Source organism: Mycobacterium sp. ENV421, from assembly GCF_002887815.1.
Lineage (GTDB): Bacteria > Actinomycetota > Actinomycetes > Mycobacteriales > Mycobacteriaceae > Mycobacterium.
In genome coordinates this window covers 341013-398683 of record NZ_PDHO01000002.1, presented here as the reverse complement: position 1 = coordinate 398683, position 57671 = coordinate 341013, and the positions used below count along the sequence as shown (strand labels likewise).

Here is a 57671-nt window from a genome sequence, read left to right as displayed (position 1 = left end):
CGCACGAGAACAAGACTGAACCGAGGAGTACAGCCGTGAAGAGCACCGTCGAGAAGTTGAGCCCGACCCGGGTTCGCATCAATGTGGAGGTGCCCTTCACGGAATTGCAGCCCGACTTCGACCGGGCCTACAAGGAACTCGCCAAGCAGGTCCGACTGCCCGGCTTCCGCCCCGGCAAGGCGCCGGCCAAGCTGCTCGAGGCCCGTATCGGCCGCGGCGCGGTGCTGGAGCAGGTCGTCAACGACGCGCTGCCCAGCCGCTACAGCGAAGCCGTCACCGCCACCGAGGTGACGCCGCTGGGCCAGCCCGAGATCGAGGTCACCAAGATCGAGGACGGCGAGGAACTGGTGTTCACCGCCGAGGTCGACGTGCGACCCGAGATCGAACTCCCTGATCTGAGCGCGCTCAAGATCGAGGTCGAGGCGATCGAGATCAACGACGAGGAAGTCGACGCCGAACTGGAGTCGCTGCGCGCCCGCTTCGGCACCCTCAAGGGCGTCGAGCGGCCCGCCCAGACCGGCGACTTCGTGTCGATCGATCTGTCGGCCACCGTCAACGGCGAAGAGCTTCCCGACGCCGCCACCGAAGGTCTGTCCCACGAGGTGGGTTCCGGTCAGCTGATCGACGGTCTCGATGACGCCATCGTCGGGCTGTCCGAGGGGGAGTCGAAGGTCTTCACCACCAAGCTGGCCGCCGGCGAGCACGCGGGCGCCGATGCCGAGGTCACCGTCACCGTCAAGTCGATCAAGGAGCGCGAGCTTCCCGAGGCCGACGACGAATTCGCCCAGTTGGCAAGCGAATTCGACACCATCGATGAGCTGCGCGAGAACCTCGTCGAGCAGGTCAAGCGCGTCAAGCGCATTCAGCAGGCCGAGAAGATTCGCGACAACGCCCTCGAGTTGCTGCTGAAGAAGACCGAGGTCCCGTTGCCCGAGGCCATCGTGCAGGCCCAGGTCGACCAGACCGTGCACAACGCGATCCACGGTCTCGACCATGACGAGGACAAGTTCGCGGAGACGCTCGAAGCCGAGGGCAGCTCGCGAGAGAAGTTCGACGCCGAAACCCGTGAGGCCGCCGAGAAGGCCGTCAAGACGCAGCTGCTCATGGACGCGATCGCCGACGACCTCGACATCCAGGTCGGTCAGAACGATCTGACCGAGCGGCTGGTGCTGATGTCGCGGCAGTACGGCATCGAGCCGGCGCAGCTGCTGCAGATCCTGCAGCAGAACAACCAGCTGCCTGCGATGTTCGCCGACGTGCGCCGTGGCCTGACCGTCGCCGCGGTGGTCGAGGCGGCCACCGTCACGGACAGCGAGGGCAACGTCGTCGACACCGCCGAGTTCTTCGGCCCGCCGGCCGGAGCCGAGGACGACGAAGTGGTGGCCGACGCCGACGACGTCGACATCGACGAGGTCGCCGAAGACGCCGAGGCCATCGAGAAGAACGTTGAGCAGGAAGCCGAGAAGTCCGAATAACGCCGACAGCGAAAGCGCACTCTCCCGGGAGTGCGCTCCGCCGTGGGTTCGTTAGGGTCGGGTAGAACAAAGCCGTAGAAAGCAGGTATCAAGTCGTGACTCATATGCGTTCGGGCGCGCCAGGGCTGAACCTCACTGACTCGGTGTACGAGCGATTGCTCGCCGAGCGCATCATCTTCCTGGGGTCCCAGGTCGATGACGACATCGCCAACCGGTTGTGCGCGCAGATCCTTCTGCTGGCCGCCGAGGATCCGACGAAGGACATCAACCTCTACATCAACTCGCCGGGCGGCTCGATCAGCGCCGGCATGGCGATCTACGACACCATGGTGCTCGCGCCGTGCGACGTCGCCACCTACGCGATGGGCATGGCCGCGTCGATGGGTGAGTTCCTGCTCGCGGCGGGCACCAAGGGCAAGCGCTACGCGCTGCCGCACGCCCGCATCCTCATGCACCAGCCGTTGGGCGGGATCACCGGCGGTGCGGCCGACATCGCCATCCAGGCTGAGCAGTTCGCGCTCATCAAGAGGGAGATGTTCCGGCTCAACGCTGAGTTCACCGGCCAGACGATCGAGCGCATCGAGGCCGACTCGGACCGTGACCGCTGGTTCACGGCTCAGGAAGCGCTGGAGTACGGCTTCGTCGACCACATCATCACCCACGCGAACTTCAATGGAGCGACCAATGCCTGATTACACTGACGCGCGGCTCACGCCGCAGGGCCGCTACATCCTGCCGTCGTTCGTCGAACACTCCAGCTGGGGCGTCAAGGAATCCAACCCCTACAACAAGCTGTTCGAGGAACGCATCATCTTCCTGGGTGTTCAGGTCGACGACGCCTCGGCCAACGACATCATGGCCCAACTGTTGGTGCTGGAGTCGCTGGATCCCGACCGCGACATCACCATGTACATCAACTCACCGGGTGGCTCGTTCACCTCGCTGATGGCGATCTACGACACCATGCAGTACGTCCGCGCCGACATCCAGACGGTGTGCCTGGGGCAGGCCGCCTCGGCTGCCGCGGTTCTGCTGGCCGCGGGCACCCCGGGCAAGCGCCTCGCGCTGCCCAACGCCCGCGTGCTCATCCACCAGCCGTCGCTGGGCGGGGTCATCCAGGGCCAGTTCTCCGACCTGGAGATCCAGGCCGCCGAGATCGAGCGGATGCGGACCCTGATGGAAGAGACGCTGGCCCGCCACACCGGCAAGGATCCGGCTGTGATCCGCAAGGACACCGACCGCGACAAGATCCTCACCGCGGCCGACGCCAAGGAGTACGGGATCATCGACACGGTCCTGGAGTACCGGAAGCTCTCGGCTCAGAACGCTTGATGACGGTGGCTGCCGGGCCCACCCGGCGGCATCCGATGTTCGCGCCCGCCGCGGCCCGTCGGGTCGCGGCGTTCGGCGAACGCCTCGACGACACTGCACGGGTAGCGCAGCCGCGTGCCTCTCGGTTTGGTAACAGCGGCGACACGCCAAAACGTTCCGAGGCGACGAGAGCGGTGTCAGGGGATATGTTCACCATCACGCACGAATACCACTGGCGCGATTCGTCTTTATCTGTCGCACCGCGGCGGAGCAAGCGGGTAGCGTCGGGACAGAGCCCAACGCGGACTTGATAGCAACGATCGAAGACCCGGCGAAGGAAAGTAGGACCCCACCACCATGGCGCGTATCGGAGACGGCGGTGACCTGCTGAAGTGCTCGTTCTGCGGTAAGAGTCAGAAGCAGGTGAAGAAGCTCATAGCGGGTCCGGGCGTCTACATCTGCGACGAGTGCATCGACCTCTGCAACGAGATCATCGAAGAGGAGTTGGCCGACGCCGACGACGTCAAACTCGATGAGCTGCCCAAGCCGGCCGAGATCCGCGAGTTCCTGGAGAACTACGTCATCGGGCAGGACACCGCCAAGCGCACGCTGGCTGTCGCCGTCTACAACCACTACAAGCGGATCCAGGCACAGGAGAAACACCGTGACTCCCGCGCCGAGCCGGTCGAGCTGGCCAAGTCCAACATCCTGATGCTCGGCCCCACCGGCTGCGGAAAGACCTACCTGGCGCAGACGCTGGCCAAGATGCTCAACGTGCCGTTCGCGATCGCCGATGCCACCGCGCTGACCGAAGCCGGATATGTGGGCGAGGACGTCGAGAACATTCTCCTCAAGCTGATCCAGGCCGCCGATTACGACGTGAAGCGCGCCGAGACCGGCATCATCTACATCGACGAGGTCGACAAGATCGCTCGCAAGAGTGAGAACCCGTCGATCACGCGCGACGTGTCCGGCGAGGGTGTCCAGCAGGCATTGCTGAAGATCCTCGAGGGCACGCAGGCATCGGTTCCGCCGCAGGGTGGCCGCAAGCATCCGCACCAGGAGTTCATCCAGATCGACACCACCAACGTGCTGTTCATCGTTGCGGGTGCGTTCGCCGGGCTGGAGAAGATCGTCTCCGACCGTGTCGGCAAGCGCGGTCTGGGCTTCGGCGCCGAGGTGAAGTCCAAGGCCGAGATCGACACCCAGGACCACTTCGCCGAGGTGATGCCCGAGGATCTGATCAAGTTCGGGCTGATCCCGGAGTTCATCGGTCGTCTGCCGGTGGTGGCCTCGGTGACGAACCTGGACAAGGAATCGTTGGTGCAGATCCTGTCCCAGCCGAAGAACGCCTTGGTCAAGCAGTACACCCGGTTGTTCGAGATGGACGGTGTCGAGCTCGAATTCGCCGACGACGCCCTCGACGCCATCGCCGATCAGGCGATCCATCGCGGCACCGGTGCCCGCGGTCTGCGCGCGATCATGGAAGAAGTCCTGCTGCCGGTGATGTACGACATCCCCAGCCGCGATGACGTCGCCAAGGTCGTGGTGACCAAGGAGACCGTCCAGGACAACGTCCTGCCGACGATCGTGCCGCGCAAGCCTGCGCGCCCCGAGCGCCGCGACAAGTCCGCTTAGGCGTCGTACGGTTTCTACATGAAGAGACTCCGCCACCGGTCCGCGGTGGCCGCGGTAGCCGTCACTGTTGGCCTGCTGGGTATCACCACGGCCTGTAGTTCCAACGAGAAGCCTGCGCCGACGACCAGCACGCCGACGACGACCACCACCACCACCACGCCGGTCAGCAGCAGCGTGCCTGCGCCGCCCTCGCCGACGGAAAAGGGCTCGGACGGTGGCGGACCCAACAGCTTCTCGCCGACGGTGAAGGCCCCGCCGCCGCCGACGGCGATTCCGGGGAACAACTGACCCACGGTCAGTGGCGGATGCGGTCGGCCCGACTGTAGACGTTCATCGATTCCCCACGCAGGAACGCGACCAGCGTCAGGCCCGATTGGGTGGCGAGGTCGACGGCCAGTGAGGAAGGCGCGGACACCGCGGCCAGCACCGGAATGCCGGCCATAACCGCCTTCTGGGTCAGCTCGAACGACGCGCGGCCGCTGACCAGCAGCACCGTGGCACTGAGCGGGATGTGCTTGGCTTCCAGAGCCCACCCGATGACCTTGTCGACGGCATTGTGGCGACCGACGTCCTCGCGTACGGCGAGCAGCGCGCCGCCCGTCGTGAACAGCGCCGCCCCGTGCAGTCCGCCGGTGCTGGCGAAAACCTTTTGCGCCGAGCGCAGTTGGTCCGGCATCGCGGTCAATACCGAAGCCTGGACCGTCGCCGGGTCGTCGCCGGGGGAGTGCTGGCTGGTGAGTCGCACCGCGTCGATCGAAGCCTTGCCGCACACCCCGCACGAGGAGGTGGTGTAGAAGTTTCGGGTCACGTCGACGTCCGGCATCGGTACGCCGGGGCGCAGCGTCACGTCGAGGACGTTGTAGGTGTTCACCCCGTCGGCCTCCGCGCCGCGGCAATACCGCACGGTGAGCACGTCGTCGCGATGGGCGATGAGTCCTTCGGTCAGCAAGAAGCCCTGCGCCAGTTCGACATCGGATCCCGGTGTGCGCATGGTGACCGTCAGCGGGGTCCCGTTCACCCGGATCTCCAGCGGCTCCTCGACCACCAGCGTCTCCGGACGCTCGGTGGCAGTGCCGTCGTAGACGTGACTGGCCCGTCGCCGCGCGGTCACCCGGCCCATGCTGCGCCTTTCTCGGGGTTCTGGCCACCTGGTTCCAGCCGGATGACGACCGCCTTCGACACCGGCGTATTCGACCGGGCGGCAACGTGATCCAGGGGTACGAGGGGGTTGGTCTCGGGGTAGTAGGCGGCGGCGTTACCGACCGGCGTGGAGTAGGGCACCACCAGGAAGTCCTTGGCGCGGCGCTCCTGCAACTGGCCCGCGCCGTCGGTGAACTCCGACACCAGGTCGACGCGGTCGCCTTCGGCGAGGCCGAGGGACTCGATGTCGGTTGGGTTGACGAACACGACACGGCGCCCGCCCTTGACGCCGCGGTAGCGGTCGTCCAGACCGTAGATGGTGGTGTTGTACTGGTCGTGGCTGCGCAGTGTCTGCAGCACCAGCCGCCCCGGCGGTACCGGCACCCACTGCATCGGGTTCACCGCGAAGTTCGCTTTGCCCGTGACGGTCGGGAATTCACGGGAATCCCTTGGCGGATGCGGCAATTGGAAGCCATCGGGCTGACGCACCCGGGTGTTGTAGTCGGCGCAGCCCGGCACCACCTCGGCGATCGCGTCGCGGATCGTGTCGTAGTCGGCGGCGAAGCTCTCCCACGGGACCGGGTGATCGGCACCCAGCACGGTGCGGGCCAGCTGGCAGATGATCGCGACCTCGCTGCGGACCTGGTCGCTGGGCGGTGTCAGGCTACCGCGCGACAGGTGCACCATCGACATCGAATCTTCAACCGAGACAACTTGTTTGTGACCGTTCACCAGGTCGCGGTCGGTGCGGCCCAGGGTGGGCAGGATCAATGCCGTGCGCCCGTGCACCACGTGGCTGCGATTGAGCTTGGTCGAGATCTGCACGGTCAGCGCGCAGGTGCTCAGCGCCGACTCGGTGACCGCGGTGTCCGGGGTGGCCGAGGCGAAGTTGCCGCCCATCGCGAGGAACACCGAAGCCCGGCCGTCGCGCATCGCCCGGATCGCGTCGACGGTGTCGAAGCCGTGCTTGCGGGGACTGGCGATGCCGAATCGGGTGTCGAGCGCGGCAAGGAACGGCTCGGGCGCCTTCTCCCAGATCCCCATCGTGCGGTCGCCCTGAACATTGGAGTGACCACGCACCGGGCATACCCCGGCGCCGGGCTTTCCGATCATGCCGCGCAGCAACAGCAGGTTGGTCATCTCGGCGATCGTCGCGACGGCGTGGGTGTGCTGGGTGATACCCATCGCCCAGCACACGATCGTCCGCTGCGACGCCGCGAGCATGCCGGCGACCCGGTCGAGCTGCGCGCGGTCGATACCGGTGGCGTCGGTGACGGTGTCGAGGTCGACCGAGCGGGCCTCGGCGAGATACTCGTCGAATCCGTGGCAGTGCGCGTCGACGAATTCGCGGTCGATCACACTGCCGGGGGCGCGGTCGTCGGCCTCCACCAGCAGCCGGCCCAGCCCCTTGAACAGGCCGAGGTCACCCCCCAGGCGAATCTGGACGAACTCGTCGGCGATCGGCACACCATGCCCGACCACCCCGTGGACCTTCTGCGGATCCTTGAATCGGATGAGGCCCGCCTCGGGGAGCGGATTGACGGCGATGATCTTGGCGCCGTTGGCTTTCGCCTTCTCCAGCACGTACAGCATCCGCGGATGGTTGGTGCCGGGATTCTGCCCGGCGATCACGATCACGTCGGCGTGCTCGATGTCGTCGACGGTCACCGAGCCCTTGCCGACGCCGATGGAGTCGATCAGCGCGGTGCCTGATGATTCGTGGCACATGTTGGAGCAGTCCGGCAGGTTGTTGGTGCCGAAGCTGCGCACCAGCAACTGGTAGAGGAACGCGGCCTCGTTGCTGGTGCGGCCGGAGGTGTAGAAGACGGCCTCGTCCGGGGATGCCAGGCCGGTGAGGTGGTCGGCGATCAGCTGGTAGGCGTCGTCCCACCCGATCGGGGTGTAGTGCTGCGCACCGGGGCGAAGGACCATCGGGTGAGTGAGCCGCCCCTGCTGGGACAGCCAGTACTCGGGCTTGGCGGCCAGCTCGGCCACCGAATGGCGGGCGAAGAACTCCGGGGTGACCCGGCGCTTGGTGGCCTCCTCGGCCACCGCTTTGGCGCCGTTCTCGCAGAACTCGGCGAGCTTACGATTGTCGTGTTCCTCGGGCCACGCGCACCCGGGACAGTCGAAGCCGTGGCGTTGGTTGATCCGTGCCAGGGTGGACAGGGTTCGGACCGGACCCATCTGCTCCAGGGCGCGCTGCATGGTGACCACCACGGCCTTCACCCCGGCGGCCTCGTCTTTGCGCTCGCTGACGTTGACGGCTCGTTCGTCATAGTCGGCGGGGATGTCGCGGCCGGTGCTCATACCCTCAAATCTAGGCCGCCGTGCCGGCCGCCGACACTAACGGGCGGACTTGGCGGTCCCCTTGCTGCCCGTCGGGCGGGTGTCGCGTGCTCGAGGCGAATCGCTGGGCCGGCGGTTGGCGGTGGCTGTGGCGGACGGCGCGGCGGGAGACGAGTGCCCGGGTCGGGCTCCCGCGACGCCTCGCGCCGACGTGGCGTAGGCGGTGGCGCGCGTGGTGCTTGCGTCGACCTTGGTGGTGTCGCCGGCTGCCGGGAGGCCGTTCGGAGTGCGGAGGGCCCGGGCTGCGGCCGGGGCCACGGCTGCCGAGGAGGATCCGCCGGTGAGGGTGGCCGAGATGGACTGCAGCACATTCCTGACGACGTCGACCATCATGGCGATGCCCTTGGCTGCGGCGGTCACCACCTCAGTGATGCCGGCTTGCACGGCCGCCCCGAATCCATCCGAACCCCCTGCGGCGGCGGTCTTGATGAAGGCATCCACCACCGCCCCGACGACTGGTAACGCCGCTTCGGGAATGGCCGCGAGAACCGTGAACGCACCGCCGATCACGGTGGCAGCCAACGCAATCACCGGGCCGATCTGAGTCAGTATCCCCGACAGCGGTGAGCTCAGGTCGCCGCCGGTCGGCGGGGACAGGAGCAGGCTGACATTGACCATTGCCTCGCCCAGCGGCGTGCCTTGCGCCAGTTGATCGAGCAACTCGGTGTTGATGAACTGCATCGTCGCGGCAGCGTCTGGGTTGAACGCGGCCAGCGCCGTCATGATCGCCAAAACCTGTGGCAGGCCGAAGGGTATCGACACCCCGGGGGCCGCAGCCGCCGAGCCCGGCTGAACGTTGTTCCATGCAGCGCTATCCAGGCTGGTGAGTTCGAACACGGTCGTCTGCGGGGCCGTCGGTGAGATCGGCGAACCGTGCGCATCGAGTGACGGCGCCACCGCCACGACGACACATACGGCTAACGGTGCGATGACGGTTGATCGAAGCATGACTACCCCCGAAGTTGAATTCAAATCTCCCTGTACCAGGTATACGACGTGTCATTCCTTGCTGAACAAAAATTTGGCAACTCGTCAATATTTCTTTTTTAGCTGATCTACGTGCATAAATACCAGTTGAACCTGGCATTTGTTTGCCCAGGTTCAGTTTGCGGATAGTTGTTGCGGATCAGGCCGCATTCTGTCGTTGACGCAGGCGTAACGAGATCGGCATGGAAGCGACCTAACGTGGGCCGGTCACACGCCCGCGAGCAGACGGGGGCGTCTTGGGTGCAGAGGAAAGACAGTTGAGCGGTAACGCGGCCCGCCTTCAGGCGATCGTCAATGTCGAGGCGTACGAGCCTCCCCCTTTCAGCTTCGATCCGGGCGAAGCGCCAGGCGAGATCTTCGGCGCCAACGTCTTCACCCTGGCCGAAATGCGGCTTCGGCTGCCTAAATCGGTTTACAAGTCGGTCGTCGCGACCATCGAGAAGGGCGCGAAGCTCGATCCGGCTGTCGCCGACGCCGTCGCCTCGGTGATGAAGGACTGGGCATTGTCGAAGGGCGCGACCCACTACGCGCACGTCTTCTACCCGATGACCGGTCTCACCGCCGAAAAGCACGACAGCTTCCTGGAGCCGGTGAGCGACGGCGCGACACTCGCCGAATTTGCAGGCAAGACCCTGATTCAGGGCGAGCCCGACGCATCGAGCTTCCCGTCGGGCGGTCTGCGCAGCACGTTCGAGGCGCGCGGGTATACCGGCTGGGACGTCACCAGCCCGGCCTACATTCTGGAGAACCCGAACGGCAACACCCTGTGCATCCCGACCGTGTTCGTGTCGATGACCGGTGAGGCGCTCGATTTCAAGACCCCGCTGCTGCGTAGCCAGCAGGCGATGGGTGCACAGGCTGAGCGAATCCTGAAGTTGTTCGGCCACAAGGATTTCGATCACATCGTGTCGTTCTGCGGCCCTGAGCAGGAGTACTTCCTGGTCGACCGGCACTTCTTCCTGGCTCGTCCCGACTTGATCAACGCCGGCCGCACGCTGTTCGGTGCGAAACCGCCCAAGGGTCAGGAATTCGACGACCACTACTTCGGCGCCATTCCCGACCGGGTGCTGGCGTTCATGATGGACACCGAGCGAGAGCTGTTCAAGCTCGGCATCCCGGCCAAGACCCGCCACAACGAGGTCGCTCCAGGCCAGTTCGAGATCGCGCCGATGTTCGAGCGGGCCAATATCGCGGCCGACCACCAGCAGCTGCTGATGACGACGTTCCGCAACATCGCCAAGAAGCACGGCATGGAGTGCCTGTTCCACGAGAAGCCGTTCGCCGGTGTCAATGGTTCTGGCAAGCACGTCAACTTCTCGATGGGCAACGCTCAATTCGGCAGTCTGCTGGTGCCGGGTGATACCCCACATGAGAACGCCCAGTTCCTGGTGTTCTGTGCCGCAGTGATCCGTGCCGTGCACAAGTTCGGTGGGCTGCTCAGGGTCTCCGTGGCCTCGGCCACCAACGATCACCGACTTGGCGCGAACGAGGCACCGCCGGCCATCATCTCGATCTTCCTCGGCGCTCAGCTGGCCGACGTGTTCGAGCAGATCGCCAAGGGAGCGGCCACCTCGTCAAAGGGCAAGGGCGTCATGCACATCGGTGTCGACACGCTGCCCGAGCTGCCGACCGATCCGGGCGACCGAAACCGGACCAGCCCATTTGCGTTCACCGGCAACCGATTCGAGTTCCGCGCGCCAGGCTCGGGGCAGACGATCAATGTCCCGATGATCATCCTCAACACCATCATGGCCGATTCGCTCGACTACATGGCCACCGTGCTGGAGACGGCCGTCGCAGGCGGCGAGAGCTTCGACGAGGCGGTGCAGAAGCTGCTCACCGAGATCATCACCGAGCACGGTGCAGTCGTGTTCAACGGCGACGGTTACTCGGAGAACTGGCAGATCGAGGCGGCCGAGCGCGGCCTGCCGAATCTCAAGACGACACTCGATGCCATTCCGCAGCTGGTGACACCGGAGGCGATCGAGGTCTTCGAGCGGTACGGGGTCTTCAACGCCCGGGAGCTGCACAGCCGCGAAGAGGTCCGGTACGAGACATATGCCCTGACGGTCAGCGTCGAAGCCAAGTTGACCCTCGAGATGGGCTCGACCGTGATCCTGCCTGCGGCCGTTCGATACCAGACCGAGTTGGCGCAGAACGTCGCGGCGCTGAAAGCGGCCGGGGTGGAGGCGGACACCACCTTGCTGGAGACCGTGTCCACGCCGATTTCGGAGCTGACCGCCGCGTTGGCCGCACTCAAGGAAGCGCTGGGTGCACACGGCGGCGATACCGCGAAGGAGGAGGCCGAGCACGCGGCGAGCTTGCTGCCGCTGATGGATGCGGTGCGTGCGGCCGCGGACACGTTGGAAAGCCTTGTTGCCGACGACCTCTGGCCGCTGCCCACCTACCAGGAGATGCTCTACATCCTCTGAAGTTGCGATGTCGATGCCGACGCCCGGGAATCTCGGGCGTCGGCATTGTCGTCGTAGGGTCGAAAGTCCCTGCTGTTTTGCCTGCCTGCGACATAGGGTTGCGCGCATGACGGATCATGATCACCACTCGGATGTGCTCAGCGAACTGAACCCACAGCACCGGGCCCTGCGCCAGATGATTCCCGAGGTCTACGACGGGTTCGGTGCGCTGAGTCGGGCGGCGATGGGCGGCGGCGCGGTCGAGGCCAAGATCAAGGAACTGATCGCGATGGTGATCGGGGTCGTCCAGGGCTGCGACGGATGCATCGCCTCGCACGCCCGTGGTGCGGCCCGCGCGGGTGCCACCAAGCAGGAGGCGGCCGAGATCATCGGTGTCAGCATCATGATGCACGGCGGCCCAGCCACCATCTACGGCGCGCGCGCCTACACGGCTTTCTGCGAATTCGCCGACGCCGCTGGACCTCAGCCGTCGTAGCGCCTTGGTTTAACGTAGGAGGCGATCATGCGTACCGTCGAGGTCTTTGCCGACGTCCTGTGTCCATTCACCCACGTTGGGCTGCGGACGCTGGTCGACCGGCGCGGTGACCGCGGACTGGCCGAACCACGCCTGCGTATCCGAGCCTGGCCGCTCGAATTGATCAACGGCAGCCCGCTTGACCCCGACCACGTCGGTGCTGAGATCTCGGCGCTGCGGTCGTCGGTGCGTCCCGACCTCTTCGGGGGCTTCACGCCCGATGCTTTCCCGAGAACGTCGATGACGGCATACGCGCTGGCCGCTGCTGCTGACCGCGTCGGCGACCCCGTGCTGATCGAAGAAGTCGGCTTAGCGCTGCGCAACGCGATTTTCGAAGAGGGGCTTGATATCGGGCGAACTGAAGTGGTCGAATCCATCGCCGATCGCTTCGGCCTGGCACCTCTCGATGCGGAGTCGACGTTGGTTGCGGTCCAAGCTGATTGGGATGAGGGCCGCGCTCGGGGTGTGGTGGGCTCACCGCACTTCTTCACCGAGGACGGTGGGGACTGGTTTTGCCCCGGGCTGGCAATCAGCCGCGACGATGTCGGCAACTTCGTCGTCGCCTGGAAACAGGGCACGGAGGCGTTCGTCGAACGCGTCTTCGGCTGATCCCAGTCAGATGACGGTGCCGGGCGCACCGTTATCGCGGATTACGGGTTGCCCGATCCGCTGCCAAGCCCCCATACCGCCGACCAGGTTGTAGACGGTCAACCCGGCAGCTGCGAGTTTCGTTGCCGCCGAGCCGGATCGGTTCCCCGACCGGCACACCGCCACAATCGGCGCGGCTGTCTCGAAGGTGCGTGCGTCCAAGTCGCCGAGTCGCACATGAATCGCTCCAGGAGCGTGTCCGGCGCTCCACTCGTCGTCCTCGCGAACGTCAAGCAGGACGGCGCCGGCGTTGTTGACAAGCTCCATCGCGCCGGTGGGGTCGATCTCCAACACATTCATCACACTCGCCTTTCACTCGGATGGCCGAATCGATGCGCCGGCCGGGATGCCTGGGATGCCAGAAGGGGCGGTGTTCACCGCGGACCGTCCTGGCTTCCTCCGATAGTCACATTATATACCCATGGGGGTATATAGAGGAGGGGTTCAGCACCCGCGGATTGTCTGGTCCGTCACAGTTCGAAGCATCGGAATAAGATACCCCCTGGGGTACATTATGATACCCATAGGGGTATAGCCAATATGGCGATGCCGACAGACCAAGAAGGAAGACGGCGATGATTCTGCAGCAGTACTACCTGGACTGCCTGTCCCACGCTTCGTACCTGATCGGTGATGAAACCACCGGCCGTGCAGTCGTTGTCGACCCGCAGCGTGACGTGGCGGAGTATGTGGCCGATGCCAAGAAGCGTGGGTTGACCATCGAGTTGGTGATCGAAACCCATTTCCACGCCGATTTTCTGTCCGGCCACCTGGAGCTGGCCGCGGCGACCGGGGCGAAGATCGTCTACTCCTCGGTCGCGGAGACCGAGTTCGACTCCATGGGCGTTGCCGACGGCCAGCGCTATTCTCTCGGTGACGTCACGCTGGAGTTCCGACACACTCCCGGCCACACGCCGGAGTCGATGAGCGTGGTGGTCTACGAGCACGCCGGCGATTCCGTTCCCTATGGCGTGATGACCGGGGACACCTTGTTCATCGGCGATGTCGGCCGGCCTGATCTACTCGCCTCGATTGGATTCACCCGCGAGGAGCTCGCCGACAAGCTGTACCACTCGCTGCACGACAAGCTGATGACGCTGCCTGACGCGACGCGGGTGTATCCCGCACACGGTGCCGGCTCGGCCTGCGGCAAGAACCTGTCAACGGACCTGTGGTCGACGATGGGTGACCAGAAGGCGACCAACTACGCGCTGCGCGCACCTGACAAGACGACGTTCGTGAGCCTCGTCACCGAGGGTCAGCCGCCCGCACCCGGGTATTTCGTCTACGACGCCATCCTCAACCGCAAGGATCGCGGACTGCTGGATGAGACCAAGATGCCACCCGCCATGACCTACGACCAGGTCCGTGCCGCGATCGACGGCGGCGCCGTCCTGGTGGACGGGCGAACCCCTGAGGAATTCGCCCAAGGCCATCTTCGCAGCGCGATCAACATCGGACTCGAAGGTCGTTATGCCGAGTTCGCCGGATCGGTGCTTCCGTCCGACGTCGACATCGTCCTCTTGACCGAACCCGGTCAGGAACTGGAAGGCAAGAACCGGCTCGCCCGGATCGGTTTCGATCGGGTGATCGGCTACCTGGATAAGCCTTTCGAAGTGATGTTCAAGAATCCCGGCGACGTTGCAGTTGCCTCCCGGCTGACCGCCCAGGCATTCGATCAGCGCGCCGCGGAGCTGGCTGATCTACAGATTGTCGACGTGCGCAACCCGGGTGAGGTCGCGGCGGGCGCTGTTCCGAATGCCATTGCGATTCCGGTCGGCCAGTTGCCTTCCCGATTGGATGAACTGGATCCCACCAAGCCCACCGTCGTGTACTGCGCCGGCGGCTACCGGTCGTCGGTCGCCGCGAGCCTGTTGCGGCAGAACGGTTTCCCCGATGTGAGCGACATCCTGGGCGGCTATGGCGCCTGGGACGACGCCCACCAGAACGCCTGATTTTCCAAGGAGGACAGACACCATGACCATCACAGCCAAACATCAGATCCTGATCGTCGGCGGCGGAACTGCCGGTATCACCGTCGCGGCGCGGATGCTCCGTAAGGGCTACACCGACGTCGCCGTGATCGAACCGTCGAGCAAGCACTACTACCAACCGTTATGGACGTTGGTCGGCGCCGGACAGGCGAAGGCCTCGACGACCGAGCGCGACGAGTCCTCAGTCATGCCCAAGGGTGCCACCTGGATCAAGAACGCCGCCAGTGCCTTTGCCCCCGACGACAACACGGTGACATGCGTCGACGGAGCGACCTACGAGTATGACGTGCTCGTCGTGAGTCCGGGCATCCAGCTCGACTGGAACCGCACCGAGGGCCTGGAGGACGCCCTGGGCCACGACGGGGTCTCGTCGAACTACCGGTTCGACCTCGCGCCGCGCACCTGGGACTTCATCCGTAACCTGCGTTCGGGAACCGCGGTGTTCACCGTTCCGTCCGGCGCCATCAAGTGCGCCGGCGCCCCGCAGAAGATCGCCTACCTGGCATCGGACTATTGGCGCAAGCAGGGAGTGCTCTCCGACATCGACGTCCACCTGGTCATGCCGGGTGCGCGGCCGTTCGGCATTCCGGCGATCGCGGACAGCCTCGACAAGGTCATCGCCGACTACGGAATCACCTTGCATACCAGTTCCGAAGTGACGTCGGTCGACGCCGCGGCGCGCAAGGTCGGCATCACCAGCGTCGCCCCCGGCGGGACGGACACCATGCTGCCGTACGACGTATTGCACGCCGTCCCGCTGCAGTCGGCGCCCGACTGGATCAAGACCAGTCCGCTGTCGACCGGTGACGCAATGGGCTACGTCGATATCGACAAGCACACAATGCAACATGTGCGGTACCCGAATGTGTTCAGTCTGGGTGACGCTGGTTCGTCGCCGAACTCAAAGACGGGTGCCGCGATCCGCAAACAAGCCCCCGTGGTCGCCGACAACATCGACGCGTTCTTGACGAAGCAGCCACTGCGGGCATCGTACGACGGTTACTCCTCGTGCCCGATCATCACCTCGTCGCACGCGATGCTGCTCGCCGAGTTCGACTACGACCTGCAGTTGGAACCCACATTCCCTCTGCTCAATCCGACCACGCCGCATCGCGCCTACTGGTACCTGAAGAAGTACGGGCTCCCGTTCATGTACTGGAATCTGATGCTCAAGGGCCTGGCTTAGCAATTCGCTTGCAACACAGAAGACTTGCATCCCAAAGGAAAGGAATCACAATGACAACCAGCAACCTGACCGCCGCCGACTTCGAAGCGACGGTCACCGAGAATCCAGTTGTGCTCATCGACTTCTGGGCTTCCTGGTGCGGCCCGTGCCGCGCCTTCGCTCCGGTCTTCGACCGCTCGTCGAAATCGCACCCCGACGTGGTTCACGCCAAGGTCGACACGGAAGCGCAGCAGGAACTCGCCGCCGCGCTGGAGATCCAAGCCATCCCGACGATCATGGCGTTTCGCGACGGCATCCTCGTCTACCGCCAGCCGGGTGCGATGCCGGCTGCCGCACTCGAGGACCTGATCACCCGGGTCAAGGAACTCGACATGGAAGACGTCCGCGCCAAGATCGCCGCGAAGTCCTGAATGGTGTTCGGCCCCAACACCTGAAAGTTGCCCGAGAGCGGGACGCTCGACGGTCGTACTCGGGAGCCTCAGCTACCGGCCGGCCCGGAATCCCTGAGGTGTTCGCCGAAGAACGCGAACACCCGCTGCCAGGCGTCCTCGGCTTCGGGGCGTGAATAGTTCATCTTCACCACGCGTTCGATGACCTTCACCGGTCGCGGGGTGTCCCAGTTGTTCATGAAGGAATGCCCGACGGTCGGATATTCCTTGATGTCGCGCGGCACGTCGTTGGTCGACAGCAGGTCTTCCAGTTTGTCGGCCGCACCCTTGAGCATCCAGTCCTTGGCGCCGTAACTGGCCACGGTCGGGCACGAGTTCGGGATCGCCGAGATGTCCGAGGGCCATTCCCCGTAATTGGGGGCCGAGGCGTCGAAGTGCCCGGTCGGTGCCAGCACGAGGCAGAACCCACCGCCCATGCAGAATCCGATCACGCCGACTTTGCCGTTGCACGCCGGGTCGGCTACCAGGTGGTCGCGGGCGGCGATGAGGTCATCGACGGCGGTCCCTTTGCCGTTCTTGAACGCCTGCAGGGTGCGCACCACGCAGAGCAGCCGATTACCCCGGTGATACAGCGCCGGGGTGATCGCGAGGTAGCCGTTGTCGGCGAACCGGTCGGTGATGCGTTTGATGTCACCCGTCATGCCCATCGCGTCGTGCACGATCACGACGCCGGGCCACGGTCCGTCGCCGGCCGGCCGTGCTTGATAGGCAGGCAGCGGGCCCGCCGGAGCGGGAAACGTGGTCTCCATGGAAGGGCATCTTGCCCGTTAGGTGATCAACTCCGCCAGGGGTTGTTGCCGGCGTCCCAGGCTTTCTGGATGTCCGGGTAGATCGACGTCTGATCGGTGGGTACCGAATTCTTCGTCATCCGGGTGCGCTCGTCGGCCAGGACCTCGGGCGAGCCGCCCTCGATGGCGTCCATGGTCTGGGCCGCGACGTCCTCGGGTGCGATCTTCGGGCCGTCGATCACCGCGGCCATATCGGTGTCGATGAACCCGGCGTGCACACCGACGACATGCGTGCCCTGGCCATGCAACTCAATCCGCAGCGCGTTGGTCAACGCCCACTCGGCGGCCTTGGAAGCCCCGTAGGAGGCGTTGAAGGGAGAGACGAAGAAGCTGACCACCGAGAGCATATTCACCAGTGCGCTGCCGCCCGGCTGTGCGGCCAGGACGGGCGCGAACGCGCGTGCCATCGCCAGCGTGCCGAAGTAGTTGGTCTCCATCTCGACCCGGGCGGCATCGGGATCCTCGGCGGTCAGGAACGGCGACTGCAGCATGGCGCCGGCGTTGTTGATCAACACCGACACGTCGGCGCAGGCCTGCGCCGCGGCGCGCACGGCGTCGCCGTCGGTGATGTCCAGGGCGACCGGTACCACCCGCGAATCGTCGAACGCGACGCTGCTCGGGTTACGGGCGGCGGCGTAGACCTTGGTGGCGCCGCGGTCCAGCAGCGCCTGGGTGAACGCCCGGCCGAGGCCGCGGTTGGCGCCTGTGACCAGTGCGATGCTGCCGTCGATGGCTTTGCCGTTGGTTGCGGCCATGGTCTGCTCCTCGGTGTCGGTTACCTGGGGTCAACACCTACCGGCAGGCGCGGTATTTCGCGACGTAGTCCGTCATCGTCGCCAACTGGTAGCGCGAAAGCTCGCGAGCGTTCTCATCTCACGCGCCCGTGATCGTCTCGCGGGCCACCATCTGAACCTCAACCGGCATGCCGCCGCGCAGCGACTGGACGCCGGCTTCGCATACCGCCGCGGCGGCGTAGCCGTCCCACGCCGACGGGCCGTCTACGTAATTTCCGGTCGATGACCCGTGCCGCACGGCGTCCACCCAGCGCTGGAACTCCGTGTCGTAGGCCTGCCCGAAGCGTTCCCGGAAGCCGGGCGTGATCTGGCCACCCCAGGTGCCCGGCGTGGTCTTGCGGATCAGGCCGACGTCCAAACCGATCATGGCGCTGCCCTTTTCGGCAACCACCTCGGTGCGTACCTCATAGGCCACACCGGTGGTCACGAACAGCTCGACATCAACATGCTTGCCAGATGCGGTGCGCATGATGGCGATCTGCGGGTCGGCCACCCCGTCGGGCGCCCCCGGGTTGGCCGACGGCGTGATGATCTGGATGGAGACGATCTCTTCGTCGAACAGGAAGCGCGTCACATCGACCTCGTGCACCAGCGAGTCGCGGACGATCATCGCGCTGTCGAATGACGGCGGCACGGCGGGGTTGCGGTGCGCACAGTGCAACACCAGCGGGCGGCCCAGTTCGCCCGAGTCCAGCATCGCTTTCAGCGCGGCGTACTCGTGGTCGAAGCGGCGCATGAAACCGACTTGGATGAGCCGCTTTCCGAGCTCGGCCTCACGTTTGACCACCTCCAACGAGGTCTCCACATCGGTGGTCAGCGGCTTCTCGCACAGCACCGGCTTGCCGTGCTCCAGGCAGGCCAGCAGTTGCTTCTCGTGGGCGGGTCCCGGCGTGGCCAGCACGACGGCGTCGACGTCCGGGTCGGCGATGGCGTCCAGCGGATCGGCGACCACCCGGCAACCCGGCAGGCCCGCAGCGATCTGCTCGGCCTTGTCGGTGAGGTAGTCATTGAGGACGGTCACATGGGCGCCGGAGATCGTCGACGTCAGGCGGGCGACGTGGTCGGCGCCCATGATGCCGACACCGAGTACGGCGACACGAAGGTCAGACATGGCGTGATCTCCTGAACTAAAAGCGGACGGACGGGACGCCGCAGGATCCGAGGTAACTGCGGGTGCGCGTGGCGATGGGCAGTGGAGCGTCGACCTCGCACGGGTACATGTCCTGCTCGACGATCGCGAACACGTCGATGCCGAGCTTCTCGATCTCGGCGAGAAGCGGTGGCATGTCCGGGATTCCGCGTGGCGGCTCGGTCATCGCGCCGAGCTTGACGGCCTCGCCGAACGGCAGGTCCTCGGCTTCGACCTTGGCTCGCACTTCCGGATCGACCTGCTTGAGGTGAAGGTAACCGATGCGCTCGGGTGCGCGGCGGATGATCGCGATGTTGTCGCCGCCGCAATAGGAGATGTGACCGGTGTCCAGGCACAGGTTCACGAATGCGCCGTCGGTGCTGTCGAGAAAGCGGTAGACGTGCTCCTCGGTGTCGACGTGACTGTCGGCGTGCGGGTGGTACTGCGCGCGCACCCCATACTGCTCGAACATCGCCTTGCCCAGTTCGTTCATGCCCTGCGTCTTCTTGCGCCACTGCTCGGGTGTCAGAGTTCGGTCTTCCAGCACCGCGCCGGACGACGGGTCGCGCCACATCTCCGGGATCACCACGACATGCTTACCGCCAACGGCGGCAGTCAGTTTCGCGACGTCCTCGATCTGCTTCCAGACTGCGGACCACGAATCGTCGTGATGCAGGTGTTCGAAGACCGTCCCCGCCGAAAGCTTCAGGTTGCGCGCCGCCAGCTCATCCGAGAGCTGCTGAGGGTCGGTGGGCAGGTAGCCGAACGGACCCAGTTCGATCCACTGGTAGCCCGACGCAGCGACCTCGTCGAGGAACCGGGAGTACGGGCTCTGCTGCGGATCGTCGGGGAACCACACACCCCAGGAGTCGGGAGCGGAACCGACGATGATAGTGCTCACGGTGCGTGCCTCTTAGCGATCGGACGGGTTGATAAGAGGGCGTTGAACTTTCTTCCAGTCCGCATACCGTTGGTAGGCCTGTTGAGTGGAGGCCAACGTTGATTCCTGGCTGACCGGTACGTCCCACCAGCTTTGACTGTCGGGCGCATAAATCAACGGATCGGTCTCCACATGAATGACGGTGACGCGCTCCGATGCCTTGGCCGTCTTGACCGCGTCGGTGAACTCCGCGGCCGTGCCCACCTTGATGACGTCGGCGCCCAGGCTGGCGGCATTGGCGGCCAGATCGACCGGCAGCGTGTCGCCGTCGAGCCGGCCGTCGTCCGTCCGGTACCGGTAGGCGGTACCGAATCGTTGCGAACCCAGTGACTCCGAAAGCCCACCGATGGAGGCGAATCCGTGGTTCTGCACCAGGACCGGGATGATCTTGATGCCCTCCTGGACGGCGGTCACCAGCTCGGTGGCCATCATCAGGTAGGAGCCGTCGCCGACCATGACGAACACGTCGCGGTCGGCGTCGGCCATCCGTACGCCGATACCGCCGGCGATCTCGTAACCCATGCACGAGTAGCCGTATTCGACGTGATAGCCCTTGCGGTCGCGGGCGCGCCACAGCTTGTGCAGGTCCCCGGGCATCGACCCGGCCGCGCACACCACCACATCACGGGGATCTGAGAGTGTGTTGACCAGGCCGATGACCTGATTCTGGTTGAGCGGCGCACCGTCCTCGCAGCTGTACGCCGACGATACGGTGTCGTCCCACTCGGCGGCCAGTTCGGTTACCCGGGAACGATATTCGTCGCTGACGGTGTAGCCCTTGAGTGCGGTACCCAGCGCGTCGATGGCTTCCCGGGCATCCGACACGACGCTGACGCCGCCCTGTTTCACCGAATCCAGCGAGGCGACATTGATGTTGACGAACCGGACGTCGGGGTTGTTGAACGCGGTGCGCGATGCCGAGGTGAAATCGCTGTAGCGGGTTCCGATCCCGATGATCACGTCGGCGTCGGCGGCCAGTGCGTTGGCCGCCGTGGTTCCCGTCGAGCCGACGGCCCCGACCGACTGCGGATGGTCGAAACGCAGTGACCCCTTGCCGGCCTGGCTTTCGGAGACCGGGATGCCGGTCTGCTCACAGAACGCGGCCAGGGCGTCTTCGGCTTCCGAGTAGTGCACGCCGCCACCGGCGATGATCAGCGGCTTGGTCGCGGCGGCGATGATCTCGGCGGCGCGGGTGATCACCGCACGTTCCGGCTGCGGACGGGCGACGTGCCACGTGCGTTCGGCGAACAGCGATTCCGGCCAGTCGTGGGCTTGCGCTTGCACATCCTGGGGGATCGATACGGTGGCCGCTCCGGTTTCGACCGGGTCGGTGAGCACGCGCATGGCACCCAGAAGTGCGGCGGGCAGCTGCTCGGGTCGCCACACCCGATCGAAGTAGCGTGACAACGGCTTGAACGCATCGTTGACCGTGACGTCACCGGAGGACGGCAGCTCGAGCTCCTGCAGCACGGGTGAACTGACCCGGGTGGCGAAGGTGTCGGCAGGCAGCAGTAGCACCGGCAGCCGGTTGATGGTCGCCAACGCCGCACCGGTGAGCATGTTGGTGGATCCGGGTCCGACGCTCGCGGTGACGGCCCAGGCCTCCAGGCGGTCCTTCTGCCGGGCGTACGCGACGGCGGTGTGCACCATGGCCTGCTCGTTGCGGCCCAGCACATATTTGAGACCCGGCGGGCGACCGGCCGCCAGCGATTCGACTTCGTCCTGCAGCAGCGCCTGACCCAGGCCGGCCACGTTGCCATGGCCGAAGATGCCCAGGCATCCGGCGAAGAACTTCCGGCGTACCCCGTCACGCTCGACGTACTGGTTGGCAAGGAACCGAATGGTGGCCTGTGCCACGGTGAGTCGCACGGTGCCTTCGGAGTCGGCCAGCTTCTCGGTCGACTTCGGCGCGGTGGATACCACGATCAGACTCCTTGCCCGGACGGGCTGCCCATCGGCAGCCGGGGATCGACCTGCTGGTGTTCCCAGCTGCCGCGCAGCCAGGTGTGGTTCGGGTCGTCACAGATCAGCCAGGCCCGGTTCGGTCCGGAGCCGGCCATCACGTTGAGGTAGTACATGTGGTGGCCGGGCGCGGCGATCGACGGACCGTGGTAGCCGTGCGGTACGAGCACCACGTCGCCCGAGCGGACTTCTTCGAGCACCTCGATCGGGCGCTGCGGGGTGCCGTAGACACGGTGATAGCCGAAGCCGGGGGTGCCTGCCGGGCTGTCGGCGATCTCGAAGTAGTAGATCTCCTCGAGCTGCGTCTCGACGTCGCTGTTCTCCTCATGCTTGTGCGCGGGATAGCTCGACCAATTGCCGCCGGGGGTGATGACCTCGCAGGCGATCAGCGAGTCGGCCTCGAACGTGGTTGCGGTGCCGAAGTTGTGCACCTGGCGGCTACAGTTGCCGGCCCCGCGTAACTCGACGGCCACGTCGGCTGCCGCGACCCGGCGGTTCGGGAAGGACCGGGTGGCGCGCGCCCCACAGATCGCGAAGCGGCCTTCACCGGTCAGCGTGAACGTCTGGTCGATGCCGAGGTAGACCATGTCGGCAGGCCCGTCGAAAACCGATTCGCGCCCTGACAGCTCGAATGTGTCTCCGGCACAGTCGATCCTGCCGCCCCCCGATAGCGGCAGGATCATCACCTCGGTACCGCCGGTGGTCAGCTCGATGGTTTGGCTGTCATCCAGTTCCACCACCTGTAGCGAGGACTCCGCCCATCCCGCGGACTCGGGCGTCACGTCGACGGTGAACGGCAACTCGGCGCTGCGGGCGGGAATGTAGTACTTGCTGTTCATCCGTTGTCACCTCACCATCGCCACGGCTGTCGCGACCGCGGAACTCACATCGTCATCCGTCGGATACAGCAGAGTGCGGCCGACGATCAGACCCCGCACCGACGGCAGCGACAATGCCTTCTCCCAACTGGCGAACGCCTCGTCGGGATCGGCGGGGTCGCCGCCCAGCAGGAGAGTCGGCAAGGTCGTGGAGTCCATCACTCGCTCCATGTCGTCGACGACCGGCAGCTTCATCCAGGTGTAGGCCGACGTCGATCCCAGCCCCTGGCTGATATGGATGGACTTGATCACCGCATCGGGGCTCAGGTCGTTGCGCACCTTGCCGTCGACCCGGCTGGACAAGAACGGTTCGAGCATCGCAATCAAGCCGTGGGCGGCCAGCTCGTCGACGGCCTGCGCGCATGCGGCCAGGGTGGTGACTGTGCCCGGATCGGCGAGGTCGATGCGGCACAACATCTTTCCGCCGTTCATCTTCGCCGCGGCAGTCGATGCGGCGGTCGCGGCCGTCATCCGGTCGTCGAGCTCGAAACAGGCGCCGGCCAGGCCGCCGCGATTCATCGAGGAGAAGACCACCTTGTCCTCGAGTGCGCCGAGCAGCAGCAGGTCATCGAGGATGTCGGAGGTGGCCAGCACCCCGTCGACGCCGGGATCGGCGAGCGCGCAGCGCAGCCGGTCGAGCAGATCGGTGCGGCTGTTCATCGCGGTGGGCCGTGCGCCGACGGCCAGGGCGCCGCGGGCCGGATGGTCGGCGGCGACGATCATCAGCCGTCCGTTGCCGCGCAGGACGGGCCGGGTGGTGCGCTCCTGCCACGCCCGCGCGATCGCGGCTGGGTCGGTAGCGCGCAGATCGGTGATGTCCGCGTAGTCCTTGCAGACGTTAGACATTCACGGCCCCCACCGCCGTCTGGTCGGCGAGTTCGGCCACCTCGTCAGCGGTTGGCATCGCCGTCGAGCATTCCAGCCGCGACGCGACGATCGCGCCGGCCGCGTTGGCGTAGCGCAGCGTCTTCTCCAGCGGCCAGCCATGCAGCAGGCCGTGGCACAGGCTGCCGCCGAAGCTGTCGCCCGCGCCGAGGCCGTTGACGACGTCGACGTCCACCGGCGGCACCGTCACCGAGGCGCTGCGGGTCTTGCCCAGCACCCCGCGCGGGCCCTGCTTGACGATCGCCAGCTGGACGCCGAGGTCGAGCAGTGCGTCGGCGGCCTTGTGCGGGTTGGTTTCCCCGACGGCGATCTCACACTCTTCGCGGTTGCCGACAGCGACTGTCACGTGGGCCAGTGCACGCTGAACCTGCGCGGTGGCGGCGGCGGGGGAGTCCCAGAACATCGGCCGGTAGTCGAGGTCCAGAACCGTCAATGGTCTGCGTGCGCGCGCCTCCCACGCCGCGAAATGCGCACCGCGGCTGGGCTCTTCGGAGAGACCGGTGACGGTCGACCAGTACAGCCGGGCGTTGCGTACGGTGTCGAGGTCGATGTCGGCGGCGGTGATCTGCAGATCGGGCGCCGACGGCTTGCGGTAGAAGTACAGCGGGAAGTCGTCCGGCGGGAAGATCTCGCAGAAGGTCACCGGAGTCGGGTATTGCGGGTCAATGGTGACATAGCGGTTGTCCACGCCGAGGCGGCTCAATTCGTCACGGACGAACCGGCCGAACGGATCTGCGCCGACTCCGGAGATCAGCGCGGTGCGGTTGCCCAGTCGCGCGGCGGCCACCGAGACGTTGGCTGCGCTACCGCCGAGGAACTTGCCGAAGGATTCCACGCGTTCGAGCCCGACGCCGATCTGCAGCGGATAGATGTCGACGCCACTGCGCCCGATGGCGAGTACGTCGAACGGTGCGTCAGTAGTCACGTCAGCTCTCTTCAGGGCTCGGTGGGGACTTGTGTACGAGCGTGCCCCGCGTCACAGCGCTATGTCAATACTTTGTCCTGACATTCTGTCTTTTGCTCAATAGATGTTAGAGTGCAGCTACTGTTGGGTTTTCGAGTTCGAGATCGGAGTCGATGTGCCGTTGGCGGTTGAACTGGACAGGTCAAGCCCCGTTCCCCTGTACTACCAGCTCTCCCAGGCAATCGAGGCGGCAATCCGTAGTGGCGAACTCGCGCCGGGCGACCGTTTCGAAAATGAACTCGCATTGGCCAAGAGGTTGACGCTGTCGCGGCCGACCACGCGGCGAGCCATTCAGGAACTCGTCGACAAGGGTCTTCTGGTGCGCAAGCGGGGTGTCGGAACCCAGGTCGTCCAGAATCCGGTCCATCGCCGCGTCGAACTGACGAGCCTGTTCGACGACCTGTCCCGGGCGGGACAGGACCCCACCACCCAACTGCTGGAGTACCACGTCGGTCCGCCGAACGAGGACGTCGCGCGTGAACTGAGTCTTGCCGAGGGTCGCGAGGTCGCCTGCATCAAACGACTCCGCTGCGCCAACGGTGAGCCGCTGGCCCTGATGACCAATTACCTTCCGGTCGAGATCGCCCCGGATGCCGAGGAACTGGAACGCAGCGGGCTGTATCAGTCACTGCGGGGCCGCGGCGTCCATATCCGGCTGGCCAGCCAGCGCATCGGCGCGAGGGCGGCCAGCCGAAGTGAAGCACGACTGCTCGACGAGAAGCCGGGCGCGCCGCTGCTGACCATGGACCGCACGGCATTCGACGATTCCGGCCGCGCCGTCGAATTCGGTACACATTGCTATCGCGCCGCCCGGTACTACTTCGACACCACGCTCGTCGACCGCTGACGTTCTAGTTCTTGCGCGAACAGACAGAAACTCCCCCGAACGTTCGGCGTATCGGGGGAGTTTCTGTCTGTTCGGCGTCAGGAGAAGGCGGCGCGGAAGGCCGCCAGCGCCTCGTCACTGTCATCGGCTGCCCATGCCTCCAGGCCGATCGTGCCGCGATAACCCATGTCGCGCAACGCCGTTGCGATCGCGGGGTAGTGGATCTCGCCGGTGCCCGGCTCGCATCGGCCCGGTACGTCAGCCACCTGGATCTCGCCGATCACCGAGCCGCACCGGCGCACCAGCTCCACGAGATTCCCCTCGCCGATCTGGGCGTGGTAGAGGTCGAGCATCATCTTGACGTTCGGGTGGTCGACCCCCTCGACGAGCGCGAGCGTGTCCTTGGCGCGGGCCAGGGGGACGCCGGGGTGATCGACGATCGTGTTCAGGTTCTCCACGCAGAACGTCACGCCCGCGGCGGCGCCGAGTTCTCCGATCCGTTCCAGCGTGTGCTGCGCGGTCAGCCACATCTGCCCGGAGGCCCGCTGCCGTGGCCGGGCGGCCTGACCGTTGACGAGTTCTGCGGTGTGCAGGTTCAACCGCGGCACGCCTAGCGTCTCAGCGGCTTTGATGCTCAGCTGTGCGGTCTGCACCACCTCGTCGGCTCCGGCCGGGTCGATCAGATCGCCGTGCAGATACCCGGTCATCGACGAGAACCGCGCGCCGGTTGCGGCGAGTGCGGGGAGGTCCTTGTCGTGCCAGCTCCAGATCTCCACCGCGAAGCCCAGCCCGTGGATGCGTCGCACCCGCTCGAGAAGCGGCAGATCGCGAAACACCATCTCAGCGCATACCGCCAGGTCAAAGTCGCTCACCCCGGCACCCTAGCATTTGACCTGCAGTCCGAATGTCCTAACAAAGTATTGACTTTCTGCTGTGAGCCGTATTACATCGAGGCAAGGGCGTGTCGTGGGCGACGAACACCGCGATGGAGACAAGGAGTCGGCATGAAGTTCAATCGGCTAGCGGCTGTGGCAGGGGTGAGCGCGGTCGTGATCGGGCTGGCTGCCTGCTCCGCCACCGGCGGCAAACCGCGGGACAACGGAAGCGGTTCGGGCGGCGGCACCGTCGACACGCCACGGATGACCATCGCGATGATCACCCACGAGGCGCCCGGTGATTCCTTCTGGGATCTCGTCCGCAAGGGTGCCGAGACCGCTGCCAAGAAAGACAACCTCGAGCTGCGCTACTCCAGCGATCCCGAGGCGCCCAATCAGGCCAACCTGGTCCAGAGCGCAATCGACAGTGGTGTCAAGGGTATCGCCGTGACACTGGCCAAGCCGGACGCGATGAAGGCCGCCGTGCAGAGCGCCGAATCCAAAGGCATCCCCGTGGTTGCGTTCAACGCCGGCCTTGACGCCTGGCAGGCGATGGGCGTCAAGGAGTACTTCGGCCAGGACGGCTACATCGCCGGCCAAGAGGCGGGCAAGCGGCTGCAGTCCGAAGGCGCCAAGAAGGTGGTGTGCGTCATCCAGGAACAGGGTCACGTGGATCTCGAAGCGCGCTGCGCAGGTGTGAAGAACACCTTCCCCGCAACGGAGATCCTCAACGTCAACGGCAAGGACATGCCGTCGGTGGAATCGACGATCACCGCGAAGCTCCAGCAGGATCCGGGCGTCGACGCGGTTCTGACTCTCGGGGCGCCGTTCGCGCTGACCGCAGTCCAGTCGGTCAAGAACGCAAACAGCAACGCCAAGGTTGCCACCTTCGACACCAACGCGGCGCTCGTCGACGCGATTCAGAAGGGGGACGTGCAGTGGGCCGTCGATCAGCAGCCATTCCTTCAGGGCTACTTGGCCGTCGACTCGCTGTGGCTCTACCTCAGTAACAAGAACATCATCGGCGGCAACCAGCCGACCCTGACTGGGCCGTCCTTCATCGACAAGTCCAACATCGACGCCGTGGCCGAATTGGCCAAGGCCGGAACCCGATAGCGACCTGGGGACAGACATGAGTACGCAAGCAGATCTCGAGGTCGGCGACCACAAAGTCGTTCACGACGAACGGGTCAAGGAACGGAATCGGCTGCAGCGCCTGTTGATTCGGCCTGAGATGGGCGCGGGCATCGGCGCAATCGGGATCTTCATCTTCTTCCTCATCGTGGCCGACCCGTTCCGGCAGGCCTCGTCACTTGCCACGGTCCTCTACGCCAGCTCGACCATCGGGATCATGGCCTGCGGCGTCGCGGTGCTGATGATCGGCGGTGAGTTCGACCTGTCGACGGGCGTGGCGGTGACGTTCAGCTCGCTCGCGGCGTCGATGCTGTCCTACAACCTGCACCTCAATCTGTGGGCGGGTGCCGGCCTCGCCCTGATCCTGGCGCTGGGCGTCGGGTTCTTGAACGGCTTCCTGGTGATGAAGACCAAGATCCCGTCGTTCCTGATCACCCTGAGCACGTTCTTCATGCTGGCCGGCATCAACCTCGCCGTCACCAAACTCCTTGCCGGACAAGTCGCCACGCAAAGCGTGAACGACATGCAGGGTTGGGACTCGGCGCAGAAGGTGTTCGCCTCGTCGTTCACCCTGTTCGGTGTGAGCATCCGCATCACGGTGGTGTGGTGGCTGGTGTTCACCGCGGTGGCCACCTGGGTGTTGTTCAAGACCAAGATCGGCAACTGGATCTTCGCGGTCGGTGGTGATGCCGAAAGCGCTCGCGCGGTGGGTGTTCCGGTGACCAAGGTCAAGATCGGGATGTTCATGTTCGTCGGCTTCTGCGCCTGGTTCGTCGGCATGCACCTGCTGTTCGCGTTCAACACGGTGCAGTCCGGGCAGGGCATCGGCAACGAGTTCTTCTACATCATCGCCGCGGTGATCGGTGGCTGCCTGCTGACCGGCGGCTACGGCACCGCCGTCGGGGCCGCCATCGGCGCGTTCATCTTCGGCATGACGAATCAGGGCATCGTCTACGCGGGCTGGAACCCCGACTGGTTCAAGTTTTTCCTCGGCGCGATGCTGCTGTTCGCGGTGATCGCCAACAACGCTTTCCGTAATTACGCCGCCAAGAGGTGAGAGAAGTGACTGCGACCATGGATCGACCCACCGAAGAAGCCCCGTCCGGCGGCAACGTGCCACTCGTCGAGCTGAAGAACGTCGGCAAGACCTACGGCAACATCACCGCGCTCAAAGGCATCTCGCTACGGGTGCATGCCGGTGAGGTGACCGGCATTCTCGGCGACAACGGCGCGGGCAAGTCGACGCTCATCAAGATCATCGCCGGATTGCATCAGCCCACCGACGGTGAGCTGCTGGTCGACGGCGAACCGACGAAGTTCAGCTCGCCCGCCGACGCGCTGGGCAAGGGCATCGCGACGGTGTACCAGAACCTCGCCGTCGTTCCGCTGATGCCGGTGTGGCGAAACTTCTTCCTGGGTCAGGAAATTCGTAAGAAGAGTTTCCCGTGGGCGCTGGACGCCAACGCGATGCGGGCCACCACGCTGACCGAGCTGGCGAAGATGGGTATCGAGTTGCCCGACGTCGACGTGCCGATCGGTTCGCTGTCCGGCGGGCAACGCCAGTGTGTGGCGATCGCCAGGGCCGTGTTCTTCGGGGCGCGGGTGCTGATCCTCGACGAGCCGACGGCCGCGCTCGGCGTCAAGCAATCCGGGGTGGTGCTCAAATACATCACCGCCGCCAAAGAGGCCGGCTTCGGCGTCGTGTTCATCACCCACAACCCGCACCACGCGCACATGGTCGGCGATCATTTCGTGCTGCTGAACCGGGGCCGTCAGAAGCTCGACTGCAGCTACGACGAGATCACCCTGGAACACCTGACCCAGCAGATGGCCGGTGGCGACGAGCTCGAGGCGCTGTCCCACGAGCTGGGCCGCTGATCTACCGCGGCGTCAGCGCGAACAGTCGCAGCTCCCGGTCGGTCCGGGTGCGGTAGGCCTGGTACATCGGATAGGCCAGGAAGCGTGCCAAACCGGCGTCCCGCTCGGGCCCGGTCACCAAGGTGGCCGTCGCCGGGATCTCGATCCCGTTGATGGCGACGACGGCCTCCGGGTTGGCCAGCAAGTTCAGGCTCCAAGCCGGGTGATGCTGCTGGCCGAAATTGCTGCCGAGCACCAGCAGGCGCTCGCCCTCGCGGAGGTAACTCAACGCCGACAACCGCGGCTGGCCGGACTTGCGGCCCGTCGTGGTCAACAGCAGTTCGGGCATCGAGGTCGGGCCGAACAAGGTGTATTTGCCCTTGGTCGCCCGCAGCACGCGACGGTCAAGGGGCACGAGTGCTCTGATGACACGCGAGCCCACCGCCGTCGAGGCGAACGCGAGCGCAGGCTTGAACAGAGGCGAGATGTCTTCCCGGCCCCAGTGACCGTCAGGAAAGCGTTGCGGCATACCTGCCATCGTGCCCGATGGCGGCCCGGCGGAGGACCGGTTCAGCGCGGTGACATGCCCGCCGCCCGGTAGGCGGCATCGACATAATGCATGTTCTGCACGGCATCGTCGACGCCGATCGGCAGCGGCACATGGTCCAGGAGGTGGGCGGCGAACGCGTCGAGTTGGTAGGTGTACGACGCTCGGGTGCCCAGGTGCTCCACCCGCGTTCCGCCCGGCGTGCGGATGGTGATCCGATCGTCGGTGTGCGGCTTGATGAAGTCGTGGGCCAGTGCATCGCCCTTGGAGCCGACCAGCTTGACGGTGAACGAAAACGCCTCGGCGGTCATGGTGTTGGCACTGCAGCCGGTGGCGCCGGACGGGAACCGCAGCTCGACGTCGCACCACTCGTCGACGCCGGGGCTGCGCTGGGAGGCGTGGGCGGCGGTGATCGCCGGACGGCCCAGACCGCGGGCGCCGAGCTGGCGCATGATGTGCAGGCCGTAGCAGCCGAGGTCCATCAGCGCCCCGCCGGCCAGATCCAGCGACCAGCGCGGGTCATCAGGCGCGGGCGCCGGCATCGCCATCCGGACCTCCACGTGCCGGATCTCGCCGAGCTCACCGTCGGTTGCCAGTTCGAACATCCGCTGGGTCACCGGATGGAACAGGTAATGGAACCCCTCCAGCATGCTCACCCCGGCAGCTGTGGCGGCGTCGGCGACCTGCTGTGCCTCGATGTGGTTGCGCGCGAACGGTTTCTCGGTCAGCACCGGCTTGCCCGCCTTGATCGCCGCCAGATTCCACGGGGCGTGCAGGCTGTTGGCCAACGGGTTGTAGACCACATCGACTTCCGCGTCCCCGACCACGTCGGCGTAGCTGTCTGCGATGCGCTCAACCCCGTACGTGTCGGCGAACCGGCGGGCGCGCTGCGGATCTCGGGCAGCCACCACCACGAGCCGGTGACCGAGATCCCGGGCCGGCCCGACGATCGCGTTCTCGGCGATCCGGGATGCGCCGAGCACGCCGATGCGCAGGCTCATGCAGTCCCCTCGCAGGCTCGGGGACTGCATGCCCGCTGACGGTTCGCTCCGCAAGAGTCGCTCACGCCGGCACGCCGCCCGCGACTTGCTGCAGATAGGCGACGCTGGTCAGTACGTCCCGTAACGGACCCTCGCCGACCGGCTCGCCGTCCAGGATGGTGTCCTGCTCGAGGACGAACCAGCCGTCGAAGCCGTTGTTCCGCAACGCTGCAACGATGCCCGCGATGTCCACGTCACCGGTGCCCAGCGGGGTGTACATGCCCTGGGAGACCGCATCGGTATAGGTCAGTTCGCCGGACTGCACCCGGGCGGCCAAAGCCGCGTCGACGTCCTTGAGGTGAGCGTGCGCAATGCGCTCCGGCACCGTGCGGGCCAGCTGCAACGGATCGGTGCCACCGATCAACAGGTGCCCGGTGTCCAGGCACAGTGGGATCGACGACCCGGCCAGCACCCGGGCCACCTCGTCGCCCTTCTCGACCATCGTGCCGACGTGCGGGTGCAGCACCGCCGTGACACCACTCCCGGCGGCGGTTGTCACCAGCCGGTCGAGGTTGGCGAGCAGCGTCGACCACTGTTCGTCGTCCAGATCGGGCCGGGAGTCATACCCGTCGGTGCCGGTCGCGGCGGCCAGCACCAACATCGAAGCTCCGGACGCCACAATGGATTCCAGCACCCCGGCGACATCGGGAACCGGGTCGTGGCCGGCGTCGTGCAGCACCACCGGTGCGAAGCTGCCGACACAGCTCAGGCCGTGGCGGCCCAGCAGCGCGGTCAGCTCGGCGGGGTCGGCGGGCAGGAACCCCTCCGGGCCGAGCTCGGTGGCCGACAGGCCGGCTTGTTGCATCTCGGCCAGCACCCGCTCGGGTCCGAGTTGATGACCCCAGCCGGGCACTTCGCATACACCCCAGGAGATGGGGGCTCCGGCAATTTTCACTGACGTACCTCCTTGATGCGGACCGGTGCGCCGCGGCGCAGCGATTCGGTGGCGGCTTCGGCGATCCAGGCGACCTCTACGGCGTCGGCCACGGTGGCACCGCGCACCGGGGCACCCTTGACGACGTCGACGAAGCCGCTCAGTTCGGTGCGGAACGCCTCGGTGAAGCGGTCCATGAAGAAATGGTGCGGCTGCCCGGTCGGAAAGTCGTTGTGGGGATCGGCATTCCGTACCGGTACACCCTGGTCCCAGCCGGCGACCACGGTGTCGTTGAACCCGTGCACCTCCAGCCGGCAGTCGTAACCGCGGCCGTTGTAGCGTGCGTTGGAGATGACGCCGAGCGCGCCACCGTCGAATCGGACCACCACTGCTGCCGTATCGACGTCACCGTATTCAGCGAACAGCGGATCACCCTGCGCGGTGCCGGTGGCATACACCTCGACGGCTTCCTGGCCGGTGATCCAGCGGACAGTGTCGAAATCGTGGACCGCGCAATCGCGGAAGATGCCACCCGACCCGGCGATGTACTCCATCGGCGGGGGAGCCGGGTCCATCGTGGTGCTGCGGACGGTGTGCAGCGTGCCCAGCGCGCCACGGTCCACCGCGGCCTTGGCGGCTGCGAACGCGGCGTCGAAGCGGCGCTGATAGCCGATCTGCACCGGAACGCCGGCCCGCATGATGGCCTCGGCGACCCTGGCGCTTTCGGCTGCGGTGGAGGCCACCGGCTTCTCGCAGAACGTCGGCAACCCGCGCTCGACGGCGGCCAGCGTCAGTTCGGCGTGCGCCGGGGTGGCGGCTGCCACCACGACCCCGTCGATACCCGACGACAGCAGCGCGTCGACCGAATCAACCGACCGCACACCGTACTTCGTCGCCACCTGAGCGACGACGTCGGGACGCTCATCGGTGACGACGAGACCGTCGACCCCGTCGAGTTGGCTCAGTGTGTCGGTGTGGAAGGCCCCGATCCGGCCGAGGCCGATCACGCCGAGGGTGGTCATGGGATTCTCCGTTCGTTCTGGTCGCACAGCGCGACGTCGAGGGCTTGGGGGGACAGATCGTCGGCCAGCGCGGCGAGCACGACGTCGACTTGGCTTGGCGGCGCCAGACTTCCGATCGGCTGGTCGCGGTCCAGGTTGGTGGGGAAGGGGTAACCCTCCGCGGTGGCCACCACGGCGTTGAGCAGCTCCGCCGCCGGTCGGCCCGCGGCCTTCATGGCGCGCAGCGCCGGGTACACCGAACGCACCATCGCGGTGCGGTCCAGGGCTTCCATCGCCCGGCCGAACGGCGACGAGATCTGCAACAGGTTCGCCATCCGACGGACCGCGGCCGAGGTGTTGGCGCCCGCACCGTGATAGAGCGCCGGATTGAAGAACACCGCATCACCCTTGCTCAGCGGGATCTGCACATGATGCGTGGCGAAGTAGTCGCTGAACTCCGGTGAATTGAAGGCCACGTAACCGCCCTCGAACAGCTGCGAATACGGCAGCAGCATGGTCGGCCCGCTCTCCACCGGCATGGCGGTGTGGGCGACCGCTCCCTGCAGTGTCAGCGTCGGCGACAACCGGTGCACGTGCGACGGGTACTCGGTCAGCTGGCCGGGCGCGACGAATCCGAGATGGTAGTCGCGGTGCGGAACCTGCGCGGCGCCACCGGGATTGACGACGTTGACCTGAGAGGTGAGCTGATATCGCGGCCCGAGCCAGGCCTGGCAGACCAGGGCCAGCAGGTCGTTGGCGTAGTAGTCGGCGTACGCCGCGGGGGAGTGCAAAGCCAGCTTCTGGGCGGCGTTCCACACCCGGTCGTTGGCACCCGCGGCACCGAAGTGGTCCCCGGCCGCACCGCCGGTGCGCCGCTGATCGGCGATCAGTGCCGCGAACGCCGCGCTGGCGGCGTCGACGACCGCGGCCGAGAAGGCGCCGGTGAATACGACGACCCCGGGCCCCTCGGCCAGCGCGGTGATGAGTTCGCCCTGTAGAGCCCGTCGGTCGGCGCGGGTCATCTCGGCGGCGGAGTAGATGAGGACGTTCTGCCGAACCTCGGCGGCATGCGGGTACGCCTCGAGATCGGTCTCGCGCTCGGTCAGGCTTATCAACTCGTCGAGTTCATAAGCCTGTGCCGTCAACCAAGGTTGAACCCGCGCACGCACATCGGCCATGCCGAAAGTCTTGCTGTGACTCAGGCCGCAATCAACACCAGAAATCCATCAAAAACCCATCAGCTCGATAGGGTGCGAACATGGCGCACCGTTTCAAGGTCCGTGAGATCGCCCAGCAGTCCGGACTGTCCGAAGCCACCGTCGACCGGGTGCTCAACGACCGGCCGGGTGTCCGGGCGGCCACCCGCGCCGAGGTGCTGCAGGCCATCGAGGATCTGGAGAAACAACGATCTCAATTGCGGCTCAACGGACGTCGCTTCCTGCTCGACGTGGTGATGCAGACCCCGCAGCGGTTCTCCGACGCCTTCCGCGCCGCGGTCGAAGCCGAACTGCCCGCATTCGCGCCCGCGATGCTGCGCGCGCGGTTTCACCTGTGGGAATCCGGGTCGACAGATCAGATGGTGGACACGCTCGCCCGGATCAAGGGCAGCCACGGAATCGTGCTCAAGGCGCAGGATGAACCGGAGGTGGCCGAGGCCGTCGACAGTCTGGTCGCCGCCGGCGTCCCGGTGGTGACCTACACAACCGACATCCCGGCCAGTGCGCGCTGCGCGTACGTCGGCATCGACAACCACGGAGCCGGAACCACCGCGGCCTATCTGGTGGACCAGTGGCTGGGTGACACGCCGGCGGACGTACTGATCACGTTGAGCCGCACAGTGTTCCGCGGTGAGGCCGAGCGTGAAGTGGGCTTCCGGACGGCGCTGCGCAGGTCCGGCCGCGGCATCGTCGAGGTCGGGGACAGCGACGGTATCGACGCCACCATCGAACGCCTGGTGGTCGACGCACTCGAGCGCAACCCTGACGTCGCGGCCGTCTACTCCGTCGGCGGCGGAAACACGGCGACGGTCGCGGCGTTCGACCAATTAGGACGCGCGTGCCGAGTTTTTATCGCTCATGACCTCGACGCCGACAACCGCCGGCTGCTGCGGGAGGGCCGCATCTCGGCGGTGCTGCACAACGACCTGCGTGCCGACGCCCGGCTCGCGATGCGGCTGATCCTGCAGCAGCACCGCGCGTTGCCCGCCGAGCCCGCGCGGCCCGTCCCGATCCAGGTGATCACCCCGTACAACCTGCCCGCCTGAACTCGGCGAGTCGTCGATTCGAAGAAATCGCGACTAGCATTCCGCGCCGACGGCGACGATGAATGGCGCCCAACTCACGAAGCACCCAAGGAGACCGACCCGTGTCACGACACCGCGCTGAGCTCGCCGCCGGTGTGACCGTGCTGGGCAATCTGGCCGTCGACGTGATCAACGGCGGCCCGAAGACACCCGGCGGGTGCGCGTCGTTCTCCGGTGTCGCCATGGCAGCAGCAGGCGGGCCGGGCGGGATCGTCGCGCTGGCCGCCGACGAGGACCACTCGCTGTACGAGCCGCTGCTCGAGAGGTTCGGATCGCTGATCCGGATCCTTCCCGCCGAATGCACAAGCGCGTTCCGGCTGGACTATGAGGACGTCGATCACCGCCGGATGTCGGTCGACGCCATCGGCCCGGTGTGGAGTGCCGCCGAGGTGGAGTCCGCGGACCCCGACACCACGTGGGTGCATCTCGCCCCGCTGCTGCGGACCGACTTTCCCGCCGAGACACTGGCTCTGCTGGCCCAGCGCGGCCACCGGGTCGCCTACGACGGCCAGGGTCTGGTCCGTGCCGACCAGCTCGGGCCACTGGTGGTGGACCGTCACTACCCGCCCGAGCTGCTGGATCACCTGAGCATCCTGAAGCTGGCCGAGGACGAGGCCGTCATCGTCGCCGACGGCCCCTTCGACGAATCCACCGCCGCCCGCCTCGGGGTCCCCGAAATCCTGGTGACCTACGGATCCGAGGGCTGCGACATCTATACCGGGGACGCGAAGGTTCGGGTGCCGGCCGCGTGGCGGGTCGACGGTGTGCAGACCACCGGCGCCGGTGACATGTTCACCACCTGTTACGTGGCAAATCGGGCAGCCGGGGCCGACCCGCGCGCCGCGGCCGCGGCAGCGAGTGAACTCGTCGCCGGCGAACTCGAGAAACGCCTCGGGGCGCGCCGCAACTGAGAGCTACCGGCGAGTAGCGACTTCTCTTAGAGAACGACGTTCTCAGGAAGTGACGAACGACACACTTTTGTCTCACTCCGCCGTCGATCGTGTCCGTGAGCTGTGTCTTCGATGCAGGCCGCACGGCGTGTCACGATCGGGGCGCGGTCAGCCATGCCTAAGAAAGTGCAATAATCGGTACTGCGAGTGACAGCAACTCCTGGGCTGTCGATTCCGTCGGCGCGTCCACCCGATAGCGACGCGGTATTTACACCCGGCGGTCAGGACGAAAGGCGGGGACGTGGGTCCGAACGGCAACGGGGCTGCGGGCAACCGGCAGAAGCTGGAAAAGGTCGTCATCCGGTTCGCCGGTGACTCCGGAGACGGAATGCAGCTCACCGGTGACCGGTTCACCTCCGAAGCCGCGCTCTTCGGCAACGACCTTGCGACTCAACCGAATTACCCCGCCGAGATCCGTGCGCCACAGGGCACGCTGCCCGGCGTCTCGTCGTTCCAGATCCAGATCGCCGACTACGACATCCTCACCGCCGGTGACCGTCCCGACGTGCTGGTCGCGATGAACCCCGCGGCGCTGAAAGCCAACATCGGCGATCTGCCGCGCGGTGGTCTGGTGATCGCCAACTCCGACGAATTCACCAAGCGCAACCTGGCGAAGGTCGGCTACGAGAACAACCCGCTGGAGAGCGGCGAACTCGACGACTACGTGGTGCAGGCCGTCGCGATGACCACCCTGACCCTCGGATCCGTCGAGGCGATCGGCGCGTCCAAGAAAGACGGCCAGCGCGCCAAGAACATGTTCGCGCTCGGGCTGCTGTCGTGGATGTACGGCCGGCCGATCGAGACCAGCGAGACGTTCATCCGGGAGAAGTTCGCCCGCAAGCCCGATATCGCCGAAGCGAACGTGCTGGCGCTGAAGGCCGGCTGGAACTACGGCGAGACCACTGAGGCGTTCGGCACCACCTACGAGATCTCCCCGGCCAAGCTCGCCCCGGGCGAATACCGGCAGATCTCCGGCAACACGGCCCTGGCTTACGGCGTGATCGCCGCCGGCCAGCTCGCCGACATCCAGGTGGTGCTCGGCACCTACCCGATCACGCCGGCGTCGGACATCCTCCACGAGCTGTCCAAGCACAAGAACTTCAACATCCTGACCTTCCAGGCCGAGGACGAGATCGCCGGCGTCGGCGCCGCGATCGGTGCCTCCTACGGCGGGGCGCTGGGCGTGACGAGCACCTCGGGCCCCGGCATCTCGCTGAAGTCCGAGGCCATCGGGTTGGCCATGATGGCCGAGCTGCCGCTGCTGGTGATCGATGTGCAGCGTGGCGGACCATCGACCGGCCTGCCGACCAAGACCGAGCAGGCCGATCTGCTGCAGGTGATGTTCGGTCGCAACGGCGAGTCGCCGGTTGCCGTATTGGCCGCCAGCACGCCGTCGGACTGCTTCGAGGTGGCCATCGAGGCCGCGCGCATCGCGCTGACCTACCGGACGCCGGTGATCCTGCTGTCCGACGGCGCGATCGCCAACGGCTCGGAGCCGTGGCGGATTCCGGACATCGACTCGTTCGAGCCGATCGAAACCAACCTCGCCAAAGCCGGCGAGGACTTCCAGCCGTACGCCCGCGACCCCGAGACGCTGGCCCGCCAGTTCGCGGTTCCGGGCACGCCCGGCCTGGAGCACCGCATCGGCGGCCTGGAGTCGGCCAACGGTTCCGGCGCCATCTCCTACGAGCCGGCCAACCACGACCTGATGGTCCGGTTGCGGCAGGCCAAGATCGCCGGTATCACGGTGCCCGACGTCACGGTCGACGACCCGACCGGCGACGCGGAGCTGCTCATCCTCGGCTGGGGAAGCTCCTTCGGCCCGATCGGTGAAGCCTGTCGCCGGGCCCGCCGCCGCGGCATCAAGGTTGCGCAGGCTCACCTGCGGCACCTCAACCCGCTGCCGGCCAACCTCGGCGAGGTGCTGCGTCAGTACAAGTACGTGGTGGTCCCCGAGATGAACCTCGGCCAGCTGGCGCTGCTGCTGCGCGGCACGTACCTGGTTGATGTGCAGTCGGTGACCAAGGTGGAAGGCATGGCGTTCCTGGCCGACGAGCTGGAAGGCATCATCGATGCCGCACTCGACGGGACGTTGGCTGAAAAGGAAAGCGACAAAGCGAAATTCGCCCGGCTTGCGGCAGCTACCGTGGGTACCGGCACAGATGTTGGCGCAGGAGTGAACGCATGACTGACCTGATCGGCTCGGACCTGCTGGCACCGAGCGTGTCCAAGACGGCGTGGGTGCCGACCACCGACGAGCCGCAGAAGGCCAAGGACTTCACCAGTGACCAGGAGGTCCGCTGGTGCCCCGGTTGCGGTGACTACGTCATCCTGAACACGATCCGCAACTTCCTGCCGGACCTCGGTCTGCGCCGGGAGAATATCGCGTTCATCAGCGGCATCGGCTGCTCGAGCCGCTTCCCGTACTACCTGGAGACCTACGGCTTCCACTCGATCCACGGTCGTGCCCCGACCATCGCCACCGGGCTGGCGCTGGCCCGCCCGGACCTGTCCGTGTGGGTTGTCACCGGCGACGGCGACGCCCTCTCGATTGGTGGCAACCACCTGATCCACGCGCTGCGCCGCAACGTCAACATCACGATCCTGCTGTTCAACAACCGGATCTACGGTCTGACCAAGGGCCAGTACTCGCCGACCTCCGAGGTCGGAAAGGTCACCAAATCCACCCCGATGGGCTCGCTGGATCATCCGTTCAACCCCGTGTCGCTGGCTCTGGGCGCCGAGGCGACGTTCGTCGGCCGGGCGCTGGACTCCGACCGCAAGGGACTGTCCGAGGTCCTGAAGGCGGCGGCCCAGCATCGTGGCGCCGCGCTGGTCGAGATCATGCAGGACTGCCCGATCTTCAACGACGGCTCGTTCGACCTGCTCCGCAAGGAAGGCGCCGAGGAGCGGATCATCAACGTCCGCCAGGGCGAGCCGGTGGTGTTCGGCGCCAACGGTGAGTACTGCGTGGTCAAGAGCGGCTTCGGCCTGGACGTCGCCAAGACCGCCGACGTGGCGGCCAGCGACATCGTGGTGCACGACGCCACCACCGCGGACTCGGCTTACGCGTTCGCGTTGTCGCGGCTCAGCGACCAGAACCTCGAGCACACCGTGATGGGAGTGTTCCGCCAGGTCAACCGGCCGACGTATGACGACGCCGCCCGTGACCAGGTTCGGATGGCCCGCGAGGCCACCCCGCACGACCGGCACGCGCTGCAGTCGCTGTTGCGTGGTCGCGATACCTGGACTGTGGACTAGATCCAACCGTGAGCACGCCCGCCCCGCTGGCCGCCGTAGTACTGGCTGGTGGGGCGTCGCGGCGCATGGGCCGAGACAAGGCCACGCTGCCTCACCCCGACGGCGGCGCCACGATGGTGGAGTACACCGTCGCCACGCTGAGCTCCCGCTGTGCGCCGGTGTTCGTGATCGCCGCCCCCGGTCAGGCGCTACCCGCCCTCGACGGGCAGATATTGCGTGACGAGGTCCGGGGAGTCGGGCCGCTGCTGGCCACCGGGCGCGGGCTGCGGGCGGCGGCAGAGGCCGGGGTGGAGCGCGCCTTCGTCAGCGCCGTCGATATGCCATTCCTGTCCACCGAGATCATCGACGATCTCGCCCAACACCGGGGTGTAGACATCGTGCTGCCATGGGACGGCCGCGACCACTACCTGGCCGGCATCTACAACACTGGTCTCGCCGACCACATCGACGCCTTGGTCGCCGCGGGAGAGCGGAGTATGCGAGCGCTTGCCGAATCTGTCGTCACTCAGCGGATCGTGATGCCGGCCAGTCGCGCGCTGGCGAACGTCAATTCACGGGCCGATCTGGCCCAGCAAATCGCCGGATAATCGGCGTCCGGAGCGAATTCGGAATCGACGGACAATGTGATCGGTGCCGATTGTCATATTGCGAACCGGCTGTCCTGCCGGTCCTGCAGGACGTCCTGAGGGACAACACAATTCGGGCGCTCGACGGGTGTCGGGAGCCGTCCCGTCCGTCCGCTGCGGATTGAGGCCGGGGCGGTGCGGAATCACGTCATGCCGCCGTCGCCGTGAACACGGCCGCCAGCTAACGAATGGCCCGGTGCCGGTGCTGTTGGGGCAGGTGGGGCTCGGTTTGATTCCTGGGAACGCGCGAAATCGCAAAGGTCAGTGCCTTGCGTTATCAATAACGTGTGTGCGGGGCCACAATTTGTACGTGATAAACGTCACGTTATTTACGGGCGTGTCAACAAAATAGCTGGCTGTGAAACTGCGCGCTGACCTGCACAGACAACGCATAGCTTTCGCTCGTAACCATCTCGTGATCTAACCGAGATAAGCGTGTCGTTGATGTGACTTCATTTCTCCCGCTTTGTAGCGTCCTACCCGGTCCCGCAAGGGAGCAAACAACTGCAGATATGACTCCACACATTTGAACCCTGCGTGTGAGCGGGGCCGGGGAGGTCGCAACGACCTTCTGTGGATCACCGGAGAAGTGATTCCACGGTGATGCCGGCCGCCGCTGTCGTGCCCGACCGAGACGGCGCGACCCGAAACCCGGCTGTCCCACGGGACCGCATCCGTCCGACGGCGGAGGTCTGGCGCGCGTATGGCGAAAGGAAAACTGTTGAACAACGTCCGCAAAACGCTCGCACGGTCCTTCGGCATCGCCGCCATCGGTGGCGCTACCGTCCTTGCTCCGATGGTCCTCGGGACCGCCACCGCCTCGGCGGACGGCATGAACTGGGACGCGGTCGCAGCGTGCGAGTCCGGCGGTAACTGGGCGATCAACACCGGTAACGGCTACTACGGCGGGCTGCAGTTCACCCTGGGCACCTGGCGTGCCAACGGCGGTTCGGGCTCGCCGCACCTGGCCTCGCGCGACGAGCAGATTCGGGTGGCCGAAAACGTGCTGCGCAGCCAGGGCCGAGGCGCCTGGCCGGTGTGCGGCCGTCGCGGCTGATACAGCGCTCATAAGGGTGGCGCCGGGTCGATGACCCGGCGCCACCCTTATTTCTCGGGCCACTTCCTTATCAAAATTCTCAGAAAAATCAATCGACACGCCCGTAACAACTGCATCACGCGCTGCGATTCACATCACAGCGGCACACCAGTGCCCCCTTTGTCGGGAAGGGACAACACCAATGAGCACTCTGCGCAGGATCATCACCCTCTCAGTCATCTCCGCCGCCCTCGGCCTCGCCGGGTTCGTTCTGAGCATCGGAAACGCCAGCGCAGACAGCGGGGTGAACTGGGACGCGGTCGCACAGTGCGAGTCGGGTGGCAACTGGGGCGCCAACACGGGCAACGGCTTCTCCGGCGGCCTGCAGTTCAGCGACGCCACCTGGAAGGCCAACGGCGGCATCGGCAGCGCGGCCCACGCCTCCCGCGAGGAGCAGATCCGGGTCGCCGAGAACGTCGCCCGCAAGCAGGGCATGGGCGCCTGGCCGACGTGCGGCCAGGCCGCCGGAACGCCCGCCTTCGCCACCCCCGTTTCCACCGGTGCCGCCCCGGCCCAGGGTGGGGCCTGCGCCAACGTGATGAGCGGCCCGTTCAAGTCCATCGACTTCAACAAGATGTGCCAGGCCTTCCACGACCCGGGTCGCGCGATCGCCAACGCCCTCGGCCTTCGCTGATCTATCGCTGACGACGCCCAGCCGGCTCAGGCCGACCGGGCGTCGTCGCATGTGGGGAGCCGAAAAGCCGACCGCGCGGCGATCGACGCCAGGTGGCGGGTCACCACCACCTCCGGCACCACCACCGTGGCCCTGCTTGCCAGTGCGCTCAGCGCCGCGGGGCGCAGGTTCACCAGCCGACCGATCAGCCGCGATTCAGCGGCGATGCCGTGCACCCGGCGGCGGCGGAACGATTCGAACGCGGCGAACGCCCTCGGCAGGTCGGGGGACAGGTCGACGAACGCGCCCAGCACGGCCGCATCCTCGAGCGCCTGGCACCCGCCCTGACCCAGGTGTGGTCGCATGGGGTGGGCGGCGTCGCCGACCAGCACCACCGGGCCCACCGCCCAGCGTCGGGCGGTGCTGCGGTCGTACAGGTCGTTGCGCAGTACCGCGCTGGGGTCGGTGGCGGCCAGCATGGCCGGGATCGGCGCGGCCCACGATGCGAACTTTTCGCGCAGATAGCTGAGCTCGCCCTGCGGCGCCGACGCGCCCTCGGCGGCACGCTCGGTGGCGAACCAGTACGTCCGCTGGCCGCCCATCGGCACATGGCCGACCTCAGCCCCCGCGCCCATCGTCTCGCCGGCCAGGTCGGGGTCGATGGACATCGAAGCGACACCGCGCCAGGCCGTGTAGCCGGCGTAGCGGTGCATCAGCGGACCGTTGAGATGGCGCGCCACCACCGAGCCGGTGCCGTCGGCGCCGACCACCGCGTCGACGTCGCGGGTCGTGGAATCCGTCAGATGAAGCTGCATCCGGGCACCGGACGAGCTGAGCTCGCGAACCCCCACCCCCTCGACGACGGTGGCGGGCGACAGGGCGCCGGCCAGAACGTCGCGCAGCGCTGCGCGCTGAAGCACCACCAGCGGCTCACCCAGCGCCGTGACGATCCGCTCACCGGCCGGGCGGCGCAACCACCGGCCGTCCTTCCAGCGGATGGCGCCCGCGGCGATCCGGCCGCCCGCGGCCCGCACCTGATCGCCGAGACCGAGATGGTCGAGGGCGGCCAGAGCGTTCGGCCAGATACTGATGCCCGCACCGGAACCGGTGTCGGTGCGCTCTTCGATCACGGAGACGGTATGACCACGCCGGGCCAGCGCCGCGGCGGTGGCGAGCCCGGCGATGCCCGCCCCGACAACTGCGATCTCGGCCATGTCCCGAACCTAACCGGCGTGTGCTACCAACGGGACATGACCTCGGGCCCATTCGACGATCTCGACGACTACATCGCGCTGCCGCGGGTTTCCGGGCTGGCGGTGTCGGCCGACGGGTCACGTGTCGTCACGTGCGTCGCCGAACTCAACGCCGCCAAGACCGAATACATCACCGCGCTGTGGGAACTGGACCCGGCCGGTGCGGCGCCGGCACGCCGGCTGACGCGCGGCGCCAAGGGCGAAGCCGCACCGGCGTTCACCGCCGACGGCGATCTGCTGTTCACCTCGGTACGGCCTATTGAGGATGATGACAAGCCGCCGGCCGCACTGTGGCTGCTGCCCGCCGCAGGCGGGGAGGCCGTCCAGCTGGCCGAGCTGCCTGCCGGGATCACCGCTGTCCGGACCGCGCGTAACGCAGCCGCCGTCGTCGTCGGTGCGCCGCTGTTGCCGTCGGCCGGCACCGTCGACGACGAGCGCCGGTTACGAAAACTGCGCAAGGACAACAAGATCAGCGCGATCCTGCACACCGGGTATCCGGTGCGGCACTGGGACTGCGACCTCGGCCCGGATGAGACGCATCTGTTCCGTGTGGCAGCCGGCGGCGAGCTCACCGACCTGACCCGCGAGCCCGGGCCGGCGCTCGGTGAGGCGGACTTCGCCGTCAGCCCGGACGGCACCTTCGCGGTCGCGACCTGGCGGGTGTCCGCGCCGCGCGCCGCCCTGCGATCGATGCTGGTGCGCATCGACCTGGCGACGGGTGAGCGCTCGGTGATCGCCGAGGATCCCGCCGCCGACCTGGAACACCCGGCCATATCACCGGACGGTACGGCCGTGGTGTTCACCCGTGAGACCGTCTCGACGCCGCACCAGGCACCACGAATTACGGTGTGCCACTTGGATCTGCGGTCGGGAGAGTGGACGCAGCTGGCAGCCGGGTGGGACCGGTGGCCGGCATCGGTGACCTGGACGCAGGACGGTTCCGCGGTTCTGGTCACCGCCGACGACAACGGCCGCTGCCCGATCTTCGAGATCGGATTGGACGGCGACGTCCGCCGGATCACCGACGACGACTTCAGCTACTCGAACGTCACCGCCGCACGTGACGGCACCATCTACGCGCTGCGAAGCTCCCACGCGGCGCCGCCACATCCCGTACGCGTCGACTCGCACGGTGCGATCAGCGTGCTGCCGTGCGTGGAATTGCCTGCGCTGCCCGGCGAATTGACCGAGACCGTCGCGACCACCGCCGACGGCACGACGGTGCGGTCCTGGCTGGTGTTGCCGTCCGGCGGGCAGGGACCCGCGCCGCTGCTGCTGTGGATTCACGGCGGACCGCTGGGCAGCTGGAACGTGTGGTCCTGGCGGTGGAACCCGTGGTTGATGGCGGCGCGCGGGTACGCGGTGTTGCTGCCCGACCCGGCACTGTCCACCGGGTACGGGCAGGACTTCATCCAGCGCGGGTGGGGCGCCTGGGGCGGGCCGCCCTACGAGGATCTGCTGGCCGCCGTCGACGCCGCGGTGGCGCACCCGCGCATCGACGCCGGGCGCACCGCGGCGATGGGTGGCTCGTTCGGCGGCTACATGGCCAACTGGGTGGCCGGTCACACCGATCGCTTCGCGGCGATCGTCACCCACGCCAGCCTGTGGGCGCTCGACCAATTCGGCCCCACCACCGACGGCGCCTACTACTGGGCCCGCGAGATGACACCGGCCATGGCACAAGACAATTCGCCACACCACTTCGTCGAGCACATCACCACCCCGATGTTGGTGATTCACGGCGACAAGGACTATCGCGTGCCGATCGGCGAGGCGCTGCGGCTGTGGTACGAGCTGCTGACCGACTCCGGGCTGCCCGCCGCCGACGACGGCACGTCGGTGCACCGGTTCCTGTACTTCCCGTCCGAGAACCACTGGGTGCTCTCGCCGCAGCACGCCAAGATCTGGTACCAGGTGGTCACCGCGTTCCTCGCCGAACATGTCCTGGGTGAGCAGGCGCAGTTCCCCGAAACGCTGGGCTGACCCGCCCCCGGTAAGTTGGCCACCATGACCTCAGCGGAGCGGGAATTCGACATCGTCGTCTACGGGGCCACCGGATTCGTCGGCAAGCTCACCGCCGAATACCTGGCCCGTTCCGGCGGTGACGTCCGGGTGGCCCTGGCCGGCCGATCGCCGGACAAGCTGCGCAAGGTGCGCGAGACGCTCGGCGAATCGGCGCAGAACTGGCCGATTTTGACCGCCGATGCCGCCTCCCCGTCATCGTTGGCCGACATGGCCGCGCGCACGCGCGTCGTCATCACCACCGTCGGCCCCTACAGTCGCTACGGCTTGCCGCTCGTCGCGGCGTGCGCCGCGGCAGGCACCGACTACGCCGACCTCACCGGTGAGGCGATGTTCGTGCGGCAGAGCATCGACGACTACCACAAGCAGGCCGTCGACACCGGCGCCCGCATCGTGCATGCGTGCGGATTCGATTCCATCCCTTCGGATATGAGCGTGTTCGCGCTGTACCGGCGGGCGCAGACGGACGGCACCGGCGAACTCGGCGACACCGACTTCGTGCTGCGCGGATTCTCAGGAGGAGTGTCGGGCGGCACGGTCGCCTCGATGATCGAGGTCTTCCGCGCCTCGTCGAACGATCCCAATACCCGGCGCATGCTTTCCGATCCGTACACCCTCACCCAGGACCGCGGTGCCGAGCCCGAACTGGGTCCGCAGCCCGACCTGCCGTGGCGGCGCGGCCGCGAGATCGCGCCCGAACTGGCCGGGGTGTGGACCACGGGCTTCGCGATGGCGATGTACAACACGCGGATCGTGCGGCGCAGTAACGCGCTTCTGGAGTACGCCTACGGACGCCGGCTGCGTTACGCCGAGTACATGAGCGTCGGCTCGTCGGTCGCCGCGCCGGTGGTGTCGGCGGTGGCCAGCGCGGCCAACAACGGCGCCGTCGCGCTGGGCAGCCGGTTCTTCCGGCTCCTGCCGCGCCGGTTGGTCGAGCGCATCGCCCCCAAGCCCGGCACCGGACCCAGCGAGCAGGCCCGCGACCGCGGCTACTACCGCGCCGAGACGTACACCACCACCACGACCGGCGCGCGGTACTGCGCCACCATCGCCCAGCAGGGCGATCCCGGATACAAAGCCACCTCGGTGATGCTCGGCGAATGCGGCCTCGCGCTGGCACTCGACCGTGACAAGTTGTCGGATCTGCGGGGTGTGCTGACGCCCGCCGCGGCCATGGGTGACGCCCTGCTGGACCGTTTTCCCGCCGCCGGGATTTCCCTGCAGACGGTGCGCCTCGACGGCTAGTGTCAGCTGGGCGTGCCGCACATCCAGCAATGAAGGTGGACATCATGGCCGGTCTCGACGATCTCTACAGCCAGATTCCCGTCGCGGATATCGCCAGCAGGCTCGGTGCGCCTGAGGGGGAAGTGAACCAGGCGATCCAGACCCTGGTGCCCGCCCTCGTCGGCAGCATCCAGCACAACGTCGTCTCCGGCGACATCGACTCCAGCACGCTCGAATCGGCGATCGCCTCGCAGGCCGGTAGCGGGCTGCTTGACGGCGGCGTGAACGTCGACCAGGTCGACACCGGGGCGGGGGAGCAGTTCGTCGCGCGGATCTTCGGCGGAAACGACACCAACCAGGTGGCCTCGGCGCTGGCCGGATCCGGTGCGGGCGGCGGGGACCTGATCAAGAAGCTGCTGCCGATCCTCATCCCTATCGTGCTGGCCTACCTGGGCAAGCAGGCCGGTGGCTCGGGCCAGGCCGGGGAGTCCGGCGGCGGGCTCGGTGACGTGCTGGGCGGCATCCTCGGTGGCGCCGGCGGCGGAGCCGGGGGCGGGAACAACCCGCTCGGCAGCATTCTGGGCAACGTGCTGGGCGGTAAACAGGGCGGCGCCATCGGCGACATCCTCGGTGGGCTGCTGGGCGGGAAAAAGTAGCGCGGATTTCCGTCGCACTGCGGGCGGTACGAAGCAGCCCGAGGCGCGTTCCTAGAATTGTCGGGTGACCACCACTGACGACTCTCGCGCCGACGCCCTCCCCAAGTCGTGGGATCCGGGGGCGGTAGAGACGCAGATGTATCAGGGCTGGGTCGACGCCGGTTATTTCACGGCCGACGCCACGAGCGGTAAGCCGGCGTATTCGATCGTGTTGCCGCCGCCCAACGTCACCGGCAGCCTGCACATGGGCCACGCCTTGGACCACACGCTGATGGACGCGCTGACCCGGCGTAAGCGCATGCAGGGCTACGAGGTGCTGTGGCTGCCCGGGATGGACCATGCCGGCATCGCCACCCAGAGCGTGGTGGAAAAGCAGCTCGCCGTCGACGGCAAGACCAAAGAGGACTTCGGCCGCGAGCTGTTCGTCGAGAAGGTGTGGGACTGGAAGCACGAATCCGGTGGCACCATCGGCGCCCAGATGCGCCGCCTCGGCGACGGCGTCGACTGGAGCCGCGACCGGTTCACCATGGACGAGGGCCTGTCCCGGGCGGTGCGCACGATCTTCAAGCGGCTCTACGACGCCGGGCTGATCTACCAGGCCGAGCGGCTGGTCAACTGGTCGCCGGTGCTGGAGACGGCGATCTCGGATCTCGAGGTCAAGTACTCCGACGTCGAGGGCGAGCTGGTGTCCTTCCGGTACGGATCGATGAACGACGACGAGCCGCACCTGGTGGTGGCCACCACCAGGATCGAGACGATGCTCGGCGACACCGCGATCGCGGTGCATCCCGACGACGAGCGCTACCGGCACCTCGTCGGCCAGAGCTTGCCGCATCCGTTCGTGGATCGGCAGATCATCATCGTCGCGGATGAGCACGTCGACCCCGAATTCGGCACCGGCGCAGTCAAAGTCACCCCGGCGCACGACCCGAACGACTTCGAGATCGGCATGCGGCACAACCTGGCGATGCCGTCGATCATGGACACGAAGGGCCGGATCGCCGACACCGGAACGCAATTCGACGGCCTCGACCGCTTCGAAGCCCGGGTCAAAGTGCGTGAGGCACTCGCCGAAGAGGGTCGCATCGTCGCCGAGAAGCGGCCGTACCTGCACAGCGTCGGGCATTCTGAACGCAGCGGTGAGCCGATCGAGCCCCGGCTGAGTCTGCAGTGGTGGGTGAAGGTCTCCTCGATGGCGAAGGCGGCCGGTGACGTGGTGCGTCAGGGCGACATCGTCATTCACCCGAAGAGCCTGGAGCCGCGTTGGTTCGGCTGGGTCGACGACATGCACGACTGGTGCATCTCGCGCCAGCTGTGGTGGGGGCACCGCATCCCCATCTGGCACGGCCCCGACGGCCAGAAGGTCTGCGTCGGTCCCGACGAGACCCCGCCGGACGGCTGGGAGCAGGATCCCGACGTCCTGGACACCTGGTTCTCCTCGGCGCTGTGGCCGTTCTCCACGATGGGCTGGCCTGAGCGCACCGCCGAGATCGAGAAGTTCTATCCGACAAGCGTTCTGGTCACCGGATACGACATCCTGTTCTTCTGGGTGGCGCGCATGGTCATGTTCGGCACGTTCGTTTCGGGCGACGAGGTCATCACCCTGGACGGTGCGCGCGCTCCGCAGGTGCCGTTCGAGAACGTCTTCCTGCACGGGCTGATCCGCGATGAGCACGGCCGCAAGATGAGCAAGTCCCGCGGCAACGGGATCGACCCGCTGGACTGGGTGGAACTGTTCGGCGCCGACGCGCTGCGATTCACGCTGGCCCGCGGGGCCAGCCCGGGCGGCGACCTGTCGATCGGCGAGGACGCGGCCCGCGCCTCGCGCAACTTCGCCACCAAGCTGTTCAACGCCACCCGGTTCGCGCTGATGAACGGCGCGGCCCCGGCACCGCTGCCCGACCTCGCCGAGCTCACCGACGCCGACCGATGGATCCTCGGCCGCCTGGAAGGGGTTCGCGCCGAAGTGGATTCGGCCCTCGACGGTTACGAATTCAGCCGGGCCTGCGAATCTCTCTACCACTTCGCCTGGGACGAGTTCTGTGACTGGTATCTGGAGCTCGCCAAAGTGCAGCTCTCCGAGGGTCTTTCGGACACCACCGCAGTGCTGGCCGCAGTGTTGGACACCCTGCTCAAGCTGCTGCACCCGGTGATGCCCTTCGTCACCGAAGCGTTGTGGAAAGCGCTGATGGGTGGGGAATCGCTGGTGATCGCCGGGTGGCCGACCGCCTCCGGTGTGGCCCTGGATCAGGTTGCCGCCCAACGGATCGCCGATGTGCAGAAGCTGGTGACCGAGATCCGGCGGTTCCGCAGCGACCAGGGCCTGGCCGACCGGCAGAGGGTTCCGGCCCGGCTGACAGGTCTCGACGCGACCGGTCTGGGCGGCCAGGTCGCCCCGGTCGCCGCGCTGGCGTGGCTGACCGATGCGAGTGCGGACTTCAATGCCAGCGCGCACATCGAGGTGCGGCTGTCTGCCGGCACCGTCAACGTGGAGGTCGACACCTCCGGCACCGTCGACGTGGCCGCCGAACGCCGCAGGCTGGAAAAGGACCTGGCCGCCGCCAACAAGGAATTGGCCGGAACCACAGCCAAACTCGACAACGAGGCGTTCCTGGCCAAGGCGCCGGACGAGGTGGTGGCCAAGATCCGTGGTCGCCAGCAGCTGGCCACCGAAGAAGTCGAGCGGATCACCGCCCGGCTGGCTGCGCTGGCATGACCGAGCCGCTTGACTGGCGACACGAGACCCCGCCGCCCACACCCGACGAGATCGCCGCACTGCTGCAGGTGGAGCACCTGCTCGACCAGCGTTGGCCGGAAACCAAACTGGAGCCCAGCACCGCGCGCATCGAGGCGCTGATGGAGATGCTCGGCTCACCGCAGCTGAGCTACCCGTGCATCCACATCGCCGGGACCAACGGCAAGACGTCGGTGGCCCGCATCGTTGACGCGCTGCTCACCGCGTTCAGTCGGCGGACCGGACGCACCACTAGCCCGCACCTGCAGTCGGCGGTCGAGCGCATCGCGATCGACAACGAGCCGATCAGTCCGGCCCGCTACGTCGAGGTCTACCGCGAGATCGAACCTTTCGTGCACCTCGTCGACGCTCAGTCGCAACAAGACGGTGGCCCCGCGATGAGCAAGTTCGAGGTGCTGACCGCGATGGCGTTCGCCGCCTTCGCCGACGCGCCCGTCGACGTCGCCGTCGTCGAGGTGGGGATGGGCGGGCGCTGGGATGCCACCAACGTCGTCGATGCACCGGTCGTCGTGATCACCCCGATCGGCATCGACCACGCCGAATACCTCGGCGACACCATCGGCGAGATCGCCGCCGAGAAGGCCGGCATCATCGGGGCGCCGCGCGGCGATCTGGTGCAGACCGACACCGTCGCGGTGATCGGTCACCAAGCCCCTGAAGCGATGGAAGTGCTTCTGGCTCAAGCGGTCAAGTCCGACGCAGCCGTCGCGCGGGAGGATTCCGAGTTCGCGGTCCTGGGCCGCCAAGTCGCCGTCGGTGGACAGGTGCTGCAGCTGCAGGGCCTGGGCGGGGTGTACTCCGACATCTTCCTGCCGCTACACGGGGAGCATCAGGCCCACAACGCCGTGGTAGCTCTGGCCGCGGTCGAGGCGCTGTTCGGTGCCGGGGCCGACCGCCAGCTCGACGTCGACACGGTGCGAGCCGGGTTCGCTGCGGCCGCCAGCCCGGGCCGTCTCGAGCGGATGCGCAGCGCCCCGACGGTGTTCCTCGACGCCGCCCACAACCCGGCCGGCGCCGCCGCACTGGCCGACGCGCTGACGTCCGAATTCGATTTCCGGTTCCTGGTCGGGGTGCTGTCGCTGATGGGGGACAAGGACGTCACCGGCATCCTCACCGCGCTGGAGCCGGCCTTCGACCAGGTCGTCGTCACCCACAATGGATCACCCCGCGCGCTCGAGGTGGATGCGCTGGCGCTGCGGGCCGAGGAGATCTTCGGCCCGGACCGAGTGGCGCGGGCCGACACGCTGGCCGACGCCATCGAGATCGCCACCGCGATGGTCGAGGATTCCGCCGCCGACGAGGGGCTGTCCGGGGCCGGGATCGTCATCACCGGGTCGGTGGTGACCGCGGGCGCGGCGCGCACCCTATTCGGGAAGGACCCGCAGTGAGCGAGACCCCGGCGGCTCCGCCGGATCCCTGGAAGAGCTTCCGCGGCGTCATGGCCGGCACCCTGATCCTCGAGGCGATCGTCGTGCTGCTGGCGCTGCCGGTGGTCAACATGGTCGGCGGCGGGCTGACCGGCTGGTCGATGGCCTACCTGGTGGGGTTCGCGGTGTTCCTGGTGCTGCTCGCCGGCATTCAGGGCAGGCCGTGGGCCATCTGGTGCAACCTTGCCGTGCAGCTGATCCTGGTCGCCGGGTTCTTCGTCTACCCGGCGGTCGGCATGGTCGGACTGTTGTTCGTCGCGGTGTGGGCGATCCTCGCCTACCTGCGCGCCGAGGTGCTGCGCAGGCAGCGCCGCGGGCTGCTGCCCGGCCAGCAGCAACCGCCCGAATGACGGGTACGCTGTGCGCCGTGTCTGCGCCGGTGACGGTGCTACAGCGATGCGATGAGGAGGAACGGCGCCAGATGACGACCGAGCGGACCCTGGTTCTGATCAAGCCCGACGGCGTGCAGCGGCAGGTGGTCGGAGAGATCATCAGCCGAATCGAACGCAAAGGCCTCACCTTGGCTGCCCTGGAGCTCAAGCAGGTCAGCGACGAGCTCGCCCGCGCGCACTACGCCGAACACGACGGCAAGCCGTTCTTCGATTCGCTGCTGGAGTTCATCACCTCCGGCAAGGTGGTCGCGGCCGTCCTGGAAGGCCCCCGCGCGATCGCGGCGTTCCGGCAGCTCGCCGGTGGTACCGACCCGGTCGAGAAAGCCACGCCCGGCACCATCCGCGGCGACTTCGGCCTGGAAACCCAGTTCAACCTCGTGCACGGCTCGGACTCCCCGGAGTCGGCCGAACGCGAGATCAACCTCTGGTTTCCCAACTTCTGAACACACTTCCCACGCCACTGTCGTCCGAACCGCCCCCGCGGTGTGGGATACTGGCTGCGGATGAGCCCCTAAAGCCCATCCGGATGAAGACTTACGACGTGCGCGACCACCACCTGGTGAGGCGCCGACCGTCACAGCCGTCATTCAGCCAGGCACCGAATTCGTTCGTTATGAGCCGTTCGGAGCGAGACCAATAAACAAGCCCGGGGAAAGTTACCGGGCACATAGCGGAAGCCCTCGCGTGGCCGCGTCGATATGACGCGCCCGGGGGCTTGAGGAGAATACGTGGCCAACGATGACCTCTATCAGGATCTACCCGAAAACCCCACCTCGTCACAGTGGGAACCCCCGGCACCAGCCGCGGATGACGAGTTGCCCGAACGCTTGAGAGTGCATTCGCTGGCTCGGGTGCTCGGCACCACCAGCAGGCGCGTGCTCGACGCCCTCAGCGAGCTCGACGGTCGCACCCGCAGCCCACACTCCAGTGTCGACCGCACCGATGCGGTTCGGGTGCGCGACGTGCTGGCGGCGGCTGCTCCCGAGGACACCGCCGGCGAGCCCGTCGAGGCCGCTGCAGTCGTGGCGGAGGAGACCACCCCCGAGGCGGCTCCCGACATGCCCGACGTCGCCGAGACGCCCGACCCGGCCGAGGAGCCGGAGTCGCGGCTGATCCTGGAGACAGCATCCATCGAGACCGAGACCGCCGAGACCGCCGAGACGGTTGAGCAGGCGGCCTATATGCCGCTGTTCGTCGCCCCCCAGCCGGTCGAGGTCGAACGCAAGCCCCGAGCCGTGGTGGTCGAGGACGACGACGAGGGCGAGGACGACGACGAGGAGTCCGCCGCCGAGTCCGATGACGACCAGTCCGAACGTCCCGCCAACCGCCGCCGCCGTCGGGGACGCCGCGGCCGCGGCCGCGGGCGGGGTGAGCAGGGCGGCGCCGACGGCGAAAACGGCGACGACTCCGAGGCGGGCGATGAGAGCGCCGAATCCGGCGACGAGTCCGAGAGCGACGACGACGACAGCGACGACGAGACCAGCACCGGTGAGGGCGCGACCCGCCGGCGCCGTCGGCGGCGACGCCGCAAGACCGGCGGCGCTGACGATTCCGACAACGGATCGTCCGACGACCCGCCGAACACCGTCGTCCACGAACGTGCCCCGCGTGCCAAGGCCGAGCGTGACCCGGACGCGATCCAGGGCATCAGCGGTTCCACCCGTCTGGAAGCCAAACGCCAGCGCCGCCGGGACGGCCGCGACGCCGGTCGCCGGCGTCCACCGATCCTGTCCGAGGCCGAATTCCTGGCTCGCCGGGAGGCCGTCGAACGCGTGATGGTGGTGCGCGACAAGATCCGCACCGAACCGCCGCACGAGGGCGCCCGCTACACCCAGATCGCGGTCATGGAAGACGGCGTCGTCGTCGAGCACTTCGTGACCTCGGCCGCCTCGGCGTCCCTGGTCGGCAACATCTACCTCGGCATCGTGCAGAACGTGCTGCCCTCGATGGAGGCGGCGTTCGTCGACATCGGCCGCGGCCGCAACGGCGTGCTCTACGCCGGTGAGGTGAACTGGGAAGCCGCCGGCCTCGGCGGCGCGCAGCGCAAGATCGAACAGGCCCTCAAGCCCGGCGATTACGTCGTCGTCCAGGTCAGCAAGGATCCGGTCGGACACAAAGGCGCCAGGCTGACCACTCAGGTGTCACTGGCCGGGCGCTACCTCGTCTACGTACCGGGTGCCTCGTCGACCGGGATCAGCCGCAAGCTGCCCGACACCGAACGTCAGCGGCTCAAGGAAATCCTGCGCGACGTGGTGCCCGACGACGCCGGCGTGATCATCCGGACCGCCTCGGAAGGCGTCAAGGAAGAAGACATCCGCGGCGACGTCACCCGGTTGCAGGAACGCTGGACCACGATCGCGGCGGAGGCCGAGCGGGTCAAGGGAAACAAGGCCGGTGCTGCGATCGCGCTCTACGAAGAGCCCGACGTGCTGGTCAAGGTCATTCGCGACCTGTTCAACGAAGACTTCTCCGGGCTGATCGTCTCCGGTGACGACGCCTGGCAGACCATCAACGACTACGTCAGTTCCGTTGCGCCCGACCTGGTTTCGAAGCTGACCAAGTACGAGCCCGCGGGCGGGCCCGACGGTCCGGATGTGTTCGCCGTGCACCGCATCGACGAGCAGCTGGCCAAGGCGTTGGACCGCAAGGTGTGGCTGCCCTCCGGCGGCACGCTGGTGATCGACCGCACCGAGGCGATGACGGTCGTCGACGTCAACACCGGCAAGTTCACCGGGGCGGGCGGCAACCTCGAGCAGACCGTCACCAAGAACAACCTCGAAGCGGCCGAGGAGATCGTGCGCCAGCTGCGGCTGCGCGATATCGGCGGCATCGTGGTGATCGACTTCATCGACATGGTGCTGGAGTCCAACCGTGACCTCGTGTTGCGGCGACTCACCGAGGCGCTGGGCCGGGATCGCACCCGCCATCAGGTGTCGGAGGTGACGTCGCTGGGCCTGGTCCAGCTGACCCGCAAGCGGCTGGGTACCGGGCTGGTCGAGGCGTTCTCCACCACTTGTACGCACTGCAGCGGCCGCGGCATCGTGCTGCATGCCGATCCCGTCGACACCACCCAGGCGGCCGGGCGTAAGTCCGAGTCCGGCAATGGCGGTGGTGGCGGCGGCGGTGGACGGCGCGGCAAGCGGGGTAAGCGTGGCCGCGCCGAGGAGGCGCCGGTGGCGAAGGTGCCCCAGCACAGCACCGAGCATCCGATGTTCAAGGCGATGGCAGCGGCCAACGGCAAGCACGAGGGTGACGAGGCCGAAGAGGAACTGGCCGACGAGATCGAGCGGGAGACCGAGGCCGAGGAATCGGACGACACCGCCGAGCAGGTCGCCCAGGAGGTCGCCGACGAGGACCTCGATGACGACTCGGACGACGACGACGACGACGATGACGACGACGACGACGATGACTCGGACGAAGACGACGATGAGTCCGACGATGACGATGAGTCCGACGACGACGACGACGACGACGACGATGACGAGATCGACGTCGACCTGGACGAAGACGACGAGGACCTCGACGAAGTCACCCTCGATGTGGATGACGACGAGGACGACGACGACGACTCCGACGACGACTCCGACGGCTACCAACCGGTCGTGACCTCGGCACCTGCGGCCCCGGCGCGCCGGCCGCGGCGCCGGTCGGCGGCCCGACCAGCGGGCCCGCCGACGTCCTAGGGTGGCGGTTTGACCCTCCCGGTGCTGGTCACGTACCCTTGACCAGTTGTCGCCAGGCGTCCGTCGCCGGTGGCAGCGGGCTCAAGATCCCGCACCCCAAGACCCGCGCACGCAGCTTCGGTTAGCGCGCGCCCGCAGAGCAAGAGCGAAGGACCCACAATGGCAGGCGATAAGGTCACGTACGCAATCGTCAAGACCGGCGGCAAGCAGTACAAGGTCGCCGTCGGCGACATCGTCAAGGTCGAGAAGCTCGAGGTCGAGGCCGGCGCTTCCGTTTCGCTGCCCGTCGCCCTCGTGGTCGACGGCGCCACGGTGACCACCGACGCCAAGGCCCTGGAGAAGGTCGCGGTCACCGGTGAGGTACTCGAGCACACCAAGGGCCCGAAGATCCGCATCCACAAGTTCAAGAACAAGACCGGTTACCACAAGCGGCAGGGGCATCGTCAGCCGCTGACCGTGATCAAGGTCACCGGAATCAAGTAGCGACAGGGAGCAATCTGACATGGCACACAAGAAGGGCGCTTCCAGCTCACGCAACGGTCGCGACTCCAACGCCCAGCGCCTCGGCGTCAAGCGCTTCGGCGGCCAGCTCGTCAAGGCCGGCGAGATCCTCGTCCGCCAGCGTGGCACCCACTTCCACCCCGGCGTGAACGTCGGTCGCGGCGGTGACGACACCCTGTTCGCCACGGCTCCCGGCCTGGTGGAGTTCGGCGTCAAGCGCGGCCGTAAGACCGTCAACATCGTTCGCGCCGCGCGACCGGAGTAGGTCTGGGATCGCGAGTGTGAATCCACTGCGAGGTCCAGACCCATAACTCGCATCAGATTCACACTCGACGATTGAAAGGACGCTCCGATGCCTCGTTTCGTCGACCGCGTCGTGATCCACGCGCGGGCAGGCAACGGCGGAAACGGCTGTGCCTCGGTTCACCGGGAGAAATTCAAGCCACTCGGTGGGCCTGACGGCGGTAACGGCGGCCGCGGCGGCAGCGTCGTGTTGATCGTGGATCCGCAGGTGCACACCCTGCTCGACTTCCACTTCCACCCGCATGTCGCGGCGCAGTCCGGCACGCAGGGAATGGGCAGTAACCGCGAGGGGGCCAACGGCTCTGATCTCGAAGTGAAGGTTCCCGACGGCACCGTCGTGCTCGATTCCGACGGGCGGCTGCTGGCCGACCTGGTCGGTGCGGGCACCCGTTTCGTCGCCGCCGAGGGTGGCCGCGGCGGGCTGGGGAACGCCGCATTGGCGTCGCGGGCCCGCAAGGCTCCGGGGTTCGCGCTGCTCGGCGAGAAGGGCGAGGAACGCGAACTCACCCTGGAACTCAAGACGGTCGCCGACGTCGGTCTGATCGGCTTCCCGTCGGCGGGCAAATCCTCACTGGTGTCGGTGATCTCGGCGGCCAAACCCAAGATCGCGGACTACCCGTTCACCACGCTGGTGCCCAATCTCGGTGTCGTGTCGGCCGGTGACCACACGTTCACCGTCGCCGACGTGCCCGGGTTGATTCCCGGCGCTTCGGAAGGCCGCGGTCTTGGCCTGGACTTCCTCCGTCACATCGAACGCTGCGCGCTGCTGGTGCACGTGGTCGACTGCGCCACCTTGGAACCGGGCCGCGACCCCATCTCCGACATCGACGCGCTGGAGGCCGAACTGGCCGCGTATCGCCCGACGCTGCAAGGCGATACGACGCTGGGGGACCTGGCCGACCGGCCGCGGGCGGTGGTGCTCAACAAGATCGACGTACCCGAAGCCAGGGAGCTGGCCGACTTCGTGCGCCCCGACATCGAGGCGCGCGGCTGGCCGGTCTTCGAGGTGTCGACCGTGAGTCGGGAAGGCTTGCGCGAGTTGACTTTCGCGCTGTGGGACATGGTTGCGGCCTACCAGGCGGCCCAGCCCGAGGTGGTGCCGCGCCGCCCGGTGATCCGGCCGGTCCCGGTCGATCAGACCGGGTTCACCGTCGAGGCCGACCCGCACAACCCCGGCGGTTTCGTGGTGCGCGGGGTGCGGCCCGAACGGTGGATCGCTCAAACGAACTTCGACAACGACGAAGCAGTCGGCTATCTGGGCGACCGGCTGGCCCGCCTAGGGGTGGAGGACCAACTCCTCAAGCGCGGCGCCAAACCCGGCTGCGCGGTCACCATCGGCGACATGACCTTCGACTGGGAGCCGCAGACCCCGGCCGGTGTCGACGTCACACCGACCGGCCGCGGCACCGATGCCCGGCTCGAGCAGAACGACCGGATCGGGGCGGCCGAGCGCAAGGAGGCCCGCCGCCACCGTCGGGAGCACGAGGACGACGCGTGAGCCAGTACCGCGACGCGGTGCGTTCGGCGCGCAGTGTCGTCGTCAAGATCGGCACCACGGCCCTGACAACGAAATCCGGGTTGTTCGACGCCGGTCGGCTGGCGAAGCTTGTCGAGGCGATCGAGGCGCGGATGAAGGCCGGCTCCGATGTCGTGATCGTGTCCTCGGGTGCGATCGCCGCCGGGATCGAGCCGCTTGGGCTGAACCGGCGCCCCACCGATCTCGCGACCAAGCAGGCCGCCGCCAGTGTCGGGCAGGTCGCGTTGGTCAACGCATGGAGTGCGGCGTTCGCCCGCTACGACCGCACCGTCGGCCAGGTGCTGCTGACCGCACACGACATCTCGATGCGGGTGCAGCACACCAATGCTCAGCGGACACTGAACCGGCTGCGCTCACTGCACGCGGTGGCGATCGTCAACGAGAACGACACCGTGGCCACCAACGAGATTCGCTTCGGTGACAACGATCGGCTCTCGGCACTGGTGGCTC

General features: G+C 66.8%; 51 protein-coding genes and 2 pseudogenes (1 of these 53 only partly in view). 33 read left to right on the top strand and 20 right to left on the bottom strand.

From position 1 onward, the window contains the following. Positions 1 to 35 precede the first annotated feature (35 nt). The 4 genes from tig to clpX all read left to right on the top strand — a co-directional run bounded on the left by tig (position 36) and on the right by clpX (position 4424). Positions 36 to 1475, top strand: coding sequence for a trigger factor (gene tig, locus CRM90_RS04140; RefSeq protein WP_158248982.1), 1440 nt, complete (start codon positions 36 to 38; stop codon positions 1473 to 1475). Positions 1476 to 1579: 104 nt separating this feature from the next. Continuing rightward, positions 1580 to 2167 (top strand): ATP-dependent Clp protease proteolytic subunit, encoded by a 588-nt coding sequence (locus tag CRM90_RS04135; RefSeq protein ID WP_102805706.1) that lies wholly within the window; start codon positions 1580 to 1582, stop codon positions 2165 to 2167. Then, entirely contained in the window at positions 2160 to 2807 is a 648-nt protein-coding gene (locus CRM90_RS04130) for an ATP-dependent Clp protease proteolytic subunit (protein ID WP_036344341.1), read from the top strand. The genes CRM90_RS04135 and CRM90_RS04130 overlap by 8 nt, the downstream gene beginning before the upstream one ends. Positions 2808 to 3143: 336 nt before the next feature. Beyond that, the gene (clpX, locus tag CRM90_RS04125; protein WP_083120235.1) at positions 3144 to 4424 is read left to right on the top strand and encodes an ATP-dependent Clp protease ATP-binding subunit ClpX; all 1281 of its coding nucleotides are present in this window, start codon (positions 3144 to 3146) and stop codon (positions 4422 to 4424) included. A gap of 14 nt (positions 4425 to 4438) precedes the next feature. On the opposite strand, the gene CRM90_RS31425 is transcribed toward clpX, so the two are convergent. From CRM90_RS31425 to CRM90_RS04105, 4 genes are read right to left on the bottom strand one after another with little or no spacing between them, the layout of a single operon-like run. Continuing rightward, positions 4439 to 4717, bottom strand: coding sequence for a hypothetical protein (locus CRM90_RS31425; RefSeq protein WP_158248981.1), 279 nt, complete (start codon positions 4715 to 4717; stop codon positions 4439 to 4441). 2 nt (positions 4718 to 4719) lie between these two features. Then, the gene (gene fdhD, locus CRM90_RS04115) at positions 4720 to 5544 is read right to left on the bottom strand and encodes a formate dehydrogenase accessory sulfurtransferase FdhD (RefSeq protein WP_102805704.1); all 825 of its coding nucleotides are present in this window, start codon (positions 5542 to 5544) and stop codon (positions 4720 to 4722) included. After that, positions 5532 to 7874, bottom strand: coding sequence for an FdhF/YdeP family oxidoreductase (locus CRM90_RS04110; protein ID WP_102805703.1), 2343 nt, complete (start codon positions 7872 to 7874; stop codon positions 5532 to 5534). The genes fdhD and CRM90_RS04110 overlap by 13 nt, the downstream gene beginning before the upstream one ends. A 36-nt stretch (positions 7875 to 7910) precedes the next feature. Beyond that, positions 7911 to 8810, bottom strand: coding sequence for a hypothetical protein (locus tag CRM90_RS04105; protein ID WP_142391319.1), 900 nt, complete (start codon positions 8808 to 8810; stop codon positions 7911 to 7913). Between the two features lie 347 nt (positions 8811 to 9157). Between CRM90_RS04105 and CRM90_RS04100 the strand changes: the two genes are divergently transcribed. From CRM90_RS04100 to CRM90_RS04090, 3 genes are all read left to right on the top strand, one after another. Beyond that, positions 9158 to 11332: a glutamine synthetase III family protein gene (locus tag CRM90_RS04100; protein WP_102805701.1), complete on the top strand. Its 2175-nt coding sequence runs from the start codon at positions 9158 to 9160 to the stop codon at positions 11330 to 11332. 106 nt (positions 11333 to 11438) lie between these two features. Beyond that, complete coding sequence (locus tag CRM90_RS04095; protein ID WP_036344352.1) at positions 11439 to 11807, top strand: carboxymuconolactone decarboxylase family protein; 369 nt, start codon at positions 11439 to 11441, stop codon at positions 11805 to 11807. 27 nt (positions 11808 to 11834) lie between these two features. Beyond that, complete coding sequence (locus CRM90_RS04090; protein WP_102805700.1) at positions 11835 to 12455, top strand: DsbA family oxidoreductase; 621 nt, start codon at positions 11835 to 11837, stop codon at positions 12453 to 12455. 6 nt (positions 12456 to 12461) lie between these two features. On the opposite strand, the gene CRM90_RS04085 is transcribed toward CRM90_RS04090, so the two are convergent. Continuing rightward, positions 12462 to 12794, bottom strand: a complete 333-nt coding sequence (locus CRM90_RS04085) for a rhodanese-like domain-containing protein (RefSeq protein WP_102805699.1) — start codon at positions 12792 to 12794, stop codon at positions 12462 to 12464. A 275-nt stretch (positions 12795 to 13069) separates the two neighbouring features. Between CRM90_RS04085 and CRM90_RS04080 the strand changes: the two genes are divergently transcribed. Genes CRM90_RS04080 through trxA form a run of 3 tightly spaced genes read left to right on the top strand, consistent with a single transcriptional unit; the run spans position 13070 to position 16084 of the window. Next, positions 13070 to 14449 carry an MBL fold metallo-hydrolase gene (locus CRM90_RS04080; RefSeq protein WP_102805698.1) on the top strand — a complete coding sequence of 460 codons (1380 nt, stop codon included), beginning with the start codon at positions 13070 to 13072 and terminating at the stop codon, positions 14447 to 14449. A gap of 22 nt (positions 14450 to 14471) precedes the next feature. After that, positions 14472 to 15674, top strand: a complete 1203-nt coding sequence (locus CRM90_RS04075) for an NAD(P)/FAD-dependent oxidoreductase (RefSeq protein WP_102805697.1) — start codon at positions 14472 to 14474, stop codon at positions 15672 to 15674. A 50-nt stretch (positions 15675 to 15724) separates the two neighbouring features. Next, entirely contained in the window at positions 15725 to 16084 is a 360-nt protein-coding gene (gene trxA, locus CRM90_RS04070; protein WP_102805696.1) for a thioredoxin, read from the top strand. Positions 16085 to 16152: 68 nt separating this feature from the next. Here trxA and CRM90_RS04065 read toward each other — a convergent pair whose 3' ends face one another. The 8 genes from CRM90_RS04065 to iolC form a co-directional block, all read right to left on the bottom strand. Beyond that, entirely contained in the window at positions 16153 to 16872 is a 720-nt protein-coding gene (locus tag CRM90_RS04065) for a dienelactone hydrolase family protein (RefSeq protein ID WP_102805695.1), read from the bottom strand. 26 nt (positions 16873 to 16898) lie between these two features. Further along, positions 16899 to 17666: an SDR family oxidoreductase gene (locus CRM90_RS04060; protein WP_102805694.1), complete on the bottom strand. Its 768-nt coding sequence runs from the start codon at positions 17664 to 17666 to the stop codon at positions 16899 to 16901. Positions 17667 to 17784: 118 nt separating this feature from the next. Beyond that, positions 17785 to 18816, bottom strand: coding sequence for a Gfo/Idh/MocA family protein (locus CRM90_RS04055; RefSeq protein ID WP_102805693.1), 1032 nt, complete (start codon positions 18814 to 18816; stop codon positions 17785 to 17787). Between the two features lie 16 nt (positions 18817 to 18832). Then, the gene (locus CRM90_RS04050; protein WP_102805692.1) at positions 18833 to 19735 is read right to left on the bottom strand and encodes a sugar phosphate isomerase/epimerase family protein; all 903 of its coding nucleotides are present in this window, start codon (positions 19733 to 19735) and stop codon (positions 18833 to 18835) included. 12 nt (positions 19736 to 19747) lie between these two features. Next, the gene (gene iolD, locus CRM90_RS04045; protein WP_102805691.1) at positions 19748 to 21697 is read right to left on the bottom strand and encodes a 3D-(3,5/4)-trihydroxycyclohexane-1,2-dione acylhydrolase (decyclizing); all 1950 of its coding nucleotides are present in this window, start codon (positions 21695 to 21697) and stop codon (positions 19748 to 19750) included. 2 nt (positions 21698 to 21699) lie between these two features. Further along, positions 21700 to 22575, bottom strand: coding sequence for a 5-deoxy-glucuronate isomerase (gene iolB, locus CRM90_RS04040; protein WP_102805690.1), 876 nt, complete (start codon positions 22573 to 22575; stop codon positions 21700 to 21702). A 6-nt stretch (positions 22576 to 22581) separates the two neighbouring features. Beyond that, positions 22582 to 23460: a Cgl0159 family (beta/alpha)8-fold protein gene (locus tag CRM90_RS04035; protein WP_102805689.1), complete on the bottom strand. Its 879-nt coding sequence runs from the start codon at positions 23458 to 23460 to the stop codon at positions 22582 to 22584. Next, positions 23453 to 24424 (bottom strand): 5-dehydro-2-deoxygluconokinase, encoded by a 972-nt coding sequence (gene iolC, locus CRM90_RS04030; RefSeq protein ID WP_102805688.1) that lies wholly within the window; start codon positions 24422 to 24424, stop codon positions 23453 to 23455. The genes CRM90_RS04035 and iolC overlap by 8 nt, the downstream gene beginning before the upstream one ends. Before the next feature lie 103 nt (positions 24425 to 24527). Between iolC and CRM90_RS04025 the strand changes: the two genes are divergently transcribed. Further along, positions 24528 to 25310 (top strand): GntR family transcriptional regulator, encoded by a 783-nt coding sequence (locus tag CRM90_RS04025; protein ID WP_286145614.1) that lies wholly within the window; start codon positions 24528 to 24530, stop codon positions 25308 to 25310. Between the two features lie 77 nt (positions 25311 to 25387). On the opposite strand, the gene CRM90_RS04020 is transcribed toward CRM90_RS04025, so the two are convergent. Continuing rightward, positions 25388 to 26161: a TIM barrel protein gene (locus CRM90_RS04020; protein ID WP_199189764.1), complete on the bottom strand. Its 774-nt coding sequence runs from the start codon at positions 26159 to 26161 to the stop codon at positions 25388 to 25390. Positions 26162 to 26293: 132 nt separating this feature from the next. On the opposite strand from CRM90_RS04020, the gene CRM90_RS04015 reads away from it, so the two are divergent. From CRM90_RS04015 to CRM90_RS04005, 3 genes are read left to right on the top strand one after another with little or no spacing between them, the layout of a single operon-like run. Next, the gene (locus tag CRM90_RS04015; RefSeq protein ID WP_102805686.1) at positions 26294 to 27280 is read left to right on the top strand and encodes a substrate-binding domain-containing protein; all 987 of its coding nucleotides are present in this window, start codon (positions 26294 to 26296) and stop codon (positions 27278 to 27280) included. 16 nt (positions 27281 to 27296) lie between these two features. Further along, complete coding sequence (locus CRM90_RS04010; RefSeq protein ID WP_102805685.1) at positions 27297 to 28355, top strand: ABC transporter permease; 1059 nt, start codon at positions 27297 to 27299, stop codon at positions 28353 to 28355. 17 nt (positions 28356 to 28372) lie between these two features. After that, positions 28373 to 29176, top strand: coding sequence for an ATP-binding cassette domain-containing protein (locus tag CRM90_RS04005; protein WP_502693226.1), 804 nt, complete (start codon positions 28373 to 28375; stop codon positions 29174 to 29176). 1 nt (position 29177) lies between these two features. Here the strand turns inward: CRM90_RS04005 and CRM90_RS04000 are convergent, their stop codons facing one another. The 5 genes from CRM90_RS04000 to CRM90_RS03980 all read right to left on the bottom strand — a co-directional run bounded on the left by CRM90_RS04000 (position 29178) and on the right by CRM90_RS03980 (position 33795). After that, a complete protein-coding gene (locus tag CRM90_RS04000) occupies positions 29178 to 29684 on the bottom strand; it encodes a nitroreductase family deazaflavin-dependent oxidoreductase (protein ID WP_502693223.1) in 507 nt (168 codons plus the stop codon). A 41-nt stretch (positions 29685 to 29725) separates the two neighbouring features. Next, positions 29726 to 30703: a Gfo/Idh/MocA family protein gene (locus CRM90_RS03995; RefSeq protein ID WP_102805682.1), complete on the bottom strand. Its 978-nt coding sequence runs from the start codon at positions 30701 to 30703 to the stop codon at positions 29726 to 29728. Positions 30704 to 30764: 61 nt separating this feature from the next. Continuing rightward, the gene (locus tag CRM90_RS03990) at positions 30765 to 31637 is read right to left on the bottom strand and encodes a sugar phosphate isomerase/epimerase family protein (RefSeq protein WP_102805681.1); all 873 of its coding nucleotides are present in this window, start codon (positions 31635 to 31637) and stop codon (positions 30765 to 30767) included. Then, positions 31634 to 32638, bottom strand: coding sequence for a Gfo/Idh/MocA family protein (locus CRM90_RS03985; protein WP_102805680.1), 1005 nt, complete (start codon positions 32636 to 32638; stop codon positions 31634 to 31636). The genes CRM90_RS03990 and CRM90_RS03985 overlap by 4 nt, the downstream gene beginning before the upstream one ends. Further along, the gene (locus CRM90_RS03980) at positions 32635 to 33795 is read right to left on the bottom strand and encodes a phytanoyl-CoA dioxygenase family protein (RefSeq protein WP_102805679.1); all 1161 of its coding nucleotides are present in this window, start codon (positions 33793 to 33795) and stop codon (positions 32635 to 32637) included. The genes CRM90_RS03985 and CRM90_RS03980 overlap by 4 nt, the downstream gene beginning before the upstream one ends. A gap of 80 nt (positions 33796 to 33875) precedes the next feature. Between CRM90_RS03980 and CRM90_RS03975 the strand changes: the two genes are divergently transcribed. The 7 genes and pseudogenes from CRM90_RS03975 to CRM90_RS31550 all read left to right on the top strand — a co-directional run. Further along, positions 33876 to 34880, top strand: coding sequence for a LacI family DNA-binding transcriptional regulator (locus CRM90_RS03975; protein ID WP_102805678.1), 1005 nt, complete (start codon positions 33876 to 33878; stop codon positions 34878 to 34880). A gap of 134 nt (positions 34881 to 35014) precedes the next feature. Beyond that, positions 35015 to 35830, top strand: a complete 816-nt coding sequence (locus CRM90_RS03970) for a PfkB family carbohydrate kinase (protein WP_102805787.1) — start codon at positions 35015 to 35017, stop codon at positions 35828 to 35830. A gap of 280 nt (positions 35831 to 36110) precedes the next feature. After that, complete coding sequence (locus CRM90_RS03965) at positions 36111 to 38057, top strand: 2-oxoacid:acceptor oxidoreductase subunit alpha (protein ID WP_102805677.1); 1947 nt, start codon at positions 36111 to 36113, stop codon at positions 38055 to 38057. Beyond that, positions 38054 to 39130 (top strand): 2-oxoacid:ferredoxin oxidoreductase subunit beta, encoded by a 1077-nt coding sequence (locus CRM90_RS03960; protein WP_102805676.1) that lies wholly within the window; start codon positions 38054 to 38056, stop codon positions 39128 to 39130. The genes CRM90_RS03965 and CRM90_RS03960 overlap by 4 nt, the downstream gene beginning before the upstream one ends. A gap of 8 nt (positions 39131 to 39138) precedes the next feature. Next, positions 39139 to 39717 (top strand): molybdenum cofactor guanylyltransferase, encoded by a 579-nt coding sequence (mobA, locus tag CRM90_RS03955; protein WP_102805675.1) that lies wholly within the window; start codon positions 39139 to 39141, stop codon positions 39715 to 39717. Positions 39718 to 40579: 862 nt separating this feature from the next. Beyond that, positions 40580 to 40813, top strand: a pseudogene (locus CRM90_RS30875) (transglycosylase family protein); the annotation flags it as partial. Positions 40814 to 41096: 283 nt separating this feature from the next. Next, positions 41097 to 41312 (top strand): annotated as a pseudogene (locus tag CRM90_RS31550) (transglycosylase family protein); the annotation flags it as partial. Between the two features lie 200 nt (positions 41313 to 41512). On the opposite strand, the gene CRM90_RS03940 reads toward CRM90_RS31550, so the two are convergent. Continuing rightward, positions 41513 to 42679, bottom strand: a complete 1167-nt coding sequence (locus tag CRM90_RS03940) for an FAD-dependent oxidoreductase (protein WP_102805673.1) — start codon at positions 42677 to 42679, stop codon at positions 41513 to 41515. A gap of 36 nt (positions 42680 to 42715) precedes the next feature. Here CRM90_RS03940 and CRM90_RS03935 point away from each other — a divergent pair, with 36 nt between their 5' ends. The 12 genes from CRM90_RS03935 to proB form a co-directional block, all read left to right on the top strand. After that, the gene (locus CRM90_RS03935; protein ID WP_102805672.1) at positions 42716 to 44701 is read left to right on the top strand and encodes a prolyl oligopeptidase family serine peptidase; all 1986 of its coding nucleotides are present in this window, start codon (positions 42716 to 42718) and stop codon (positions 44699 to 44701) included. A 24-nt stretch (positions 44702 to 44725) separates the two neighbouring features. Then, on the top strand, positions 44726 to 45985 hold the full coding sequence (locus CRM90_RS03930; RefSeq protein WP_102805671.1) for a saccharopine dehydrogenase family protein: 1260 nt from the start codon (positions 44726 to 44728) through the stop codon (positions 45983 to 45985). A gap of 44 nt (positions 45986 to 46029) precedes the next feature. After that, positions 46030 to 46620 carry a DUF937 domain-containing protein gene (locus CRM90_RS03925; protein WP_102805785.1) on the top strand — a complete coding sequence of 197 codons (591 nt, stop codon included), beginning with the start codon at positions 46030 to 46032 and terminating at the stop codon, positions 46618 to 46620. Positions 46621 to 46684: 64 nt separating this feature from the next. Continuing rightward, positions 46685 to 49336, top strand: a complete 2652-nt coding sequence (locus CRM90_RS03920; RefSeq protein WP_102805670.1) for a valine--tRNA ligase — start codon at positions 46685 to 46687, stop codon at positions 49334 to 49336. Beyond that, on the top strand, positions 49333 to 50763 hold the full coding sequence (folC, locus tag CRM90_RS03915) for a bifunctional tetrahydrofolate synthase/dihydrofolate synthase (RefSeq protein WP_102805669.1): 1431 nt from the start codon (positions 49333 to 49335) through the stop codon (positions 50761 to 50763). The genes CRM90_RS03920 and folC overlap by 4 nt, the downstream gene beginning before the upstream one ends. 50 nt (positions 50764 to 50813) lie before the next feature. Beyond that, positions 50814 to 51152, top strand: coding sequence for a DUF4233 domain-containing protein (locus tag CRM90_RS03910; RefSeq protein WP_102805784.1), 339 nt, complete (start codon positions 50814 to 50816; stop codon positions 51150 to 51152). Between the two features lie 71 nt (positions 51153 to 51223). Next, entirely contained in the window at positions 51224 to 51637 is a 414-nt protein-coding gene (gene ndk, locus CRM90_RS03905; RefSeq protein ID WP_102805783.1) for a nucleoside-diphosphate kinase, read from the top strand. 285 nt (positions 51638 to 51922) lie between these two features. Continuing rightward, on the top strand, positions 51923 to 54880 hold the full coding sequence (gene rne, locus CRM90_RS03900; RefSeq protein WP_102805668.1) for a ribonuclease E: 2958 nt from the start codon (positions 51923 to 51925) through the stop codon (positions 54878 to 54880). A 159-nt stretch (positions 54881 to 55039) separates the two neighbouring features. Then, positions 55040 to 55363, top strand: coding sequence for a 50S ribosomal protein L21 (gene rplU / locus CRM90_RS03895; protein WP_102805667.1), 324 nt, complete (start codon positions 55040 to 55042; stop codon positions 55361 to 55363). A gap of 19 nt (positions 55364 to 55382) precedes the next feature. Further along, complete coding sequence (gene rpmA / locus CRM90_RS03890; protein ID WP_036344398.1) at positions 55383 to 55646, top strand: 50S ribosomal protein L27; 264 nt, start codon at positions 55383 to 55385, stop codon at positions 55644 to 55646. An 87-nt stretch (positions 55647 to 55733) separates the two neighbouring features. Next, positions 55734 to 57182: a GTPase ObgE gene (gene obgE / locus CRM90_RS03885; protein ID WP_102805666.1), complete on the top strand. Its 1449-nt coding sequence runs from the start codon at positions 55734 to 55736 to the stop codon at positions 57180 to 57182. Next, on the top strand, positions 57179 to 57671 hold the 5' portion of the coding sequence (gene proB, locus CRM90_RS03880) for a glutamate 5-kinase (RefSeq protein WP_102805665.1). 608 nt of this gene lie beyond the right edge of the window; 493 of the gene's 1101 nt are visible here — the first part of the coding sequence; it begins with the start codon at positions 57179 to 57181; its stop codon lies beyond the right edge, outside the window. Before obgE ends, proB begins: the two co-directional genes overlap by 4 nt.

Excerpts from the sequence above, each read along its gene's own strand:
- CRM90_RS03930 (WP_102805671.1), top strand. The coding sequence starts at position 44,726 with ATGACCTCAGCGGAGCGGGAATTCGACATCGTCGTCTACGGGGCCACC.
- rpmA (WP_036344398.1), top strand. The coding sequence starts at position 55,383 with ATGGCACACAAGAAGGGCGCTTCCAGCTCACGCAACGGTCGCGACTCC.
- CRM90_RS03940 (WP_102805673.1), bottom strand. The coding sequence starts at position 42,679 with ATGGCCGAGATCGCAGTTGTCGGGGCGGGCATCGCCGGGCTCGCCACC.
- CRM90_RS04060 (WP_102805694.1), bottom strand. The coding sequence starts at position 17,666 with ATGGCCGCAACCAACGGCAAAGCCATCGACGGCAGCATCGCACTGGTC.
- clpX (WP_083120235.1), top strand. The coding sequence starts at position 3,144 with ATGGCGCGTATCGGAGACGGCGGTGACCTGCTGAAGTGCTCGTTCTGC.
- CRM90_RS04025 (WP_286145614.1), top strand. The coding sequence starts at position 24,528 with ATGTTAGAGTGCAGCTACTGTTGGGTTTTCGAGTTCGAGATCGGAGTC.
- obgE (WP_102805666.1), top strand. The coding sequence starts at position 55,734 with ATGCCTCGTTTCGTCGACCGCGTCGTGATCCACGCGCGGGCAGGCAAC.
- CRM90_RS04035 (WP_102805689.1), bottom strand. The coding sequence starts at position 23,460 with ATGTCTAACGTCTGCAAGGACTACGCGGACATCACCGATCTGCGCGCT.
- CRM90_RS04000 (WP_502693223.1), bottom strand. The coding sequence starts at position 29,684 with ATGCCGCAACGCTTTCCTGACGGTCACTGGGGCCGGGAAGACATCTCG.
- CRM90_RS03935 (WP_102805672.1), top strand. The coding sequence starts at position 42,716 with ATGACCTCGGGCCCATTCGACGATCTCGACGACTACATCGCGCTGCCG.
- CRM90_RS03985 (WP_102805680.1), bottom strand. The coding sequence starts at position 32,638 with ATGACCACCCTCGGCGTGATCGGCCTCGGCCGGATCGGGGCCTTCCAC.
- trxA (WP_102805696.1), top strand. The coding sequence starts at position 15,725 with ATGACAACCAGCAACCTGACCGCCGCCGACTTCGAAGCGACGGTCACC.
- CRM90_RS04005 (WP_502693226.1), top strand. The coding sequence starts at position 28,373 with ATGGATCGACCCACCGAAGAAGCCCCGTCCGGCGGCAACGTGCCACTC.
- rplU (WP_102805667.1), top strand. The coding sequence starts at position 55,040 with ATGGCAGGCGATAAGGTCACGTACGCAATCGTCAAGACCGGCGGCAAG.
- iolB (WP_102805690.1), bottom strand. The coding sequence starts at position 22,575 with ATGAACAGCAAGTACTACATTCCCGCCCGCAGCGCCGAGTTGCCGTTC.
- CRM90_RS04010 (WP_102805685.1), top strand. The coding sequence starts at position 27,297 with ATGAGTACGCAAGCAGATCTCGAGGTCGGCGACCACAAAGTCGTTCAC.
- CRM90_RS03975 (WP_102805678.1), top strand. The coding sequence starts at position 33,876 with ATGGCGCACCGTTTCAAGGTCCGTGAGATCGCCCAGCAGTCCGGACTG.
- CRM90_RS03980 (WP_102805679.1), bottom strand. The coding sequence starts at position 33,795 with ATGGCCGATGTGCGTGCGCGGGTTCAACCTTGGTTGACGGCACAGGCT.
- CRM90_RS04080 (WP_102805698.1), top strand. The coding sequence starts at position 13,070 with ATGATTCTGCAGCAGTACTACCTGGACTGCCTGTCCCACGCTTCGTAC.
- CRM90_RS03925 (WP_102805785.1), top strand. The coding sequence starts at position 46,030 with ATGGCCGGTCTCGACGATCTCTACAGCCAGATTCCCGTCGCGGATATC.
- CRM90_RS04135 (WP_102805706.1), top strand. The coding sequence starts at position 1,580 with ATGCGTTCGGGCGCGCCAGGGCTGAACCTCACTGACTCGGTGTACGAG.
- CRM90_RS04090 (WP_102805700.1), top strand. The coding sequence starts at position 11,835 with ATGCGTACCGTCGAGGTCTTTGCCGACGTCCTGTGTCCATTCACCCAC.
- CRM90_RS03960 (WP_102805676.1), top strand. The coding sequence starts at position 38,054 with ATGACTGACCTGATCGGCTCGGACCTGCTGGCACCGAGCGTGTCCAAG.
- CRM90_RS04065 (WP_102805695.1), bottom strand. The coding sequence starts at position 16,872 with ATGGAGACCACGTTTCCCGCTCCGGCGGGCCCGCTGCCTGCCTATCAA.
- CRM90_RS04130 (WP_036344341.1), top strand. The coding sequence starts at position 2,160 with ATGCCTGATTACACTGACGCGCGGCTCACGCCGCAGGGCCGCTACATC.
- CRM90_RS03995 (WP_102805682.1), bottom strand. The coding sequence starts at position 30,703 with ATGAGCCTGCGCATCGGCGTGCTCGGCGCATCCCGGATCGCCGAGAAC.
- ndk (WP_102805783.1), top strand. The coding sequence starts at position 51,224 with ATGACGACCGAGCGGACCCTGGTTCTGATCAAGCCCGACGGCGTGCAG.
- CRM90_RS04075 (WP_102805697.1), top strand. The coding sequence starts at position 14,472 with ATGACCATCACAGCCAAACATCAGATCCTGATCGTCGGCGGCGGAACT.
- folC (WP_102805669.1), top strand. The coding sequence starts at position 49,333 with ATGACCGAGCCGCTTGACTGGCGACACGAGACCCCGCCGCCCACACCC.
- fdhD (WP_102805704.1), bottom strand. The coding sequence starts at position 5,544 with ATGGGCCGGGTGACCGCGCGGCGACGGGCCAGTCACGTCTACGACGGC.
- CRM90_RS04085 (WP_102805699.1), bottom strand. The coding sequence starts at position 12,794 with ATGAATGTGTTGGAGATCGACCCCACCGGCGCGATGGAGCTTGTCAAC.
- CRM90_RS04015 (WP_102805686.1), top strand. The coding sequence starts at position 26,294 with ATGAAGTTCAATCGGCTAGCGGCTGTGGCAGGGGTGAGCGCGGTCGTG.
- CRM90_RS04055 (WP_102805693.1), bottom strand. The coding sequence starts at position 18,816 with ATGTCTGACCTTCGTGTCGCCGTACTCGGTGTCGGCATCATGGGCGCC.
- CRM90_RS04110 (WP_102805703.1), bottom strand. The coding sequence starts at position 7,874 with ATGAGCACCGGCCGCGACATCCCCGCCGACTATGACGAACGAGCCGTC.
- CRM90_RS04095 (WP_036344352.1), top strand. The coding sequence starts at position 11,439 with ATGACGGATCATGATCACCACTCGGATGTGCTCAGCGAACTGAACCCA.
- CRM90_RS03910 (WP_102805784.1), top strand. The coding sequence starts at position 50,814 with ATGGCCGGCACCCTGATCCTCGAGGCGATCGTCGTGCTGCTGGCGCTG.